The 57,671-nt window shown below is 37.0% G+C and carries 53 protein-coding genes (2 of these 53 only partly in view); 27 read left to right on the top strand and 26 right to left on the bottom strand.

The window, feature by feature from the left end:
- Positions 1 to 1,880 carry the beginning of a glutamate synthase large subunit gene (gene gltB, locus C8N46_RS14290; protein ID WP_170110088.1) on the bottom strand. 2,623 nt of this gene lie to the left of the window's left edge, so only the first 1,880 of its 4,503 coding nucleotides appear in the window; it begins with the start codon at positions 1,878 to 1,880; its stop codon lies beyond the left edge, outside the window.
- Between the two features lie 350 nt (positions 1,881 to 2,230).
- On the opposite strand from gltB, the gene C8N46_RS14285 reads away from it, so the two are divergent.
- A complete protein-coding gene (locus C8N46_RS14285; RefSeq protein WP_108115581.1) occupies positions 2,231 to 2,938 on the top strand; it encodes a hypothetical protein in 708 nt (235 codons plus the stop codon).
- A gap of 121 nt (positions 2,939 to 3,059) precedes the next feature.
- On the opposite strand, the gene C8N46_RS14280 is transcribed toward C8N46_RS14285, so the two are convergent.
- A complete protein-coding gene (locus C8N46_RS14280) occupies positions 3,060 to 3,491 on the bottom strand; it encodes a DUF1761 domain-containing protein (RefSeq protein ID WP_108115580.1) in 432 nt (143 codons plus the stop codon).
- A gap of 78 nt (positions 3,492 to 3,569) precedes the next feature.
- Positions 3,570 to 4,046, bottom strand: coding sequence for an acyl-CoA thioesterase (locus C8N46_RS14275; protein WP_108115579.1), 477 nt, complete (start codon positions 4,044 to 4,046; stop codon positions 3,570 to 3,572).
- 37 nt (positions 4,047 to 4,083) lie between these two features.
- Here C8N46_RS14275 and C8N46_RS14270 point away from each other — a divergent pair, with 37 nt between their 5' ends.
- Positions 4,084 to 5,052, top strand: coding sequence for a YheT family hydrolase (locus tag C8N46_RS14270; protein WP_108115625.1), 969 nt, complete (start codon positions 4,084 to 4,086; stop codon positions 5,050 to 5,052).
- On the opposite strand, the gene C8N46_RS14265 is transcribed toward C8N46_RS14270, so the two are convergent.
- Positions 5,039 to 5,716 (bottom strand): PrsW family intramembrane metalloprotease, encoded by a 678-nt coding sequence (locus tag C8N46_RS14265; protein WP_108115578.1) that lies wholly within the window; start codon positions 5,714 to 5,716, stop codon positions 5,039 to 5,041. The genes C8N46_RS14270 and C8N46_RS14265 overlap by 14 nt on opposite strands.
- Positions 5,717 to 5,912: 196 nt before the next feature.
- Between C8N46_RS14265 and C8N46_RS14260 the strand changes: the two genes are divergently transcribed.
- Genes C8N46_RS14260 through nadD form a run of 3 tightly spaced genes read left to right on the top strand, consistent with a single transcriptional unit; the run spans position 5,913 to position 7,929 of the window.
- Complete coding sequence (locus tag C8N46_RS14260; RefSeq protein WP_245896869.1) at positions 5,913 to 6,761, top strand: YicC family protein; 849 nt, start codon at positions 5,913 to 5,915, stop codon at positions 6,759 to 6,761.
- Positions 6,761 to 7,342 (top strand): guanylate kinase, encoded by a 582-nt coding sequence (gene gmk, locus C8N46_RS14255; protein ID WP_108115576.1) that lies wholly within the window; start codon positions 6,761 to 6,763, stop codon positions 7,340 to 7,342. Before C8N46_RS14260 ends, gmk begins: the two co-directional genes overlap by 1 nt.
- Before the next feature lie 5 nt (positions 7,343 to 7,347).
- Positions 7,348 to 7,929 (top strand): nicotinate (nicotinamide) nucleotide adenylyltransferase, encoded by a 582-nt coding sequence (gene nadD, locus C8N46_RS14250; protein WP_108115575.1) that lies wholly within the window; start codon positions 7,348 to 7,350, stop codon positions 7,927 to 7,929.
- A gap of 109 nt (positions 7,930 to 8,038) precedes the next feature.
- Here nadD and C8N46_RS14245 read toward each other — a convergent pair whose 3' ends face one another.
- Both C8N46_RS14245 and C8N46_RS14240 read right to left on the bottom strand, forming a co-directional pair.
- The gene (locus tag C8N46_RS14245) at positions 8,039 to 8,425 is read right to left on the bottom strand and encodes a hypothetical protein (RefSeq protein WP_108115574.1); all 387 of its coding nucleotides are present in this window, start codon (positions 8,423 to 8,425) and stop codon (positions 8,039 to 8,041) included.
- A gap of 219 nt (positions 8,426 to 8,644) precedes the next feature.
- Positions 8,645 to 9,592, bottom strand: coding sequence for a nicotinic acid mononucleotide adenyltransferase (locus C8N46_RS14240; protein ID WP_108115573.1), 948 nt, complete (start codon positions 9,590 to 9,592; stop codon positions 8,645 to 8,647).
- A 129-nt stretch (positions 9,593 to 9,721) separates the two neighbouring features.
- On the opposite strand from C8N46_RS14240, the gene C8N46_RS14235 reads away from it, so the two are divergent.
- Positions 9,722 to 10,723, top strand: a complete 1,002-nt coding sequence (locus C8N46_RS14235; protein WP_108115572.1) for an NAD(P)H-dependent glycerol-3-phosphate dehydrogenase — start codon at positions 9,722 to 9,724, stop codon at positions 10,721 to 10,723.
- 138 nt (positions 10,724 to 10,861) lie between these two features.
- On the opposite strand, the gene C8N46_RS14230 is transcribed toward C8N46_RS14235, so the two are convergent.
- The 3 genes from C8N46_RS14230 to C8N46_RS14220 are packed head-to-tail and all read right to left on the bottom strand — an operon-like array spanning position 10,862 to position 12,683.
- A complete protein-coding gene (locus C8N46_RS14230; protein WP_108115571.1) occupies positions 10,862 to 11,257 on the bottom strand; it encodes a hypothetical protein in 396 nt (131 codons plus the stop codon).
- A 6-nt stretch (positions 11,258 to 11,263) separates the two neighbouring features.
- Entirely contained in the window at positions 11,264 to 12,283 is a 1,020-nt protein-coding gene (gene pheS, locus C8N46_RS14225) for a phenylalanine--tRNA ligase subunit alpha (protein ID WP_108115570.1), read from the bottom strand.
- A gap of 43 nt (positions 12,284 to 12,326) precedes the next feature.
- Positions 12,327 to 12,683, bottom strand: coding sequence for a hypothetical protein (locus tag C8N46_RS14220; protein WP_108115569.1), 357 nt, complete (start codon positions 12,681 to 12,683; stop codon positions 12,327 to 12,329).
- A 121-nt stretch (positions 12,684 to 12,804) separates the two neighbouring features.
- Between C8N46_RS14220 and C8N46_RS14215 the strand changes: the two genes are divergently transcribed.
- From C8N46_RS14215 to C8N46_RS14200, 4 genes are all read left to right on the top strand, one after another.
- Positions 12,805 to 13,401 (top strand): CvpA family protein, encoded by a 597-nt coding sequence (locus C8N46_RS14215; RefSeq protein ID WP_108115568.1) that lies wholly within the window; start codon positions 12,805 to 12,807, stop codon positions 13,399 to 13,401.
- Positions 13,402 to 13,569: 168 nt separating this feature from the next.
- The gene (locus C8N46_RS14210; RefSeq protein WP_108115567.1) at positions 13,570 to 13,989 is read left to right on the top strand and encodes a hypothetical protein; all 420 of its coding nucleotides are present in this window, start codon (positions 13,570 to 13,572) and stop codon (positions 13,987 to 13,989) included.
- 304 nt (positions 13,990 to 14,293) lie between these two features.
- Positions 14,294 to 17,062: a hypothetical protein gene (locus C8N46_RS14205; protein ID WP_146169828.1), complete on the top strand. Its 2,769-nt coding sequence runs from the start codon at positions 14,294 to 14,296 to the stop codon at positions 17,060 to 17,062.
- Between the two features lie 2 nt (positions 17,063 to 17,064).
- The gene (locus tag C8N46_RS14200) at positions 17,065 to 17,631 is read left to right on the top strand and encodes a hypothetical protein (RefSeq protein WP_108115565.1); all 567 of its coding nucleotides are present in this window, start codon (positions 17,065 to 17,067) and stop codon (positions 17,629 to 17,631) included.
- Between the two features lie 42 nt (positions 17,632 to 17,673).
- On the opposite strand, the gene C8N46_RS14195 is transcribed toward C8N46_RS14200, so the two are convergent.
- The 8 genes from C8N46_RS14195 to C8N46_RS14160 form a co-directional block, all read right to left on the bottom strand.
- Entirely contained in the window at positions 17,674 to 18,435 is a 762-nt protein-coding gene (locus C8N46_RS14195; RefSeq protein WP_108115564.1) for a tetratricopeptide repeat protein, read from the bottom strand.
- A gap of 6 nt (positions 18,436 to 18,441) precedes the next feature.
- A complete protein-coding gene (locus C8N46_RS14190) occupies positions 18,442 to 20,214 on the bottom strand; it encodes a BatD family protein (protein WP_108115563.1) in 1,773 nt (590 codons plus the stop codon).
- A gap of 334 nt (positions 20,215 to 20,548) precedes the next feature.
- Positions 20,549 to 21,406, bottom strand: coding sequence for a tetratricopeptide repeat protein (locus C8N46_RS14185; RefSeq protein ID WP_108115562.1), 858 nt, complete (start codon positions 21,404 to 21,406; stop codon positions 20,549 to 20,551).
- The gene (locus C8N46_RS14180; protein ID WP_108115561.1) at positions 21,403 to 22,437 is read right to left on the bottom strand and encodes a vWA domain-containing protein; all 1,035 of its coding nucleotides are present in this window, start codon (positions 22,435 to 22,437) and stop codon (positions 21,403 to 21,405) included. The genes C8N46_RS14185 and C8N46_RS14180 overlap by 4 nt, the downstream gene beginning before the upstream one ends.
- Before the next feature lie 8 nt (positions 22,438 to 22,445).
- The gene (locus tag C8N46_RS14175) at positions 22,446 to 23,453 is read right to left on the bottom strand and encodes a vWA domain-containing protein (RefSeq protein WP_108115560.1); all 1,008 of its coding nucleotides are present in this window, start codon (positions 23,451 to 23,453) and stop codon (positions 22,446 to 22,448) included.
- The gene (locus tag C8N46_RS14170; RefSeq protein ID WP_146169827.1) at positions 23,443 to 25,119 is read right to left on the bottom strand and encodes a BTB/POZ domain-containing protein; all 1,677 of its coding nucleotides are present in this window, start codon (positions 25,117 to 25,119) and stop codon (positions 23,443 to 23,445) included. The genes C8N46_RS14175 and C8N46_RS14170 overlap by 11 nt, the downstream gene beginning before the upstream one ends.
- 28 nt (positions 25,120 to 25,147) lie before the next feature.
- Entirely contained in the window at positions 25,148 to 26,014 is an 867-nt protein-coding gene (locus C8N46_RS14165; protein ID WP_108115558.1) for a DUF58 domain-containing protein, read from the bottom strand.
- A gap of 110 nt (positions 26,015 to 26,124) precedes the next feature.
- The gene (locus C8N46_RS14160) at positions 26,125 to 27,120 is read right to left on the bottom strand and encodes an AAA family ATPase (RefSeq protein WP_108115557.1); all 996 of its coding nucleotides are present in this window, start codon (positions 27,118 to 27,120) and stop codon (positions 26,125 to 26,127) included.
- Between the two features lie 236 nt (positions 27,121 to 27,356).
- On the opposite strand from C8N46_RS14160, the gene C8N46_RS14155 reads away from it, so the two are divergent.
- The 8 genes from C8N46_RS14155 (at position 27,357) to C8N46_RS14125 (ending at position 34,907) form a co-directional block, all read left to right on the top strand.
- The gene (locus C8N46_RS14155) at positions 27,357 to 29,189 is read left to right on the top strand and encodes a sodium:solute symporter family protein (protein ID WP_108115624.1); all 1,833 of its coding nucleotides are present in this window, start codon (positions 27,357 to 27,359) and stop codon (positions 29,187 to 29,189) included.
- A 236-nt stretch (positions 29,190 to 29,425) separates the two neighbouring features.
- Complete coding sequence (locus C8N46_RS14150) at positions 29,426 to 30,295, top strand: aldo/keto reductase (RefSeq protein WP_108115556.1); 870 nt, start codon at positions 29,426 to 29,428, stop codon at positions 30,293 to 30,295.
- A 90-nt stretch (positions 30,296 to 30,385) separates the two neighbouring features.
- Positions 30,386 to 31,138 (top strand): SDR family NAD(P)-dependent oxidoreductase, encoded by a 753-nt coding sequence (locus C8N46_RS14145; protein WP_108115555.1) that lies wholly within the window; start codon positions 30,386 to 30,388, stop codon positions 31,136 to 31,138.
- A gap of 73 nt (positions 31,139 to 31,211) precedes the next feature.
- Positions 31,212 to 32,348: an ATP-binding protein gene (locus tag C8N46_RS14140; RefSeq protein WP_108115554.1), complete on the top strand. Its 1,137-nt coding sequence runs from the start codon at positions 31,212 to 31,214 to the stop codon at positions 32,346 to 32,348.
- A gap of 35 nt (positions 32,349 to 32,383) precedes the next feature.
- Complete coding sequence (locus C8N46_RS20160; protein WP_146169826.1) at positions 32,384 to 32,575, top strand: hypothetical protein; 192 nt, start codon at positions 32,384 to 32,386, stop codon at positions 32,573 to 32,575.
- A 47-nt stretch (positions 32,576 to 32,622) separates the two neighbouring features.
- Positions 32,623 to 33,375, top strand: coding sequence for a metallophosphoesterase family protein (locus C8N46_RS14135; protein ID WP_108115553.1), 753 nt, complete (start codon positions 32,623 to 32,625; stop codon positions 33,373 to 33,375).
- 149 nt (positions 33,376 to 33,524) lie between these two features.
- Positions 33,525 to 34,514 carry an acyl-ACP desaturase gene (locus C8N46_RS14130; RefSeq protein WP_108115552.1) on the top strand — a complete coding sequence of 330 codons (990 nt, stop codon included), beginning with the start codon at positions 33,525 to 33,527 and terminating at the stop codon, positions 34,512 to 34,514.
- A gap of 183 nt (positions 34,515 to 34,697) precedes the next feature.
- Entirely contained in the window at positions 34,698 to 34,907 is a 210-nt protein-coding gene (locus C8N46_RS14125; RefSeq protein ID WP_108115551.1) for a hypothetical protein, read from the top strand.
- Between the two features lie 267 nt (positions 34,908 to 35,174).
- Here C8N46_RS14125 and amaB read toward each other — a convergent pair whose 3' ends face one another.
- The 3 genes from amaB to C8N46_RS14105 all read right to left on the bottom strand — a co-directional run bounded on the left by amaB (position 35,175) and on the right by C8N46_RS14105 (position 38,075).
- The gene (gene amaB / locus C8N46_RS14115; protein WP_108115549.1) at positions 35,175 to 36,728 is read right to left on the bottom strand and encodes an L-piperidine-6-carboxylate dehydrogenase; all 1,554 of its coding nucleotides are present in this window, start codon (positions 36,726 to 36,728) and stop codon (positions 35,175 to 35,177) included.
- Positions 36,729 to 36,814: 86 nt separating this feature from the next.
- Positions 36,815 to 37,543, bottom strand: a complete 729-nt coding sequence (locus tag C8N46_RS14110) for a hypothetical protein (protein ID WP_108115548.1) — start codon at positions 37,541 to 37,543, stop codon at positions 36,815 to 36,817.
- Positions 37,533 to 38,075: a 3-hydroxyanthranilate 3,4-dioxygenase gene (locus tag C8N46_RS14105; protein WP_108115547.1), complete on the bottom strand. Its 543-nt coding sequence runs from the start codon at positions 38,073 to 38,075 to the stop codon at positions 37,533 to 37,535. Before C8N46_RS14105 ends, C8N46_RS14110 begins: the two co-directional genes overlap by 11 nt.
- 203 nt (positions 38,076 to 38,278) lie before the next feature.
- On the opposite strand from C8N46_RS14105, the gene C8N46_RS14100 reads away from it, so the two are divergent.
- From C8N46_RS14100 to pbpC, 5 genes are all read left to right on the top strand, one after another.
- A complete protein-coding gene (locus tag C8N46_RS14100; protein WP_108115546.1) occupies positions 38,279 to 38,512 on the top strand; it encodes a hypothetical protein in 234 nt (77 codons plus the stop codon).
- A 161-nt stretch (positions 38,513 to 38,673) separates the two neighbouring features.
- Entirely contained in the window at positions 38,674 to 39,717 is a 1,044-nt protein-coding gene (locus C8N46_RS14095; protein ID WP_108115545.1) for an isoaspartyl peptidase/L-asparaginase family protein, read from the top strand.
- Positions 39,718 to 39,918: 201 nt separating this feature from the next.
- Positions 39,919 to 45,453, top strand: a complete 5,535-nt coding sequence (locus C8N46_RS14090) for an Ig-like domain-containing alpha-2-macroglobulin family protein (protein ID WP_449405339.1) — start codon at positions 39,919 to 39,921, stop codon at positions 45,451 to 45,453.
- Positions 45,453 to 45,770: an antibiotic biosynthesis monooxygenase family protein gene (locus C8N46_RS14085; protein ID WP_108115543.1), complete on the top strand. Its 318-nt coding sequence runs from the start codon at positions 45,453 to 45,455 to the stop codon at positions 45,768 to 45,770. The genes C8N46_RS14090 and C8N46_RS14085 overlap by 1 nt, the downstream gene beginning before the upstream one ends.
- On the top strand, positions 45,748 to 48,138 hold the full coding sequence (gene pbpC, locus C8N46_RS14080) for a penicillin-binding protein 1C (RefSeq protein ID WP_108115542.1): 2,391 nt from the start codon (positions 45,748 to 45,750) through the stop codon (positions 48,136 to 48,138). The genes C8N46_RS14085 and pbpC overlap by 23 nt, the downstream gene beginning before the upstream one ends.
- A gap of 44 nt (positions 48,139 to 48,182) precedes the next feature.
- On the opposite strand, the gene C8N46_RS14075 is transcribed toward pbpC, so the two are convergent.
- The gene (locus C8N46_RS14075; protein ID WP_245896866.1) at positions 48,183 to 48,428 is read right to left on the bottom strand and encodes a hypothetical protein; all 246 of its coding nucleotides are present in this window, start codon (positions 48,426 to 48,428) and stop codon (positions 48,183 to 48,185) included.
- Positions 48,429 to 48,506: 78 nt separating this feature from the next.
- Positions 48,507 to 49,754, bottom strand: coding sequence for a M20/M25/M40 family metallo-hydrolase (locus C8N46_RS14070; protein ID WP_108115541.1), 1,248 nt, complete (start codon positions 49,752 to 49,754; stop codon positions 48,507 to 48,509).
- A gap of 43 nt (positions 49,755 to 49,797) precedes the next feature.
- Here C8N46_RS14070 and C8N46_RS14065 point away from each other — a divergent pair, with 43 nt between their 5' ends.
- From C8N46_RS14065 to C8N46_RS20530, 4 genes are all read left to right on the top strand, one after another.
- The gene (locus C8N46_RS14065; RefSeq protein WP_108115540.1) at positions 49,798 to 50,847 is read left to right on the top strand and encodes a TolB family protein; all 1,050 of its coding nucleotides are present in this window, start codon (positions 49,798 to 49,800) and stop codon (positions 50,845 to 50,847) included.
- A 13-nt stretch (positions 50,848 to 50,860) separates the two neighbouring features.
- Positions 50,861 to 51,676, top strand: a complete 816-nt coding sequence (locus C8N46_RS14060) for an internalin (protein ID WP_108115539.1) — start codon at positions 50,861 to 50,863, stop codon at positions 51,674 to 51,676.
- Between the two features lie 480 nt (positions 51,677 to 52,156).
- Positions 52,157 to 52,336, top strand: a complete 180-nt coding sequence (locus C8N46_RS14055) for a hypothetical protein (protein ID WP_108115538.1) — start codon at positions 52,157 to 52,159, stop codon at positions 52,334 to 52,336.
- Between the two features lie 179 nt (positions 52,337 to 52,515).
- Positions 52,516 to 52,686, top strand: coding sequence for a hypothetical protein (locus C8N46_RS20530; RefSeq protein WP_158269155.1), 171 nt, complete (start codon positions 52,516 to 52,518; stop codon positions 52,684 to 52,686).
- Positions 52,687 to 52,741: 55 nt separating this feature from the next.
- Here the strand turns inward: C8N46_RS20530 and C8N46_RS14050 are convergent, their stop codons facing one another.
- The 4 genes from C8N46_RS14050 to C8N46_RS14035 all read right to left on the bottom strand — a co-directional run.
- Positions 52,742 to 53,302 carry a hypothetical protein gene (locus C8N46_RS14050; RefSeq protein ID WP_108115537.1) on the bottom strand — a complete coding sequence of 187 codons (561 nt, stop codon included), beginning with the start codon at positions 53,300 to 53,302 and terminating at the stop codon, positions 52,742 to 52,744.
- Positions 53,303 to 53,501: 199 nt separating this feature from the next.
- Positions 53,502 to 54,896, bottom strand: coding sequence for an RtcB family protein (locus C8N46_RS14045; RefSeq protein ID WP_108115536.1), 1,395 nt, complete (start codon positions 54,894 to 54,896; stop codon positions 53,502 to 53,504).
- A gap of 10 nt (positions 54,897 to 54,906) precedes the next feature.
- Entirely contained in the window at positions 54,907 to 56,214 is a 1,308-nt protein-coding gene (locus tag C8N46_RS14040; RefSeq protein ID WP_108115535.1) for a PcfJ domain-containing protein, read from the bottom strand.
- A gap of 600 nt (positions 56,215 to 56,814) precedes the next feature.
- Positions 56,815 to 57,671, bottom strand: the 3' portion of a protein-coding gene (locus C8N46_RS14035; RefSeq protein WP_158269154.1) for an endonuclease/exonuclease/phosphatase family protein. 25 nt of this gene lie beyond the right edge of the window; the window shows 857 of its 882 coding nt (coding positions 26–882); its start codon lies beyond the right edge, outside the window; its stop codon occupies positions 56,815 to 56,817.

Below are 57,671 nucleotides of genomic sequence, written 5' to 3'. Positions count from 1 at the left end.
TATCTATCGGATAGAATGATAATATTCGCGCCATTGTCAATCGCTTTGGATGCTTTGTGCATTAGGTTTTCTAAAGCAATTTCTAGTTCGTTTAAACCACGATTTACTTTGTACAACATTGAGATAGACGCCACTTTAAAGTTTGGATTGCTGTCGTAGTTTCTGATTTTATCTAAATCGTGTTTGGAGATGACCGGATTTTGAATTTTGAGCTTTTTACAGTGTTCTGGACTGATGTCAAAAAGATTTACATCGCTTCCGAGCGTCAAACTGATATCTGTGATTAATTCTTCACGAACGCCGTCTAACGGCGGATTTGTTACTTGTGCAAACAACTGTTTGAAATAGTTGTAGATTAATTGTGGCTTTTCAGAAAGAATTGCGATAGGCGTATCACTTCCCATAGAACCAATCGGTTCTTTTGCCAGTTGCGCCATTGGGCGAATGATGGTGTTTAAATCTTCTTGCGTGTAGCCAAAGACAATTTCACGCTTTTTAAGATCAATTTCGTCATACTTGATTGGTCCTTTTTTTGCAGAAATATCTCGTAAGTGTACTAAGTTTTCGTTCAGCCATTTTCGGTACGGATGTTTCGCCGCGATGGTTTCTTTGATTTCTTCATCATTGACAATTCGCCCTTCATTCATGTTGACTAAAAACATTTTTCCAGGTTCTAAACGCCCATGAAATGCTACATTTTCAGGTTTGATATCCACCACGCCTGTTTCTGAAGACATGATGACATTTCCATTTTTTGTAACCGTATATCGCGACGGACGCAATCCGTTTCTATCCAACACCGCTCCAATATAATTTCCATCCGTAAATGGAATTGACGCAGGTCCATCCCAAGGTTCCATGACGCAAGCATTGTATTCGTAAAACGCTCTTTTGGTGTCAGACATGTTTGGATTTTTTTCCCAAGCTTCTGGCACTAACATCATCATCGCTTCTGGTAGAGAACGACCTGATATGAGTAATAATTCTACCACCATATCCAAGGTTGCCGAATCGGATTTCCCTTTGAGAATGGTTGGTAAAATGCGTTTGATATCTTCGCCAAATAACGGACTTTCCATAATTTCTTCGCGCGAAAACATACGAGAAACATTCCCGCGAAGGGTATTGATTTCACCGTTATGACAGATATAGCGAAAAGGTTGCGCCAAATCCCACGTAGGAAAGGTGTTGGTCGAAAATCGTTGATGTACCAACGCCAGTCGTGTGTCCAAATCGGCATCGAACAAATCCAAATAGTATTCGTTGATGTGTTCTGGTTTGAGCAAGCCTTTGAAAATGATGATTTTGGTGGATAAACTCGGAACGTAAAAGAATTTTTGTTGTGATAGTTTGGAATTGTATATGGTGTGTTCCGTAATTTTTCGCGCGGCAAATAGTTTTATATTGAATTCGCGATTGCTTTGCGATGCAGCTGTTTTTCCAACAAATAGTTGTTTTACAAAGGGTTCTGTTTCTTTGGCAATTTCTCCTAAAATTTTACTGTTTACAGGCACATCGCGCCAGCCAATGAGTTGTAATCCTTGAGTTGCAATTTCTTTTTCAAAAACCTCAATACAGTATTGGCGCTGATTGTCTTTTTGTGGAAGAAATACATTGCTGACTGCATATTCGCCTACTTTTGGCAGTTTGAAATCGCATGATTTTTTAAAGAATTCGTGCGGAATATCGATGAGAATTCCCGCTCCATCACCTGTTACACCATCCGCACTTACTGCGCCACGATGTTCTAATTTCACCAAAATTTCTAGTGCTTTGTGAATGATATCGTTGGAGCGTTTTCCTGTTAAGCTACATATAAATCCAGCACCGCAATTGTCGTGTTCAAATTCGGGTAAATAGAGTCCTTGTTGTTTCAGCATTATCAATTTTTTTTGGAGATTTCCAATAATATGGAATTTACTAAGATAAGGTTCAAGTTATTGATATAAAAGCTGTTACTTTATTTTTCCGAAATCCGTAATTGAAGCTCTTTTAATTTTGGATTTGATAATTTTTTGATTGTATTTTTCATAAAAAGGCAATTAGACGTTTTTTAAATAATTGATTGATTTTTCACGAAAACGTTTTCTTTTTTCTCCAATTTTTGCATGTTTTTGAACATTTTTTACAAAATACTATTGATTTCAAAATACAGACTGCATAATATTTTACCTAATAGAATGGCATTAAATTTGTATTTTTAGAAACAATCTTGAAAAATACTATCATCATGAGAAAAATTACCTATGTACTCGCTTTATTCCTATTTTGTGTTACTTCTGTAGATGCGCAAGTTTGGAAACAACTTCCTGGCGGCGGAAAAGGGCAAGCCATTTATAATGACAACGGAACGCTTTGGGTAATTGGTATGGGAAATAGTATTTTTTCATACAATGGTCGCTTGTGGCAAGAATATCCGGGCAATGGAAAAGCGGTAGATATAACTGTACATAATGGAACGCCCTATATTATTGGAGTGAATAATGGAATTTGGAAAGGAACAGGTTCTGGTTGGGTTCCAATGCCTGGTAATGGACTTGGTAAGCGAATTTACAGCGATAATGGTCAATTATGGTTGATTGGTATCAATAATAACATTTTTTCATTTGATGGTCGCAATTGGAATTTGTATCCTAGCGGCGGAAAAGCGGTAGATATTGCTGCACATAATGGCATTCCGTATATTATTGCAGAAGATGGCAGTATTTGGCGCGGAAATGGTATGGGCTGGCTACAGCTTCGCGGTGGTGGAATTGGTCAAAAAATTGCTTGTGACCGTAATGGAACCGTTTGGGTAATTGGTGTAAATAATGGAATTTTTTATCACCGTTTGAATCGCTGGTATGAATATCGCGGTGGCGGAAAAGCTTTAGATATTGCTGTGTATCGTGGAATTCCGTTTATTATTGGTTTGAATCATTCTATTTGGAGAGGATGATTTGTTGAAAACGATTCAAGAGCAGTCGAAAAATCTAAGAAAACTCACGTTTCCATTGAATCTCGACTGCGCTCGATTTGACATTTTTTATTTATTAAAATTCAGAATCTCAATCTAACAGTTATGTCCAAGCATTTACAATTCCGCCCATAATGGCAAACGTAACTACCCAATAGCCAACATTAATTAGAATATATTTGAATGATTTTTGCTCAAAAAGGGCATTTGTGGCTAAGACTGGCATTGCTATAAAAAGTGCCACAAAAATACCATGAATTGCTCCGTGACCAAAAGTTAAATATTTTTCTTGTCCGTGTGGATCTCCTGGTTCTCCGCCAGTTACAACAGAAACCATGTAAATAAAAAATACAGCTACAAACGCCAAAACTACGCTAAGTCCAAAGCGTAAGGGCATGCCTTTTTGTGCTTGTGCTTCTGTGATGCCGGTTTCTTTCATCCAAGCTTTTCCAAATAACGGTCCGTACCAAATAAATCCGATGACAAGAGTTGATAATGCAGCTACCGCGAGTGCAATCCAATTTACGTTTTCCATAATTAGTGAATGTTAGTTATTAAAGTTTTTTGTTAAGGTGTAACTAAATGTACCTTTTTTTAACTAACAATCAAACAGTTACTGTAAGTTTTCAGGTTTTTTCCCGAAACGACGTGTATCCTCTTTGGTTAAGATTTTGAAGTTTTTTGCGCGTGGTACATTGCGAATAGCATCGTTGAATTGTGCTGGCAAACCGATGAGTTGGCGTGTTTGTAAATCGATCCAAGCGCCCATCATTTCGCAACTGGCAAAGTTTTTTCCATTCGTATCATAAAAATTATGAAGAAATTCAAAGAACATTCCGTCTTCGCTTAAACCTGCAACTTCCAAAGAAACACGTACAGGTTTCCCTGGAAAGGCTTCTTTAAAGTAATACATGTGTTCATAAAATACGACAGGACCAATGTTGTTTTTGGCTAATTCTTTTTGTGTAAAGCCATTTTCAATCAAAAACCCCATACGCGTATGACTCATAAAATTGATATATGCTGAGTTGGCTAAGTGACGATTTGCATCTAAATCGCTCCAACGAATGTCAAATTCTTTAAAATACATTATATTTATTTTTTTATTTTTTAGTACCAAAAATAACATGCCAATAATTAAAAGTCATTACAATCCACCACATATTTTTAAAAATGGGCACTTTTCTACCGTTTATGCTGGTTTATATAGAAAAGTTGATGGTGTATATCAAAGAAGAGAACGTATTACTTTGAGCGATAACGATTTTATAGATTTGGATTGGAGTTATGCTGCTCATCATAAAAATGTTTCCAAGTTGATTGTAATTTTACACGGTTTGGAAGGCAATGCGCAACGGGCATATATTAAAGGAACAGCAAAAGTTTTTAATCGCAACGGTTATGATGCGGTTGCAATGAATTATAGAAGTTGCAGTGGCGAACAGAACCGTTTGTTTAGAGCATATACTGCTGGTGCTACGGAAGATTTAAGAGAAGTCATGACACATATTTTAACCCAATATCCACAATACGGGCATATTGTGATGAAGGGTTTTAGTTTGGGTGGAAATTTATTGTTGAAATACTTAGGCGAACCTATTCGCGTTCCGAAAGAAGTAAAAGCAGCTATTGCCGTTTCGGTACCGTGTCAGCTAGATGGTTCATTAAAGCAAATGCGCCGTGTGGAAAATTATTTATACAATAGAATGTTTATCAAATATTTACGAAAAAAGTTATTGGAGAAACACGCTGCTTTTCCAAGTTTAATTAGTTTGGAAGAAATTAAAAAAGCACGATCCATGTTTCAAATTGATAACTTATACACGTCCAAAGCACACGGTTTTGAAGACGCACAAGATTATTACGACAAGTGTTCGTCTAAACAGTTTATTCCAACTATTAAAATTCCGACATTATTGATAAACGCCAAAAATGATTCCTTTTTGTCCAAATGTTGTTATCCGATAGAAGAAGCAGAACAGAATGAACATTTTTATTTTGAAATGCCAAAATATGGTGGCCATGTAGGTTTTTTTGATGGTGGCGAAGTCTATTACAATGAAAAAAGAGCGTTTGACTTTGCTACTTTGGCTTAAAATGTGAGTTTTGCTGGTGAATTCGAATGGCTTTCTGCGAAAGCAAAATGCCCACTGCCAACGACATGAAAGCGCCAATAGAAATGCCTGGAATGTAATTGATAAATAGGAAAAAATCATAGGTTCCGTGAAAGATTGTTGCCAATCCCAAACCTAAGAGATTGTATTTGACACGATTTCGAGAAAATTTTGCTTTTCCCATGTAATATCCCATAATAATTCCGAACGTCGCATGCGCTGGAACTGCTGTAAATGCTCTGTAAATAGCGGTTTCTATTCCGCCTTGAAACACATACGCCAAGTTTTCCGTTACCGCAAAACCCATAGAAACCATAATGGCATACATGATTCCGTCGTAAGGTTCGTCAAATTCTCTGTGTCGTTGCGCAAAATAGCGTACAAAAATATATTTGCTGAATTCTTCCACCAAGGCAACCACAAAAAAGGCTTTGCAGAACTGAATCCACCACACTTTAAGTTTTAACTCTGGATAATATTCAGAAACAACAGCATTTGTGCCTGTGGAAATTAAAATACTACCAATAGCTCCTAGCAAAAAGCAAATTACAAGGAGATGTCGCGGCTCTTTGTCATATTTATCACTGTAATAAATGTAAAAAATGATCAAAAGCGCAGGCGCAATGGATAGTAATAATAATGGCATTCGTTAGTTTTCTCAAAAATATAAAAACATCAGATATTATGAAGGATTTCTATTTGTTTAACATCTAATTTTGTTAGAATTTTATAGCGAAAGCTTTTTTACTTTTTTGGAATGGTGCTTGAAAGTGTACAGAATAGCAACGTATAAAGCCAAGCGTTGTCGCTAATTTTATTATTTTTGCCATATGATAAAGTCTATGACAGGATTTGGAAAGGCTGTAGAACAACTTCCAACCAAAAAAATAACGATTGAATTGAAATCGCTCAACAGTAAGAGCTTGGATTTAAACGCGCGAATTCCTTCGTCTTACCGAGAAAAAGAATTGAATATGCGCAAAACAATTGCAGAGACTTTATTGCGTGGAAAAGTCGATTTTTCGCTGTATTTGGAAATGACCGCTGAAGAAACGTCTACCGTGATTAATAAAGCTGTGGTAAACGAATATATGCGTCAACTTCGTGAAATTCAACCCGACGCCGATGCTGTGGAATTGTTGAAAATGGTGGTGCGAATGCCAGATTCGTTAAAAACAGAACGCGAAGAGATTGACGAGCAAGAATTTGAAATCATTCAAAATGTATTGCAACACGCTATTGAACAATTGGATGAATACCGAATTGCCGAAGGAAAAGTACTCGAGGAAGATTTTAGATTGCGCATCCATAATATTGCTGAATTGCTTCAAAAAGTTACGGATATGGACGACGAACGCATGACGTCTGTGAAAGTTCGTTTGCGCAAAGCGTTGGATGATTTGAAAGAGCAAGTAGACGAAAATCGTTTCGAACAAGAGTTGATTTATTACCTAGAAAAATTTGACATCACAGAAGAAAAAGTGCGTTTGGCAAATCATTTAGATTATTTCTCAACATCGTTACAATCTTCCAATTCCAACGGAAAAAAACTAGGTTTCATCTCACAAGAAATTGGACGAGAAATCAACACTATCGGTTCTAAATCCAATTACGCGCCCATGCAACAATTAGTCGTTCAAATGAAAGACGAATTGGAGAAAATTAAAGAACAATTGCTAAACGTTTTGTAATGAAAAGAGGGAAACTAATTGTATTTGCGGCACCATCTGGCGCTGGAAAAACCACTATTGTTCGACATTTGTTAGGCGTTCCTGAATTGAATTTAGAATTTTCCATTTCGGCAGCTTCTCGCGAAAAACGCGGCAATGAAGTCGATGGAAAAGATTATTATTTTTTATCTCCGAAAGATTTTAGACAAAAAATCAAAAATAAAGAGTTTTTAGAGTGGGAAGAAGTGTATCCTGAAAATTATTATGGAACCTTGCAAACGGAAGTCGATCGTATTTGTGATGCGGGACGAAACGTGATTTTTGATATTGATGTTGTCGGCGCCTTGCGAATTAAGCGAAAATTTCCCGAAGAAACATTGACTGTTTTTGTTGAACCGCCACATATCAACGAATTGATTATCCGTTTGAAAAATAGAAAAACGGAAAATCAAGAAAAAATTAACATGCGCATTGCCAAAGCGCCTGCAGAAATGGCAACCGCACCACAATTTGATGTTCGCATTATGAACGACGATTTGGACAAAGCAAAAGCGGAAGCTGTTCGCGTTGTTGCTGAGTTTTTAGGAATTGAAAATCTGTAATTGTCATGAAAATCGGTTTGTATTTTGGTACGTTTAATCCTATTCATATTGGACATTTGGCAATTGCCAACCACCTAGCAGAATACAGCGATTTGGATGCCATTTGGATGGTGGTAACGCCGCACAATCCGTTTAAAAAGAAAAGTTCGTTATTGGCAAATCATCACCGTTATGAAATGGTCATGATTGCTACGGAAGACTATCCAAAAATCAAGCCTAGCAAGGTTGAATTTGACTTACCACAACCGAACTATACCGTAAATACCTTAGCACATTTACAAGAAAAATATCCAAAACACGAGTTTTGCTTAATTATGGGCGAAGATAATTTGAAGAGTTTGCACAAGTGGAAAAACTACGAGGTTATTTTGGCTAATCACGATGTGTATGTGTATCCTCGAATTTCGGAAGGAACAGTAGAGCATCAATTTGTCAATCATCCGAAAATTCACCACGTTTCTGCTCCAATTATGGAAATTTCTTCTACATTCATTCGAAACGCTATCAAAGAGCAAAAAAACATCAAACCGTTGTTACCAAAGGATGTTTGGACATATATTGATGAAATGAATTTTTATAAAAAGTAGATTTTAGACTTTGTTAGACGACTTCGATTTTTAGACACGCTTTGCTTTAGACTGCTGTCGCTTTTGGAATTTTTTAATCATTAAATCCTTCAATCTTTTAATAAAAAACCTAATACACTTTCGTGTAAAAATGCTCTTCATTATTGTTGGTATCTACCAATAGTAGCACATTATCCTCTTTCGCTTCCGCATCTTTTAACTCGTAACATTTAAACAAATTGGCTTCATCGTCAATAATTTTCACACACAAAGATTCATTGGATTCATGATGAACACATTCTGCGGAAATTGTGTAGTGTAATGGTTTGCTTTCAGCGGTTTCAGAATACGATTTGGCAATTCCATTTTGAAGAAACTCAATTTTATCCGTCGGATTTTCTTGAGAAACCCAAGCACCAACTATTTCCTTTTTGGATGTGGTAAAAGAAGTAATCACCATCAAAATGATTAACACTACAGAAAGTGGAATGATGATTAGCGGTCGGTAACTTCTCATGTTGTTAGTTATTTAGAACGCAATATTAGGAAGTTTACAAGATATAGCACAAGGGGTTTTTTCCCCTTTTTAAGCTTTAAATGTCGGTGATTTCTTCGTTTGGTCTGAAAAAGTGTGCCTTTTGGCGAAATTGTAATTTGTAGTCATAAAAAAGAAACAGCCTTTGCACGAATGCAAAGACTGTTTCTAAACTAAATAACCAACCAAAGTCTTTATATCTTATTTCTTAAAATCATCTTTGTTGAATATTTTATTGATGATTTTTTTACGTTTTTTTCCAGTTTGTTTCGCCGCTTTTCCGTTTCCTGTGGTATCAGAAGAACGCAAATATTGGATGAAACCTCTTCCTTGAAACTCGTATGTCGTTCCCGAATCTGGGTGAAATAACTCGATAGTTTCGTCATTAATAACGTTGAGTTCAAAGTATTCATTGTCCAAGTAATCATAATCTAATGTTAAAACTTTTGAATACGGATCGCCTTGTACGTCATATACGGTATAAATTCCTTCGTAATCGTATAGTATGTTAGCTATTGGCGTATCAGCTGAATCGGTTGACGACAAAAATGTATCGTCATTTCCTCCTGCTAAAAAGGTGAGGAAGTTTTCATTATCAAACTCGTTCAACATGCCTTCCTGACTTGTATAGATTTTTTTCCAAGCGGTAAATTCTTGTAGCAAATAGTGGATATTATCATAGAACACAAAGTCATAATCAAAATTAGAACGCTGATATCCTGTTAAATAATAACTGGTGTTGCTAGCAGCATCGTACATGCGGATTCTGTTTGGACCGATTTGAAAAACTTGTAGCGGATAATAACCGTCAATATCATGATCAATATCTACAAAATCGAAATCTGTATTGTACACACCAACATCAATGCCGAAACCATTTCCGTTGTTTCCAATGCCCGAAATATTATTGTTTGCATACAACACACCGTTTAAAAAAGAAACGGTAAATGCTCGTTGTAAAAATGGAACTTCTCCATTTCCGGTTGTTTGATTAATGTTTATATACCACAATTCATACGAGCTTAATAACTGATGTAACGAAATCCCTGGCTCGTCAATAATTGGGTCTTCTACAATAACTTCTGTATAACAAGAACTCATTGTAACACTAAATAATATAATTGCCGAAAGTAATTTTATAGTCTTCATAAGCCAATCGTTTTTGTTGTTACTATTTAGTTGCTTTCAAAACACATGCCAAAAATGGTAAGTGCCTGAAATCCAATACAAGCGTAAAAGCGATATTTTATGTATTTTTGAATTATAGATTCACCTTTTATGGATAACAAACTAAAATACGCCGTTTTTGGAGCTGGAAGTTGGGCAACAGCCATCGTAAAGATGCTTAGTGAAAATTTAGACGGAATTGGCTGGTACATGCGAAGTGTGTACACAAAAGAGCATTTACTAAAAGAACAACACAACCCAAGCTATTTAAGTTCGGTAGAATTTCATACAGAAAAACTAAAATTAAGCAACGATATTGACGAAATTGCAAACTATGCCGATGTGTTGATTTTTGTGATTCCGTCTGCGTTTATTTATAGCGAACTGCAAAAACTAACAGTTGATATTAAAGATAAAATTGTAGTTTCTGCCGTAAAAGGAATCATTCCAGAATCGGGATTATTGGTTGGGGAACATTTTCATGATATTTACCACATTCCTTTTGACAATATTGCGGTCATCGCCGGTCCGTGTCACGCAGAAGAAGTAGCACTGGAGCGCCTTTCTTATTTAACAATTTCATGTGCCGACCAAGAAAAAGCACAAATCATTGCCGATACCTTATCAAGCGATTATATCAAAACAAAAATCAGCGATGATGTGATTGGTACAGAATACGCTGTGATGCTGAAAAACATCTACGCCATTGCTGCAGGAATTGCGCACGGATTGGGTTATGGAGACAATTTCCAAAGTGTGTTGATGAGTAATGCTATTCGCGAAATGAAGCGTTTTATTAAGAAAGTTCACAAAATGAAGCGAAATATCAACAATTCTGCGTATTTGGGTGATTTATTAGTAACAGGCTATTCTGTATTTTCGCGAAACCGAATGTTTGGAAACATGGTTGGAAAAGGCTATACGGTCAAATCTGCGCAGATGGAAATGAACATGGTTGCCGAAGGCTATTACGCTACCAAAAGTGCTTACGAACTCAATCAAAAGAACGAGAAAAAAACACAAATCCCGATTATCAGTGCGGTTTACGCCATTTTATATCAAAACAAAAATCCTAAAAAAGTTTTTAAGAAATTGACGGAGAAGTTGGATTAGCTAATTTGATGATTTGAAAATGGATTCCTGCCTTACTTCGACAAGCTCAGTACAAAGCCGCAGGAATAACAAAAAAAGTCTAAAATCTAGTAGCAAAGCGGTCTAGAATCTAACAGTGAAGCGTGTCTAAAAAGAAATCTATTTCACCAAAACTCCCTTAGTATTCATCAATGGAATCGGCTGAAACGCATTTTTGTTGATGGAATTTTTTCTGAAAACATACTTTTTATCATACATTTTGTTTTCTAGGAAAAAAGTCACGCGAAATTCATTGTTTAGGGCAAACACATCTTCTTGCATCCATTCGGCTTTGGCGTACGATTTTGCAGGTAATTTGTCCAATTTATGACGCATAATGGAAGTTTCTCTCTCTGCATCGTAACCGCGAGAAACGACCAACAGCATTTCTAAATCTTGCTCTGTATCGTTAATAATATACGCGTTCCAATCGTCGGTTTTGTAAATGTCGTTGTATTCTTGCACAACTGCCATATACACACCTTCTACTTTAGGAATTTCAATGTCTTTTTTCATTTTAAATTACAACGCCGATTTGAATTGCTCTAAGAAACGTACATCATTTTCGCTCAACAAACGAATATCGCCAATTTGGTACAACAACATCGCAATACGATCAATTCCTACACCAAACGCAAATCCTGAATATGCTTCTGGGTCAATGCCACAGTTGGTCAACACATTCGGATCTACCATTCCGCAACCACCGATTTCTAACCAACCTGTTCCTTTCGTAATTTTATAGTCGGTTTCCGTTTCCAATCCCCAATACACGTCAATTTCCGCACTTGGTTCCGTAAATGGAAAATACGATGGACGCAAGCGAATTTTGGACTTTCCAAAGAGTTCTTTGGTAAAATGTTGTAACGTTTGTTTTAAATCGGCAAAACTTACTTCTTTGTCAATATACAAGCCTTCTACTTGGTGGAAAAAGCAGTGAGAACGTGCCGAAATCGCCTCATTACGATATACTCTTCCTGGAGAAATGGTACGTATTGGTGGTTTGTTATTTTCCATATAACGTACTTGCACCGAACTTGTGTGTGTACGCAATAAAATATCTGGATTGGTTTGAACAAAGAACGTATCCTGCATATCGCGCGCTGGATGATATTCTGGAAGATTCAACGCGGTAAAATTATGCCAATCGTCTTCAATTTCTGGTCCTTCAGACACATCAAAACCAATACGAGAAAAGATTTCTGTAATTTGATTTTTTACCAAAGAAATCGGATGACGCGCTCCAATCTCAATCGGTTGAGCCGGGCGTGTTAAATCGCCATACACACCTTTTTCTTCAGCTGAATTTTCTAACGCTTCTTTCAGTGCGTTGACCTTTTCTTGCGCAACTGTTTTTAATTTATTGATAGTTTGCCCAAATTCTTTCTTTTGTTCATTCGGAACATTTTTAAACTCAGCAAAAAACTCGTTTAACAATCCGTTTCTTCCTAAGTATTTAATTCTGAAATTTTCAATTTCTTCTTTTGCTTGGGTTGTAAATTTTTCAACCTCAGCAATATGTTCCTTGATCTTATCTATCATGACGATATCTTTGATTTAGCTTGCAAATTTAGAAAAAACTAGCTTATTCAATGTATTCCTTCTCTAAAAAGTAGTTGACGATGGCTTCTTTCATCAAAACGGTTTGTTCACCAGCTTTTAATGTGGGTAATTCTTCTTTAAAAATATAATGTGGCCAGCCATCTTCATCAAAATAGTCAAATTCGTAGTAACCGTACGGTTCTAAAAGACGACAAATGGCAATATGCATCAAATTAACTTTGTCGTCTTTTTTAAACGTGCGGTGAATTTGCCCAAGTTCCTGAACACCAATCAAATAAATAATAGCATCCAAATCGAGCGTATCGCCTTCTGCAAACTGATTGGTCAATTTTTCAACCACCGTATCCCAACGTTGTTTTAATACTTCATCTCTTGCCATGCGTTTTTTCTTTTCCGCTGCAAAGGTACTTAGTTTTTAGACATTGTGATGCAAATTCCACAATTCATCCCACAATAAAATACTCCAATAAAAGTTTTATATTTGTTAAAACTCGACACGCATGAATTTTATTGACATTTTTTTAGGTGGCGTTATCATATTTGGCTTTGCGCGTGGACTTATGAAAGGGCTTTTTGTTGAAATTGCTTCGCTGGTAGCGCTCGTGGCTGGATTGTATGGCGCGATTCACTTTTCCTATTTCGCGGGCGACTTTTTAGTAGAAAATTTCCCGTCTTGGGAGGAAAAATATGTCAATTTAGCCGCTTTTGCCATTACTTTTATCGTAATTTTAATCGCTGTGACGATGGCTGGAAAGTTATTGACTAAGATTGCTGATTTTGCTGCACTTGGTATTTTGAACAAAATTTTGGGCGGTGTTTTTGGCGGATTGAAAATGGCAGTAATCATTGGAGCGGCATTGGTGTTTTTTGAGCGAACCAATAATACGATGGCGTTTATAGAAAAAGACAAGATTGATGATTCAGCATTGTATGAACCTGTAAAAGATGTGGGCGGATTTGTGTTTGCATACGTTCTTGAAGAAACGGACAAAAATAGTACGTTGGATTCCTTTAAGACAGATACCGCTGAACAGTTAAAAAAAGAAAAGGAGGCACAAGAACAAGATTTGAAAGAAATTGAAGAAAACGAAAATTAAGAATTATGTGTGAAAAATGTGTGTCGCCCAATATTCAGCATTTGCCTGATGAAAAAAATATTCAACCTTTGCAAAATAAGTTGAAGACAAAAACGCTTAAAAAGAAGGCAAAAAAAGTAACAAAAGCTTAAAAACAACTACGTATAGAACAAAATTACATTCTCTTTTATGTGTCAACATTGCTCGCGTTTTGCTACAGAACGCTTTTTTTCGGACGAAGATTTTGCCGCTTTTGAAAAGGCTTTGGGAAAGAAGCTTGTCGATGGTACGTTTGTTCGTGTCGTAAACCCAAACCAAATTGCTCAAAATGCAGGAGAAACTACCTTTCAATGTTCCTATTGTGGAGCCGATTGGGTTTTATCTGTTCCTGAAAACGATTGGCAAGGTTATTTTTTACCTGAAAATCAACTCGCGGAATACGAAGAATACGAGCAAACCAATACTCAAAATCAAAGTACATTTCAAACTACTATCAAAGGCGGACAAAAAGGTTGTGGCTTTTGTTTGGCACTCTTTTTCGTGGTTTTAGCGCTTATTATCTACATTATTTATAGCGTTTTTGATTTTGTTTTTGATTTTATTTTCTGATTCCCAAAGGTTTTACTATAAATTACTGCAACTACAGCTTCTCCAAGCAGTAAAGTTATTATTTCTCATAAAAAATAATGTTCTTGCGATAGCATTATATGCAAGTTTTGTATACATAATCTGTGTATTTAAATTATTAAAATAATAATTATACACATCATTCTTTGTTTCTGCAAACAGTCTGTCTTTTAGTATAAGTATTGCTAATAATCAATTTCAAAAAAATCATAAGACTTTTACGCTATCATTTTGAGATACGATGGAATTTCTTGTGTTGATTTTTAAATTAAAAATACAACTTACAATGAAAGAAGAAGCAAATATACTTACTAGATATCTTAATCCTAGAAGATTTAAAAATTCGGATGATAATTATCGTGAAATTTATCATTTAATTAGAATTGATCACGATTTTTTAGAAAATGAACAAGATCCTAATTCAGAAAACGTCACCAAAGAAATCAAAAATTCTCTGCCTGCTACTTATGGAGACAATGGATTAAATGCTTACAAACGGATAAACACAAATTTACCATTAGTAGTGACCCATAACAGCACTAGTGTTAAATGTTTTTTTAAAAGAGAAGAAAACGATAGCACTACCTATTTAAGTTTGGAAAATGCATTACTAGATAATACGAATGAAAGTCATTATTTACCATATACCAACCTCACTTTCATACCTATCAATCTTGGAGCTTCTTATTACTATCACATTAAACAAGAGCAGTTATATATTCTTATCTCTGTTTTTCCTGAAGCTATTATTATTGGACAGAAGTTTTTAGATTATAATCCGAAGCATTTGGGAGGTCTCACAGATGGAGACTACACATTAAACTATAAAGATTCCTTTGGTTTTACTAACTCGTTCATGGATAAAATTATATCAACTCCTTTTTATTGGGGTCACGACGATAAATATAGAACTGTAAATGTCACTCTCAATAATCAAATAGGGAAAGTCCATTGGTTTCCGAAAATTAGAAAGGAATCCGGAAAAGTAGTTCTATATTATGAATATGATAATGCACGTAATGACTTTAACGTTCCAATGGCGGAAAATGGATTTCTTGAGGCCGCTATACGGCTTGAATTTAATTACACGAGAGGCTTTTTGGCTTTTATGGTACTTACATACTTTATAAACAACATATCTCCTTTAGATGTTTTAGAAGAGGACGTTGGTTTCCGAAGAAGTGATTTTTTTAAGAAGTATATTGAAATCGTAGCTGAGAGTTTGCAAAATAGTGTATTTACTACTATTTATGATACTATCTCTACTCTATATTATGTTCCCGACGAATTTTTTGTTCAAAAACAAGCTTTATTCTCCAATAATTCGTATTCTGAATTTTTAGGTGAAGATTTCCTATGGTCAGCCATAAAAAGAGTTTTGAGAATTCCGTTATCAAATTTTGGTCCAAATGTGGAGGATATAACAATGGGATTATTTGAAACTTTACTATTTATTCAAGATTATAAAGGATATAAAAACCACAAAGACAAAAATGATTATATCCTCAACGAATTGCTAACTAGAAAATATAATCATGAAAGTTATCTCATTGCTTTTTACAATCGAATGCATACTTATAACTTTGTAAATTATAATTATTTTATCTATAAAATTTGGCGTAATAGCTCTTATGTAAATCCAGAACATCCTATCTTTAAAAACACCTCTTATTTTACAAAATTAACAGACTTGAAAGAAGAGGAAAAAAAGAAAGCTCCTATAATGCTTACTTATAAATCCAATAAACTTTTAGGTTTTTACACAAGTAATATTGATGCTGAGTTTAACGACGATGAGAATATAGCTTTTACACCTGATGAATCTTCATGGGATGAGATTTATGATTTTTTCTTTAATGATAATGGTAATTTTATAAAGTCATGGGTAGAGGGTAATTGGAAAATTACGTATCATCCGTTACACCCTATATATTTACCTAATCCTACAGAAGAAAGTGCTATTAGAGTACAAAAAATATCACCAGCGCTACTAATTAAAGCCAGTGAGGATAAAGCTTTTTGGAGTAATGTTGGTACGGCGGTATCTTATACCTTTGATGTACTTACCACACTTTCTGGTTTTACAAATTTAGCTAAGTTCAGACACTTGGGACGTATTGCAGATGCTGCAGGTTATATCAAAAATGGAGTCCGGTTAAAAAATACATTTTATGTTTACAAAGCTGCTAAGGGTACTTTAGCCACTATTGAAATATCTAGCGGAACAATTAATATTCTTTTAAGAATTACAGGATTAGAGGATACTCCTTTTGGACAAGCATTAACAAACTTTCTTTTTTGGATGGAAATGCTTACTTTATCAGTTGATTTATATGATGCTATCGAGGAAGGATTGCGAGGAAGTGCCAAAGTTCTTACCGAAGTCAATAATAGCGAAATACTAAGTAAAAAACTTGATGAATTTATTGAAGCTAAACTAATCGATGAATCAGATAAAGCTAGGATTGTTGATGAAATAAAAGAAATAGCCGAATCTGCTAGCGATTACAGCACTATATTGGCAACTAAAGTTGACATATCTAGGGATATTGCTCCAAAAACAATTAAGGGATTTGAACAGAGCAAAAAACTAGAAAAATTTGAGCATGGTCTGGCATTTAATTTAAAGACTAAATATAAAGCTGAACACACCTCTAATTTACCAAATGAAATAAAATGGCCAGACTCTATTATAAAAAATATTGAAGGCTGCATTGTCACACATAACCACCCTAAAGGTGGTGGTCTTAGTATCGAAGATTTATTCTTTTTTATAAGCAACAGATTAGTAGAGATTAGAGCTGTCGGTCCTGACGGGAGTGTTTTTAGCTTGAGAAATGGAAAAATTTATGATTCTGTCAATGATGTTAGAGCCTTAGACTATGCAAATAATGGAGATGTTTTAGATCAGAAAGTTTTTACTCTATGGATGCAATATAAAGCTTATTTAAAAACATCTGTAGGAGACACAACCCGAATAGAAAAAAGAATTTTCAATCAATTATTTGACCTTATAAAAGATAGAGTAACTTACACACATTATATAAATAAATAAATATGAACTTAGAATTTCTATATTATCAAAGAAAATTAATTCTTGATGGTTTTGACCCTAAAGAATTCGAATTAGGTAATTTAAGAATAACCTTTAATGAATTCATGCAATCAGCATCATTAAGTGATGTGATTAAAGTCATTATTAACGCATATAAAGAGCAATATGCGCAACATAAATTTTTTGCTGTATGTTTTTACGATGAAGATACTAATTGGGAAAGCCCAAAGTATCCCGATAATTTGGGACTACGAACCAACGATTTCTATTTACAAAAAAATCGAATGACCAGAACCGATATTGAATATTTAATTCTTCGAATTTTGAAAGATGATTACACTAAAACCAATGCTCGTTATTTAGAAGAACTTGAGTTGGTATTTGCCAAACCTATGTATAATCTCGAAACTACAATTAGAGAAAGCTTAATCGGTATGGAATTTACGGAAGAGTCGACCATGAATGTAAAAATTTTTACTGTAAACGATTCACCAATTGACGAAATTAAAATTTCAAATGAAAAATTTATCCTAAAAATAAATCGTGATAAATGGAAAGCATATTATTAAATTTTTCACATGATTGAAGCTATTTGTAAAATCGTTGCAAAATCACAACTCATTCACATCTTCTGCGACAATCCAACCGATTTTTCCATCAATAAGTTGGATTTTTTTCCAGTTGTTTACCGTGTCTAACACTTGCACTTTGGTGCCTTCGTGCAATACGAAAACCTCATTGCTTCGTAAGTTTGGCTCGGATTTTACAGCACTTTCTGCCGCAAATACAATGGCAGGACGATCTGCTTGCGCTTTTCCATATTGTTGATACGCAATAGCAACTGTTCCCAAAATAAGGAGAAAAGCGATAAAACTAACGATAAAGTAAAGTCGCTTTTTAAGTGTTTGATAGGAGAATTGATACAGCAAAAATGAAATCACACATAAAAATCCAAAAATAACCGCAATCCACGCCCATTGATTGTAGGTAAATGTTCCTGTAATGCCATTGACAAATTTTGAAAGCTGGGTTTTTGGCAACGGCTCAATAGCGTCAATCGTCATGTTTTTGGCAAATGCCAAGTTGTTCAAAATGTCTTTGTCATTTGGCGACAACTGCAAGGCTTTTTCAAAATAGTAAATGCTTGGCCCAATTTCGTTGCTTTTATAGTACGCATTTCCCAAGTTGTAATAAATAGCGGCGGAATGTTGTCCTGTTTCTAAAATTGCTTTGTATTGTGTAATCGCTTCCGCATACTTTCCTTCGTTGTAGGCTTTGTTGGCAGCGTCAAAAATTGCAGTGTTTTCTTGTGCAAACCCTAGCAATGTACTAGAAATGAACACGAAAAGAAAATATATGAGTTTTGCTTTCATCTCTACTTATTTTAATTGTTTGTCGATTTGCGATATGGTCTGCACCGATTTCTCATAATCCTTGTTAATAGCAACATCTGTGGCTGGTGTGTATCGCGCAAATTCACAACTTTCTAGTAACGAGATAAAATCGTGAACCGTTTCTTCATTTACACTACGTTCTGTCAATAATTGACTGATTTTTTCTTTGCTGAATTCAGATGTTTCTATGCGGAATTTTGCTCGTAAATAATTGTGCAGCGCTCTTTCCAACACCTCATAAAACGCTTCTTTGTCGTTGAGTTTCTTTTTCGCTTCTGACAAGTATTTTTTCGCCAAACGATTCGCTCTTCGTGTTTTGCTTCCTTCAATATCATTATCGTACGCGCGTTTCTTTCTTCTCACAAGTAAAATGATAGGAATGAAAAGGAAAGGTCCTAATAACAATGCGTAGAAGAGATTCGATTTAAAGAAATCTTCTGTTTGGATTGGCGATAAATTTGCGTCCGTTTTTAAGAATCGGAACTGTGAACCGTTGGTGGTAACTAGTTGTTTTTGGGTTGAATTTTGATTGTCTGTATTTTCAGCTGTAGCTGTATTTACAGGACCTTCTACCACATCAATAATGATTTCGTCCGAGCGCAAGGTTTTGTATTTTTCGTCAGAAGGATCAAAGTACGAGAACGACACACTCGGAATCGGATATTTTCCTTTGTATTGCGGAACTACCGTATAACTGTCTGAAATTCTTCCTTGCATTCCTGAGATTCTAGTCGTCACACGTTCTGAAAATTCAGGTTCGTACACTTCCAACGAACTTGGCAATTTTAATTTTGGCAATTGAAAAAGCTTCAAGTTTCCTTCTCCCGAAACTTCAATTTTTGCTTGCAACGATTCGGTAGCATTTAACGAGTTTTTACTCGTGGTTACTTTAAAATCGAAATCGCCTACAGCGCCTGAAAAATCTTCTGGTTTACCAACTTCTGGCAAATTTTTTACATTGACTGTTCTTTGTGCAGAAGAAATAGTTTTGTGTACGGTTTCGTAACGTCTTCCAAACACATCTCTACGATTGGTAGGTACCGAAATTTGCAAATCAATAGAAAACGGCTCAATGACTTGTTTTCCTGTTTTTTGTGGATATAAAACGAAACGTTTCAACGTTACATACGAATATTCTTCTCCTTTGTATGTAGTTCGCTCAGCGCGACGCATTTGCGTTTGAATGTTCTGACTCCAAAAGTTATTGAATGTTGGTTTGCCCAATTCGCGATAATCATTGACAATGATTCCTGGTTTTACATAGAGTTTATAAGAAACCGTTACAGGCTCATTTAAAAACGGATCGCCTTTGGACACTTCCGTTACTAAATGTAAGCCTTCCGAAATAACATAATCGGGATTGTTAGCGTCTTTTGGTTTGTCAACTGCTTTGGTTACCGTAACTGTTACAGGCAGCGTTTTATAAATTTGTCCATCAATTTCAACTTTCGCTTGTTTGATGGTAAACGTTCCTTCTGCTGTAGGTTGCAAAAAGTAAGTATAGGTTTTTGAGAACGAGCGCTGTCCGTTGTTCCACACATGACTCATGGATTGAATGGGTCCGCCAACCACACGAAATCCTGTGAAACTTGGTGCGGTAAAATTATCGCCGTCTCTGTCCATTTCAAAATCAACTTTCAAACGCTCATTAACGCCTAGTTTCTTTTTACTCACTTTCGTTTCAAAAGTAACTTGTGCGTTTAGCATTCCTGCAAATAGCAAGAGTATGATTGTTGATATGTAAATTTTAATTTTCACCGTTTATATTTTAATAACTAATTGAATGAACTTTATTAATTTTTTTCAATGTGCATTCTGCATTTATCTAATTCACAAACAAAAAAATAGTACATTTTTTCATTCTTATTTTCTTTTACTTTGCTCGCCCAAAGAAAAGAAACAAAAGAAAAGGCGCTTTTTCAAAGGTGTTTTTAATTTTTCAACATTTTTAGTTTCCCATGCTCTAGTTCGAATTATGCAGTTCAAAAATTTATCCTTTAGTAAATCTTCTGAAAGATTTCTTGAAAAATCATTACTACACTGCGAAAAAGACATAACTCACTCTTGCGTTAATTATCTAAAAAATCAAGAACTACCAATCTTTTTCAGCTTTTACTTTAACGCCTTTTGCCTTTTTCTCGTTGAGTTTGTCTTGTGTTTTCTTTTCGGCATTGTTCATGGCTTGTAACAAGCTTTTTACTTGCTGAGGCGATAATTGGTTTGGCTTTGGTTGTTGCTTTTCTTGTTGCTTTTTATCGTCTTTTTGATCTGCTTTTCCGTCGCCTTCTTTGTTATCTTTTTGTTGTTTTTCTTTTTCTTCGTCGCCTTTTCCGTCTTTGTTTTTATCGTCTTTCCCGCCTTCGTCTTTCTCTTTGTCGCCTTTGTCTTCGTTTTTGTCTTTTTGATCGTTTTTATCTTGATCTTTCTTGTCCTGCTCCTTTTCCTGCTCTTTTTGGTCTTTGTCTTTTTTGTCCTTATCGTCGTCCTGTGGCGGATTTTTCTCAAGCATATCTTTCGCTAGGGCGAAATTGTAACGCGTTTCATCGTCTGACGGATTGTTGCGCAAGGCTTTTTTGTACGCCGCAACTGCTTTTTCGTATTCTTTATTATTCATAAACACATTGCCCATGTTGTGATACGCCTTGTGCTTATCAGCTTTCGTAGTTGCTACTTCAGCCGCTTGTTTGTAACGATTGAACGCTTCTTCATAACTTTCATTTTCGTAGTATACGTTTCCTAAATTGTATTTTGCAGCTACGTTTTCTCCATCTTTTGAGATGGCTTTGCGATATTCCGCTTCTGCATCGGCATAACTGCTGTCTTTTACCGCTGTATTGGCTTTGTACGTATAATTTTTCGATTCGTTTTTAAATGCTGTGGCATCTTTGTTTTGTGCGAATGTTACTGAAATCGTCAATAACATTGCGAATACGTTTACGATGTTCTTCATGATTCTTTTTCATTAAATAAGTTTAACTTTTGCAACCATGCTGTTTTTCGTTCCAATAGAAAAACATCTAACAGTAATAAGAAGATTCCCAAACCGAGAAACCATTGAAATTGGTCTTGGTATTCTGAGAATTTTTTAGCTTCAAATTCTGTTTTGTTCATTGTTGACAGTCGTTCCGTAATGAAGCTTACTGCATCTTCGGTAACCGTTCCGTCAATATATTCTCCATCGCCTTCAGCGGCAATATTTTTTAAAGTATTTTCATTGAGTCGCGTAATGACTACTTCTCCTTGCAAATCGCGTTTGTACGATTCTACAATTCCACGTCTTTTTAACGGAATGCGTCCGCCTTTTGGCGTTCCTACACCAATGGTATAGGTTTTAATACCTTCTTTGGTGGCTTCTGCTGCTAGTTTTCCTGCACCGCCTGTATGATCTTCTCCATCAGAAATAATGACCAATACACGATTGGTTTGCTCTACATCGTCATAGTAGGTTTTTGCCAAACGAATGGCATCGTCAATCGCTGTTCCTTGTGACGATAGCATGTCTGTATTTAAGTTTGCCAGAAACATTTTTGCCGCTGAAAAATCGGTTGTGATTGGCAATTGTGGTACGGCTCTTCCCGCATACGCGATGATTCCGATACGGTCACTTCCCAAATTATTGATGATTTCTGAGACAATTCGTTTTGCTTTGTCCAATCGGCTTGGTGAAATATCTTCCGCCAACATACTTTTAGACACATCTACCGCAAAAACAATATCTACACCTTCACGCTTTACGGTTTCCAATTTTGTGCCAATTTTCGGATTGACCAACGCCACTGTCAAAGAAGCAATCGCCAAACACCATATCACCAATTTCAAAATTGGCTTGAAAGTAGATTTTTCAGGGCTCAATCGCTCAAGTAATTGTTTGTTCGCAAATTTACGCTGCGCGTTGCGTTTCCATAACTGCAAGAGTATGAAAACCAGCACCACAATTGGGATGATGATTAGTAAGTAAAAATATTTTTTTTCTTCTAACATAATTCGTTTTAGATAAAACTTCTAAATAATGTGTTGCGTAACAAAATTTCTAACAGTAATAATATCCCCGCAAAAAAGACAAATATCCTGAATTTTTCTTCGTAATTGGTGTATCGAAATTCTTCAATTTCTGTCTTTTCTAGCTTGTTGATTTCTTCATAGATGCCTTCCAATTTTTTACTATTGGTCGCTCTAAAGTATTTTCCGCCCGTAGTTTTCGCGATTTGCTGCAATAGCGCTTCGTCGATTTTTACTTGCATGTTTCGAAACAAAAAGGTTCCGTCAGGATTGATGGCAACAGGCGTTGACGCCATTCCGTTGGTTCCAATTCCGATAGTGTAGGTTTTGATGCCGTATTCTGCCGCCAATTCTGCCGCGATTTGTGGTTCAATAAAACCTGCGTTGTTTTCTCCATCAGTCAGTAAAATGATAACTTTGCTTTTTGCTTTGCTATCTTTTAAACGATTGACTGCCGTTGCCAATCCCATTCCAATTGCCGTTCCGCCCGTCAATTCGCCATGTTTATACGTAATGTCTTTTAACGCGTTTTGAATGATGCTTTTATCAGTGGTAATGGGTGTTTTGGTAAAACTTTCTCCAGCATACACCACCAATCCAATTCGGTCGCTTGGTCTGCCTTCAATAAATTCGGAAGCCACTCTTTTTAATGCCGCTAATCGATTCGGTTTTAAATCTCTCGACAACATACTCGCCGACACATCAATTGCCATGACAATGTCAATTCCTTTGTTGGTTTTGATTCGGGTAGATACTTCTTTGGTTTGCGGACGTGCGAGTGCTATAATGAGTGCTGCAACTGCCAACATGCGCAATGCAAAAAGTATCGGTTTTAGTTTTGGCAAGATGCTTTGTGTGGCTTTGAAACCTTTGAGACTGGACATTTTTACATCTGCCAACTGCTTTGGTTTTTTCCACACGTACCATGCGATTGCTACAGGGATAAAAAGTAGCAACCAGAAAAATTGTGGATGTGCAAATGTATAATTATCGATCATTGTTCTGCTCTTCTATTAGCGTGATGGAACTTAAAATTCGCTTCACTAGTTCTTTTCCGTCTTCATCATCTTCTGCATACATCATGGTCAACGTTTGTATGCCGCGACCTTCTTCAAAAATGTAGGTTTCGTATTCGCGTTCTTGCGTACTGCTGAACGGACTTAGGTTATCTACAAAGATTCCTGTACCATACATTTTGAGTCCTTTGATGCCTGTTGGCGACTCGTATTCGTCATATTTTACGATGAGTTTTTCTGCGCCGTCAGCTTCGAGTTTCTTTAAAATGTCTTCTGCAATATCATCCAGCGTAATTTCTGGTTTTTGCTTGAAGGTTGTCACTGCTAAGTCTATGGAAAATGGTGCTAAGTGACTTTGATAACTGTACACATCTGTTTCGGAAGTAGCTCCAACAGAGTCTTTGATTTTTATCGGCGTCATTCGTTTTAATACTTGCGGTGTGGAAATGGTAAAGTCAGCTGTTCCGTATCTACTTGTTATCCATTCGTCTTCCAACAAATCGCCCATAGAATGCCCGATGTATGTGTTTTCTTTTACATATTGTAATGTTGCATAGCCAATCAATCCACCAAAAGCAATAATCATGGCAACAACTCCAATAACTGTGTTTCTAAAGCGTTGTTTTTTGCGTTGTTCTTCTAACAATCGCAATTGGTATTCTTCGTCTTTGCGTAATTCTTCTTCGGAGATTTCAGGAATGGCTTCTTTGGTTTCTACAACGATATTTTCCACCAAATTACGATCCGCTTTTACGACAGCATCATCGGGTTTTGACTTGGCAAATTTTACCAAATCGGCCGTTTGCAGTACATTTTTTAGATTTTTGATGGTTTCATCTTTCAAATCCAAATACCCTGCATCTTTTTGTGCTTCTATTTTTCGGATGAGTTCTGCAGTGGTGCTTTCTAGTGCATCAATGCGTACTTCTTCTTCAATGTATTGTCGCACAATATTCGTCAATTCTGAATAGTAATCTTTGTAAGCTGAATTGAGTAATAATTTCGATTTGTCCAACTCATTCAATTGCAACAACGCTCGGTCAAACGGCGGAATTTCAGCTTTTTTCTTTTTTCGCTTTTTTTCTTTCAATTGAAATACAAAAAAGTAAAAGTAGGCACCAAATAAAATAATCAATCCTAAGACGATTAAAAGATAAATCCACCAATTACTGCTGCCTTTTTCAACTGATGTGATGGTTTTGATGTCAAACATTTTCTGTTTGAGCGTATCTACGACCACATCCGCCACAGCGACACGAATAGAATCGGTATAAAACGGTTTGTCGTCAATGAGTATTTTTAGTTTTGGAATGTAATACGAGCCCGAATCGTATTGCGTAATTCCGTATTTTTTGATGAGATTGTATTTGGCATCTTTTTGAACCGTGTCTGCCTCATACGCTTCTAACAGTTCCAACGGTAAAAAGCTATTGTTGCCTTCTGGAAAAACCACTTTTGCCGTGGTATCTGCTTCCACCATGAGCGACAACTTGATTTCCTCACCAATTTTGATTTGGGTAGAATCGACCTCAGCTTCCACACGTTGTGCAAATGTAGTTGCGGTACATAGAAAAAAGAAAACTACCCAAAGTGCGCGCATTCCCAAGAATGCTTTTGCCGCTTTGATGTGCTGTAGTTTTGTATTCATATTTTTTTCTTCTTTTTGCATAGTTTGCTTAGCCTCTTCTTTTAAAGTAGCCTAATAATTTTTTTACGTAACTCTCGTCCACACTAGCGCTAATCGTTCCTGCGCCGCTTCTTGAGAAAAGTTCTTCAAAGTATTTGACTTTACTTCGGTAGAATTTTGTGTAATTGTTTCTGACCGTTTTTGAGCCTGTATTGACCAACATCGTTTCGCCCGTTTCGCTGTCGAGCATTTGTACAATTCCTAAATTTGGAATGGTTTCTTCCCGCTGGTCGTAGATACGAATTCCTGTTAAGTCGTGCTTTTTTGCTGCAATTTTTAGAGTTTGTTCGTATTCGTCCGAAATAAAATCTGAAAGAATAAACACGATGGCTTTTTTCTTCATCACACTCGATAAAAATCGCAATGCTTGAGAAACGTCTGTTTTGGTGCTTTTTGGTGTAAATTCTAACAACTCACGAATAATGCGCAATACGTGCGATTTTCCTTTTTTCGGCGGAATGAACAATTCGATTTCGTCTGAAAATAGAATTAATCCGACTTTGTCATTGTTTTGCATTGCCGAAAATGCCAAGGTTGCCGAAATTTCCGTAATGGTTTCGTTTTTAAATTGTGAGTTCGTTCCAAAAAGTTCAGAGCCAGATACATCTACCATCAACATCATGGTGAGTTCGCGCTCTTCTTCAAATACTTTGATAAACGGTTCGTTGTAGCGCGCCGTTACATTCCAATCAATATTTCGCACATCGTCACCAAACTGATACTGACGCACTTCGCTAAACGTCATTCCACGACCTTTGAAGGTAGAGTGGTATTCTCCTCCAAAAATATGATCGCTCAGTCGGCGCGTTTTAATTTCTATTTTCCGTACTTTTTTTAGTAACTCTTTCGTATCCATTATTTTCAGTCTTCAGTACTCGGTATTCAGTGTTCAGTCGGTTCATAATGAAGAATAGTTGTTCTTAGAGAATAACTCACAACTCAATACTCATTAACTCATAACTTCATTTACGGTACTTCAATTTCGTTTACAATCTTATTGATGATTTCTTCGGAAGTGATATTTTCAGCCTCTGCTTCATAGGTAATTCCGATTCTGTGGCGCAATACATCGTGTACTACGGCGCGCACATCTTCAGGAATTACATATCCTCTTCGTTTGATAAATGCGTAACATTTTGCAGCCGTAGCAAGATTGATACTACCACGTGGTGACGCTCCAAAACTGATTAATGGTTTTAAGTCTTCTAAGTTGTATTTTTCTGGATATCGTGTAGCAAAAATAATATCCAAAATGTATTTTTCTATTTTTTCGTCCATGTAGACATCTTTCACAGCTTCCTGCGCTTTAATGATTTGATCTACAGTGATGACAGAATTTACTTTTTCAAAATTACCTTTTAAGTTGGCACGCATGATGAGTTGTTCTTCGTCCATTTTCGGATAATCAATCACCACTTTCAACATAAAACGGTCAACTTGCGCTTCTGGTAACGGATAGGTTCCTTCTTGCTCTACAGGGTTTTGCGTTGCCATTACTAAAAACGGTTTGTCAAGTATAAAGGTTTCATCACCAATAGTTACTTGCTTTTCCTGCATGGCTTCTAAGAGTGCCGATTGTACTTTGGCTGGCGCACGGTTAATCTCATCCGCCAAAACAAAATTCGCAAAAATTGGTCCTTTTTTGATAGAGAAATCATTCTCTTTCATGTTGTAGATAAGTGTTCCCACAACATCGGCTGGAAGCAAATCGGGTGTAAACTGAATTCTGCTAAAACTTCCTTGTACTGCTTTACTCAAGGTATTAATCGCCAATGTTTTTGCCAGTCCAGGCACACCTTCTAATAAAATATGCCCTTTTCCGAGCAATCCAATTAATAAGCGTTCGACCATGTGCTTTTGTCCAACGATGATTTTGTTGATTTCCATCGTTAGCAAATCGATAAAAGCACTTTCTTTTTCAATTTTTTCGTTAATGGCTCTAATATCTATTGTCTCTTCCATGTAAGTTCTTTTTTTGAGGCGTGAATTTACTAATCACATTTTACCGATGCAAATTGTTAAAATTATTCGTTTATTGCTGTTAATAATTGGTTAAAATATTTAGGATATTTATATATTGAAGCCTTTAAACTCAAAAGCATGTGCCATTTGTAAAGCGCTCATTTTTTTGTTGATAACTCAACCCCTTACTGTTGTTCGGTTTGTCAGTTGAATTGCTTTTTTTAGAATTGTATTTTATGGAATTATCTGGATTAGATTACAGCCTCATTATTGGATTTTTTACCATTGTTTTAGGAATCGGAATATATGTTTCGAAAACTTCAGGAAAAAATAGTACGGAATATTTTTTGTCAGGACGCAATATGCCTTGGTGGATTTTGGGAATTTCCATGGTAGCCACCACATTTTCTACCGATACGCCAAACTTGGTGACCGATTTGGTTCGAAAAGATGGTGTTTCGTCCAATTGGGTTTGGTGGGCTTTTTTGATTACAGGTTTATTAACCGTTTTTGTGTATGCCAAATTGTGGCGAAAATCGAACGTTGCTACCGATATTGAATTCTACGAATTGCGCTACGGCGGAAAACCAGCCAAATTTCTAAGATGGTTCAGAGCTGTATATTTAGGTGTGATTTTCAACATATTTGCCATGGCAGCCGTTACGCTTGCTGCTATTAAAATTGGAGGTGTTATGTTGGGATTGTCGCCGATTGAAACTGTATTGTATGCAGGAATCATTACTGTAATTTTTAGTGCTATTGGCGGATTTAAAGGTGTTATTTATACCGACTTTTTATTGTTTTTTGTTGCGATGGCAGGTGCTGTCGGTGCTGCATATTATTGTGTGAATTTACCCGAAGTTGGCGGATTGGAAAATTTGATGACTCATAAAAATGTAGCCAACAAATTGAATATTCTTCCCGACTTTAGTGATACAGAAGCCCTGTTTACATTATTTGTGATTCCACTAGCAGTACAGTGGTGGAGCTCGTGGTATCCAGGAGCTGAGCCTGGCGGTGGCGGATACATTGCACAACGCATGTTAGCAGCCAAAGATGAAAATCACGCTATTGGAGCCACGTTCTTTTTCAATATTATGCACTATGCATTGCGTCCGTGGCCGTGGATTTTAGTAGCATTGGCATCGTTGGTCATTTTTCCAGATGTTGCTAGTATTCAAGAAGCTTTTCCAAATATTCCTGCTGATAAATTAGGTCACGATTTGGCATACTCTGCCATGCTCACCAAATTGCCAAGTGGATTGTTAGGTTTGGTATTGGCTTCACTAGTAGCAGCTTATATGTCTACCATTTCTACACATTTGAATTGGGGATCATCCTATATTGTGAACGATTTTTACAAAACAACCATCAAAAAAGGTGCTTCCGAAAAAGAGTTAGTAACTGTAGGACGAATTTCCACTGTTCTTTTGATGGTTTTCAGTGCCATTTTTGCATTGTTTCTTCAAAATGCCAAACAACTTTTTGAAATCATCATCATGTTTGGCGCAGGAACTGGATTAATTTTTATTCTCCGTTGGTTTTGGTGGCGTATCAATGCGTGGAGTGAAATTTCGGCGATGATTATTTCTGGAATTGTATCTATACTGTTTAAAATGACTGTTGTCGGAAAAATTCTATTTACACACACTACAGAAGCGGGAGAAACTGTTGAAGGTTGGATGCCAAGTTACGCTCAGTTTCCTGTTGTAGTCTTCATAACTACCATTGTTTGGCTTACAGTAACTTTTTTAACACAACCCGAAACGAAAGAAACACTCTTCAATTTTTATAAAAAGATTCAACCTGGCGGTCCTGGCTGGAAGAAAACTATCGCCGACGCTAATGCTGCTAATGTAGAAATTGTTACAGATAAAAAACCATGGAATGTACCATCGGGAATTTTGGCAATGGTTGTAGGTATTGTGTTTATTTACAGTACCATGTTTGCCACAGGAAACTGGATTTACGGAAAAACTACCTTAGCACTTTCCTTAACTGGCGTTGCTATAGTTTCCGGACTCATTTTGATACAACTTTGGAAAAAGATTCGAGCGTCCGTTTTTTGATGTAGATTTTTTTAGAATGTTAGATACGCTTTGCTTTAGATGGCTATCACTCTTAGATAGATTTGAAATGTCATTCCAGCAACTCATGCCAATCCTGCCGAAGTAAGGCAGGAATCCATGTCAATTATGATCATAGCACATCGCGAGTTTTAACTAATAATTACATCTAAAAGTCTAAAAATCTAAGCCCGTCTAATTTTCTAATTCGTATTTTTACGGTAAAACTTATTTAGACTGTGAATACAAATTATTCAAGAATTATTGCAGGTACCATGACTTGGGGCGTTTGGGGAAAACAACTCAACACTTCACAAATGATTGACCTGATGCAGCATTGCATTTCGGAAGGAATTACCACATTCGATCACGCGGATATTTATGGAGGTTATACTACGGAAGCCGCTTTTGGAAAAGCATTCGCGGAAAGCAATATCAATCGCGAAAGCATCGAATTGATTACCAAATGCGGTATTCAACACGAAGCTGAAACACGACAGAATACCATTAAACATTATGATTATTCCTCAGAATACATTGTTTGGTCTGTAGAAACATCACTCAAAAATTTACAAACAGATTATTTAGATTTGTTGCTATTGCACAGACCAAGTCCGCTCATGCATCCCGAAGAAGTTTTTAAAGCAATTGACGCATTGAAAACGCAAGGGAAAATCAAAAATTTTGGCGTTTCTAACTTTACGCCATCACAAATGACAATGATTGGTGCTAAAAATTATATCTCTGCGAATCAAATTCAGTTTTCTGTAACCGATTTTGACGCCATGCACGATGGAACGTTGGATTATATGATTACGAACTCCATTTTACCTATGGCATGGCAACCACTCGGCAATGTTTTTAGAGAAGAAACCGAGCAAACTCAGCGAATTCACACAGTGTTAGATACACTTTCAGAAAAATACAACGCCACCAAAGACCAATTGGTGTTGGCGTGGATTTTAAAACATCCGTCAGACATACACCCTGTGATTGGAACGACAACACCTGAACGAATTACCAATGCTGCAAAAGCTGTCGAAATTGACTTGGATTTGCAAGATTGGTTTACGTTGTTGGTGGAAAGTCAAGGACATAAAGTTCCATAGCTTCACAGTATTGAGTATTGAGATGTTAGAATTGAGATTTTTTAGTTTAATTTAAAGAGATTCCCACTTTCGTGGGAATAGCCAAAGGCTATGAGAAAAACAGCTTTTATTACAGGTGCCACAAGTGGTATTGGACGCGAAATTGCGCGCGAATTTGCTACACATAATATCCGTTTGATTCTATGCGGTCGCAGGCAAGAACGTTTGGACGAGTTACAAAACGAATTACGTTCAAAAACAGAAGTACACACCCTAAATTTTGACGTACGCGACAGAGAAAAAGTAGCAGCTGCGGTGGCTTCATTGCCTTCAACTTTTCGAACCATTGATATTTTAGTGAATAATGCTGGAAATGCGCATGGTTTGGATCCAATTCAGCAAGGAAATGTAGACGATTGGGATGCCATGCTTGACATCAACGTAAAAGGATTGTTGTATGTAAGCAACGTTATTATTCCGCAAATGGTGGCGCGAAATGCAGGTCATATTCTCAATATTGGTTCTACAGCAGGTAAAGAAGTGTATCCAAACGGAAATGTGTATTGTGCCAGCAAACACGCGGTAGATGCGCTGAATCAAGGAATGCGAATTGACTTAAATGCGCATGGAATTCGCGTGGGCGCGATAAATCCAGGTTTGGTGGAAACCGAATTTAGTGATGTTCGTTTTAAAGGCGATACCGAACGTGCTGAGAAAGTGTATCAAGGATACCAACCGTTGACGCCAAAAGATGTCGCGGAAATTGCGTATTTCATTGTTTCAAGACCTACACATGTAAATATTGCCGATTTGATGGTGATGTGTACCGCGCAAGCTTCGAGTACGATTGTAAAGAAAGAATAACGGTATAAATTGCTCATTTTTATGGAGTAAAGTGTACTTTTATAATCTGTATTTGCTAAAACTCATTATTCCAATGATCAATAAACGCCTTTTGATTAAAAACTTACTCGCTCACAACGATGAGAATAGTTTTTATGACAAAAAGCGAAAGTTAAATATTGGCGAAAAGGAAGGAAAAGCTAAGTTTCTGAAACATATTTGTGCGCTCTCCAACAGCAATCCGAAAAACAATTCGTACATCGTTATTGGTGTGGAAGATGAAGACAACAAAATCGTCGGTGTGGACTTTTTTGATGATAGTAAGATTCAAAATCTCATCAATGCATATTTGACAAATCCGCCGATTGTACAGTATGAAAATATCTATTTCCCACATTTGCCCAAAGGAAAAGTCGTGGGTTTGGTTACGATTCGTCCGAATGGAGAAATTACTTCGTTGCGAAAAAATATTTGGAAGTATTACGGCGGTTCTATTTTTCTGCGTGATGGCAGCATTTCCATGCCGAAAGTGTTTGATATTGAGATAAAAGATGTCAATTCAGAAATCGTACAAACGATTGAAAAAAGCGCGCAAAATAACATCAAACTGACGTTGGACAGCGTGATTAATTTCATCAATAACGAACATGCCAATCTGGAATCGCATTACCAAGTTTTTAAAGAACAATTTGTGGTGTGTTGGGCAGGAATTAAGCAGAAAAAGCGTGATAAAATCTTTTATTCGCGCGTGGATATTGAACTGATTAACGAGCAAGTAAAATTGTTTTATTCGGCGTTGGACCAAGTTGAAATTACATACAACGAAGATGCATTTACCATTGTGGAATACGTGCCACTCGGATTGCAAAATAAATACCAATATTATCCGCTAGAAAAGGTTACCATTACGTTTAAACCGAACGGAATGTATGCTATTGATAGCAATTTGATTTTTGAAGCGCCGCAATTCGATAAAAAAACGCTGCATCATATTTACAACACGAATAATGTAATCTTAGAAAAATTACACAAAAACATTCCTATCACACAAAATGAAGATTACGATTTGCGTAATTTGCCAGCAACCTATATGATTTGTTATTTAAACGGTTTTCACGAAGCGCGAAACAAACTGGACGAAGCCAGACCTTTATTAAAAGACTACGACCAAGACATTTACGAACTGTACAAAGCAACGATTCGTATTTTACGAAAGATAAAATATAGTTAGATGTTTTTTTTAGTAATAATTACCAATTTTAAAATATGAAAAGATCGTACAGATACCTTATATTTTTTGGCTCCTTAGTATTATTTGTTGTATTCCTCTTTTTTATACATCCATACATTATAATGAATGTTGGTGGCGTAGGTTTGGCAGGAATTATTGAAATTATCTTATTGGTATTGGTACTAACGATTCTTGTTTTTACACTATCTCCATCCCACAAAGATTAATATCATTTGAAAGTAATTAGTATTTTACCACATGAAGCAAAATAAACATGAGAACACTCGCAATAGGTGATATACACGGAGGATTGAAAGCCTTGACACAAGTGCTGAAGCGCGCCAATGTGACTTCAGATGATACACTCATTTTTTTAGGCGATTACGTTGATGGCTGGAGCGAATCGGCAGAATTGATAGCATTTTTAATCGATTTGAGAACACGTCAACAATGTATTTTTATTCGTGGAAATCATGATGTTTGGTGTCATGAATGGTTGTTGGATGGACATATTCCTGAGGTTTGGTACATACATGGTGGAAAGGAAACCTTGGAAAGTTACGCACGTGTGGATTACGATAAAGAACAACATGTACAATTCTACAACAATTTAGAAAACTACTATATTGATTCTCAAAATCGATTGTTTTTGCATGCGGGATTCACGGCGATAGACGGTGTAGAAAAAGAAGTGTTTTACAAAAATTTTTTCTTTGACAGAACCCTGATAGAAACCGCGTTATTGGCTGAAAAGTTAAGCATTGAAAACCTCAGCAATCCAAAATATGCCTTAGAACGATTTGATCAATATACAGAAATATACATTGGGCATACACCAACGATAAAATTTAATCGCACTACGCCAACCAAAGCACTCAATTTATGGAATGTAGATACAGGTGCCGCCTTTACAGGAAAACTTTCAATCTTAGACATTGACACCAAAGAATTTTGGCAAAGCGATCCACTTCCAGAATTGTATCCGACAGAAAAAGGAAGAAACCAAAAGCCGCTTAGAAGTAAGTAACAGTCAAGTGAGTTTAGATTCTCCTTTAAAAAAATCGTCAAACGATTGGGTAAACTCAAAAAACGAAAAATTAACAAAAGATGTTAATTGTGAAAAATTAGGGATTATTACAGATATATAGTGGTACATTCGCTCACTAACCACGAATCATGTCTATAAAAAACATCCGCTTAGAAGTCATGCAAACTATTGAAAAAGAAATCGATAGTTACATGGAAAAATATCTAATTCCACCTGAAAAAATATGGCAACCGACCGACTTTTTGCCAAACTCTCAAAAAGATACTTTTTTTGAAGAAACGCATAAAATTCGAGAAGAAGCCAAGGAGCTAGGATATGATTTTTGGGTAGTCTTGGTAGGAGATACCATTACCGAAGAAGCCTTGCCAACCTACGAATCGTGGTTGATGGATGTAGAAGGAATAGATCAACAAGGAAATAATGGATGGTCGCGCTGGATTCGTCATTGGACAGGAGAAGAAAACCGTCATGGCGATGTTTTAAATAAATATTTATACTTATCAGGGCGCGTCAACATGCGCGAAGTAGAAATTACGACACAACATCTCATTAACGACGGATTCGATATTGGAACGGCAAACGATCCGTATCGAAACTTTGTATATACCAGCTTTCAAGAACTAGCAACAAATATCTCGCACAAACGCGTGGGGCAATTGGCAAAGAAAAAAGGAAATGTGCTCTTAGGAAAAATGTGTAATGTTATTGCAGGAGACGAAATGCGTCATCACTTAGCGTATCGAGAATTTGTAAAAACCATTCTTAAATACGATCCTAGCGAAATGATGTTGGCATTTGAAGATATGATGCGAAAAAAAATCGTGATGCCTGCACAATTCGTCCGTGAATCGGGAGAAGCTGTCGGAACAGCATTTGAAAATTTCTCGAATGCGGCGCAACGTTTGGGCGTATACACCACACATGATTATGTAGATATCATGAAAAAACTTATCTCTTATTGGGAAATTGATAAATTAACTAATTTGACCGCTACCGCAGAAAAAGCACGCGATTACCTCATGAGGTTACCTGATCGTATGTTACGCATTGCTGAACGTGTTGCCATTCCAAAAGACTCGACCAAATTCAAATGGGTAGAAGCCAACGGAATGCTATAACATGTATTATTTTGTCATTCCTGCGAAGGTAGGAATCTATACATAACGGAATGTTGAACTTGATTCAACTTCACATAACACGCTTCAAAATTGTAATAATTTTCTGTTAAAAAAATATAAAAAGTAAGTTTTTATTTACATTTAATTGTATTTTGGTACTGTAATTTATTAAAACAAAGAATTATGTTATCAAAAATTAGACAATTAAAGAATTTAAAAGAGTTAAGTAAAAACAAACAAAGAACCATTGGCGGAGGTTATAATGAAGATCCTTGCGGTGAAACTCCATATTGGTATCAACCAGATTGCCCAAGTGGAAGGACTTATGCATTATGTGCAGATCCATTTGGTCAAATGGCGTGTGACCCTTGCGTTATGTGTGTAAATTTTTAAAAAAAGAAGCATGTTATCAAAAATGTTAAAATTAGAAAGCCTAAAAATAGTAAGCAAAAAAGAACAAAGAGCTCTTTGCGGAGGTTCTGACAATCCTTGCGGAAATATTCCATGGTGGCAACAACAATGTCAAGGACAACAAGTTTACGCAGAATGTGATTACTCAAGTAATTCTCCAATGTTATGTGACCCTTGCGTTATGTGTGTAAATTAAACAAAAAAATCCGCTTCGTAGTTGAAGCGGATTTTTATATGATAAAAAGTTTTTTATAAATCAAACTTGATTCCTTGCGCTAGTGGCAATTCAGTTGTGTAGTTGATGGTGTTGGTTTGTCTACGCATATAGACTTTCCAAGCATCTGAGCCAGATTCGCGTCCGCCACCAGTTTCTTTTTCTCCACCGAAAGCACCACCAATTTCTGCTCCAGACGTTCCAATATTTACATTGGCAATTCCACAGTCAGAACCTGCATGACTTAAGAAACGTTCTGCTTCACGCAAATTGTTGGTCATAATTGCAGACGATAATCCTTGTGCTACTCCGTTTTGTACTTCAATCGCGTTGGTAACATCGCCGCTGTATTTTAATAAGTATAATACAGGTGCAAATGTTTCATGCTGTACAATTTCGAAAGAATTGTCAGCTTCTGCAATCGCTGGTTTTACGTAGCAACCGCTTTCATATCCTTCGCCTTCTAATACAGCTCCTTCAACCACAATATTTCCTCCTTCTGCGACTACTTTTTCCAATGCTGCTTCGTACATTTTTACAGCATCTTTGTCAATTAACGGTCCTACATGATTGTTTTCATCTAACGGATTTCCAATGCGCAATTGTCCGTATGCAGCCACAACTGCATCTTTTACTTTATCGTAGATTGATTCGTGAATAATCAATCTTCTAGTAGATGTACAACGTTGTCCTGCCGTTCCAACAGCACCAAAAACAGCACCAATTACGGTCATTTTGATGTCTGCATCAGGCGTAACGATAATTGCGTTGTTTCCTCCTAATTCTAACAATGATTTTCCTAAACGGCCAGCCACTTCTTTTGCTACAATTTTCCCCATTCGAGTGGATCCTGTTGCAGAAACTAATGGAATTCGGGTGTCTTTTGATAAAAACTCTCCCACTTTATAATCACCATTCACCAAACAAGAAATTCCTTCTGGCAAGTTGTTTTCAGCAAAAACTTCTGCCGCAATGTTTTGACAAGCCACACCACATAAAGGTGTTTTTTCAGAAGGTTTCCACACGCACACATCACCACAAATCCATGCCAACGCCGTATTCCATGCCCAAACGGCAACTGGGAAATTGAATGCTGAAATGATACCAACAACGCCTAATGGATGGTATTGTTCGTACATTCTGTGTCCAGGACGCTCAGAGTGCATCGTTAATCCGTGTAATTGACGTGACAAACCAACTGCGAAATCACAGATATCTATCATTTCTTGTACTTCACCCAAGCCTTCTTGGTACGATTTCCCCATTTCGTAGGAAACCAATTTTCCAAGTGCTTCTTTCTTTTCTCTTAGTTTTTCTCCAAACTGACGTACAATTTCGCCGCGTTGTGGTGCTGGCATTACACGCCATGTTTTAAAAGCGGAAGTAGCAGCTTCCATTACTTTTTCGTAATCTTCTCTAGTGGTTGATTTTACTTTTCCAATCAATTGTCCGTCTACTGGAGAATACGATTCGATCAATTCTCCGTTAGAAAAATTGTTGGATCCTGTGGATGTTCCTTCATTAATATCTTGTAAGCCTAGCGTTGCTAAAGCTTCTTTGATTCCAAAATCAGTAGTCACTGCTTCCATATATTTATAACTTTTTTTAGTTCTTTTGTTAAATTTTTGCGAAGATAAGATAATTATGTCAATCTATTGTTTTGGTTAAGATTGTTTTAATATTTCACATCTATAATTGTATAAGTGTATTCCGCACGAAGATATTTGGTATCTTTCGCTACATCCACTTTATAACTTTTACGCTTTTTGTGTAATCGCAAACCTGTTTTTTCCTCTTGCTCCATATTTACAATTTGACTGTACGTCGTAGGACTGTGTTGGATAAGGTTTTCTTTCAATAAAAATGTAGTTGTGTCAAAATAAAACCACCAAATAGTATCGCTGTTCGGGTACACTGCTTTTATTTTATAGGCGGGCATTTTATCTTCCAATCGCACAATTCCTTCATTTGTTAGCACAACATCATCTGTCAATAATTTATACGGTTGCCACAATACAAATTGCGCCGCTTTTATTTCTTCAAACGCTTTTGCTATTATTGTTGTATCAGTAATAGCAACTTCATTTTCAAAAACATCAATTTCGTTTCCATCATAAACGACTCTTTTTTCTACGCCAGCTTCTGTCCAAAGCATGCTGGAAGTAAATGTAGGCTGTAAGGTATTGTAAAATGTTTTTGTGATTTCACTTTCTTTATTTTTTTCAGCATCATATAACGTCGTCGTTTTCTTGTACACTAGCCTTTGTACAGCTTCCCAAGTAGCTTTACCGCCATGTGCTTTTTCCAACGATTTTTCAATAATTGCTTCTGCCGCTAATTTTGGTTCACACGAATAGCTCAATATTAAAACGGCAATCAACAGAAAAAATTTGCTATTCTTCATCGGCAGTAAATCGTTCGTCTACAGGCATTACGTGTCCACAATTATCACACGTCAACAACTCTTTTGAAGAGTAGAAATGTTTAAAGTGTTTTAGAAAGTCTACTTCGACATCATTTAGCGGAAAGCGAACTTCGTACAATTTATGATTGCAATTGTCGCAATACCATTGCAAGCCGTCCATCAAATCGGTTCCTTTTCGTTTGCGCTCAACCACCAATCCTATAGAATTTTCAAAACGCACTGGAGAATGCGGTACGCCAGCCGGATGCAAATACATATCGCCAGGACCTAGTTTCATGGTTTTCTTTACGCCATCTTCTTGCACATGTACTTCAATGTTGCCTTCTAATTGATAAAATAATTCTTCTGTTTCGTTATAGTGATAATCCTTTCGAGCGTTTGGTCCGCCTACAATCATCACAATATAATCGCCAGCGTCTTTGTATAAGTTTTTATTTGCTACAGGAGGTTTTAATAAATCTCTATTTTCTTCAATCCATTGGTTAAGATTGAAAGGTTTTTGTATTGCCATGATTCTTTAAAGTTTTAAAGCTTAAAATTACGCATTTTTTAGCTGCTTTCCCAATTCCCACGAAAGTGTACACTATTGAAATTTACAAGTCCAAATGGATTAAATGCGCGTCTTAATGCATAAGTGTTAAGTAAGGCAAAACCGTAATTTGTTGATTGTATTATTAACTATCTTTTTTCTCGTTAACTAAAAACATACTAATCATGAAAAAAAAGAATCTAAAAACGTTAAAACTTAAAAAAGCATCCATCTCCAAATTGAGCGGTGGTGCACAAGAGCCGATTCCAGTTCCATTAACTATCAATATTAAAGATTGTTACTTTACTTGGGACATTCGTCAATGTACGTGGTATAGTGAATTGTACACAGCATGCGAATGTGAACCATCTTGGGATTTAGGTTGTCAAGAATCCATTAATAGTCCTTGCCCATTATAGGAACCTGACATATCTTTTAGAAAAGAATAATTTCAATGCTCCAAAGTCTATTTTTGGAGCATTTTTTATGAGTATTTGTGAATAAATATCTGAAAAACAAACTGTTTTGCTTCACTAATTTATGTACATTTAAAGCACTTAAATTAATCCCTTTTCTCAAAATGAAAAAAACAACCCTTGTATTCTTAGCAATTGCTTTTCTATTCTATAACTGCACGGACACTCCAAAAACAGAAAAAACCACGACAACTGATAAAACTTCCAAAAATAGTATCGGATTGGTCATTCACGGTGGTGCAGGAACTATTTTAAAGAAAAACATGACGCCCGAAAGAGAAGCTGAATACAAAGCCATGCTTGAAAAAGCAGCAAAAAAAGGATATGAAATTTTAAATAATGGTGGTTCTAGTTTGGATGCTGTAGAGCAAACCATTCATATTTTAGAAAACTCACCTTTGTTCAACGCTGGAAAAGGCGCGGTTTTCGCAAACAATGGTAAAAACGAATTGGATGCTTCTATCATGGAAGGAAAAACGTTAAATGCAGGCGCGGTTGCTGGTGTGACCAATCTTAAAAATCCTATCTCTGCGGCACGAAAAGTTATGGAAAACTCTGACCATGTATTACTGGCACGAAAAGGTGCGGAAGAATTTGCCGCAGCGCAAGGTTTGGAAGTTGTAGACACCAGTTATTTTTACACAGAAGCACGATACAATTCACTTCAAAGAGCCAAAGAAGGAGACAAAGACAAAGCTGCTTACATCGATCCATATATCAAAGATTACAAATACGGAACTGTGGGTTGTGTGGCACTAGATAAAGATGGAAACATTGCCGCAGGAACGTCTACAGGCGGAATGACCAATAAGAAGTGGAATCGCGTTGGAGATTCGCCAATTATTGGTGCAGGAACCTATGCCAACAACAAAACCTGTGCAGTATCAGCAACGGGACATGGTGAATATTTTATCAGAGCCGCTGTAGCACACGATATTTCTGCCATGATGGAATACAAAAACATGTCGTTGCAAGATGCAGCCAAAGAAGTCATCCAAAACAAACTCAAAAACATGGGCGGCGATGGCGGAATCATTGCCATAGATGTAAAAGGAAATTTGGTTGCCGAATTCAACACTCCAGGCATGTACAGAGCTATGGTGGATGAAAAAGGAACCATAACTATCGGAATTTACAAAGATGAGTAACTTACTTCGGGACAAGCTTATGAAGCATCTAGTAGAAACTATTAAAAACATTTCAACGTAAGCGTCGGAGCATTTTTAATCTCGATTATCGAGTACAACGAATACTAGCTGAGAGCGAACGATTACTAAATACACTACAACGAATACGCAAACAATACCTAAATTATGAGAAAATCTGTCTACATTACCTCAAAAACCATCATGCGCAACTGTACTTTTTTTATCCTTTTGGGAGTAATTCTCAGCTTCGTTTCTTGTAATTCAGGAAGCTCGGAAGCAGACAATATTTTCGAATTCAAAGACTACATCTATCAAACAACTGCCGGAACCGTTTCTGTGACCGAGCCGATTATTATTGGACTTCAAAAACAATTGCCCGATACTGGCGATGCAGGCGAAATCACAAAAGACGTATTAACCATCAGTCCAAACGTTAGCGGAAAACTATTAGTTCAAAACAATAAAACCTTGCGCTTTCAGCCAGAAGGCAATCTGCAACCAGACACAGAATATTCGGTTACGGTGAAATTGAAAGATTTGTATGAAGATGTACCCAAAGAATTCCACACGTACACCTTTGTCTTTAAAACAGTAGAGCCGAACTTTTCGGTCGTTACCAACGATTTGCAATCGTATTCAAAAGAATGGCAGTATTTAAACGGAACCTTGCGCGCCGCGGATGTTGTTCCGACAGAAAAACTCTCAGAATTACTGTCAGCTACGCAAAACGGAAAAGCACTCAATATCAAATGGGAAAAATCACTGCTCAGCAATACCTCGTATGAATTTACAATAGACAGCATCAACAGACAGGAAGAAGATTCGGAAATAAAAATTAGTTGGACAGGAACACCGATTAGCGCAAAAGCGAAAGGAACTTCAAACTACATCATTCCTGGAAAAAATAATTTTTCCATTCTAGACGTAACCGTTTCGCAAAATCCTGAGCAGAAAGTAAGCATCAACTTTACCGATCCGCTGCTTAAAAATCAAAATTTTGCAGGATTGGTAACTCTCAAAAATCAAAAAGATATTACCTACGCTACGGATGGCAACATGTTAAACATTTATCCAAAAAACCGAATCAAAGGCTCTACAACGCTTGAAATATTTCCTGGTATCAAAAACAAAGAAGACTTCAAACTCAAAAAAGGACTTACCAAAAGCATCACGTTTGAACAGCAAAAACCACAAATTAGAGCCGTAAGTAAAGGCGTTATTTTACCAAACTCCAAAAATTTAACGTACAACTTTCAAGCGATGAACTTGCATTCGGTTGATGTGCGAATTATTAAAATATACCAAGACAATGTGTTGCAGTTTTTACAAGATAACAGCATCAGTGATCTTGATCGATACAGCATTCGAAGAGTCGGAAGACGCATTGCCAAAAAAACCATCAATCTGATTGAAAACAAAACCGAAAATGACGGACAATGGAAAACCTACGGAATTGATTTGTCCAAATTTTTCACAGCGGAACCTGGTGCTATCTATCAAGTAGAAATTAGTTTTACGAAAGAATATTCGCTCTATACATGTGAAGCAGGCGATGTTGCTTCAGCAGATACTTCACGCTCACGTGACAATTACTATCAAAATAGAGAAGATGAAGACGAAAACGAAGAAGATTATTGGGATAACAAAATATATGGCTTCCGAAACTATCGCTACAACTGGAGAGATCGCGACAATCCGTGTACGGAATCGTATTATCAGCCTGAGCGTTTTTTGACCACAAATATCTTAGCATCTGATTTGGGTGTGATTGTAAAAAGCGGCGAAAATAAATCGTATTATTTTGCGGTAAGCAACATTCTTTCCACCGATCCTGTGAGCAATGCGAAAGTCACGCTCTACAACTTTCAGCAACAAGAAATTGCTTCCAAACAAACAGATGCCGAAGGTTTAACAACGATTGATGCGGACAAAAACGCCTACTTTGCAACGGTTTCCAAAGGCAATCAAATTACGTATATAAAACTCAATGACAACAGCTCGCTTTCCATGAGTAAATTTGATGTTGCTGGAAAACGAATCAAAAAAGGAATCAACGGTTATATTTATGGCGAACGCGGCGTTTGGCGTCCTGGCGACTCGTTACACTTAGCTTTTGTTTTGAATGATGCTGGAAATCCGCTTCCAGAAAATCATCCTGTAAAAATGGAAGTTTCGGATGCGCGTGGCAAATTGGTGTATAAAAACATCCAAACGCAAGGCGTCAACAACTTTTACAAATTTACGGTGGCAACCGATAGAGAAGCACCTACCGGAAATTGGGAAGCCAATGTAAGTGTCGGCGGCGTTAACTTCTATAAAACGCTTAAAGTTGAAACGGTAAAGCCAAATCGCTTAAAAATTGCTATTGATTTTGAAGATGAAATCTTAGCAAATTCTCGTCCGATTGAAGGTACACTGAAAGCAAATTGGCTGCACGGAGCGCCAGCAAAAAACCTAAAAGCAGAAGTCAATGTACGTTTGACCAGCACAAAAACATCGTTCAAAAAATTTCCAAACTACGAATTCAACGATCCAACGCGAAGATTCAATGCGGAAGAGTTTGTGATGTTCAAAGGACAACTTAATGAGGAAGGAATTGTTAATATTTCAAAGAAAATTAACGTGGAAAAACAAGCACCAGGCATGTTGCGTGCTTCGTTCCTAACGCGCGTATTTGAAAATGGCGGCGATTTCTCTATTGATGCTTTTTCTAAAGATTTTGCACCGTACACATCCTTTGTCGGATTGCAATCGCCTACACCAAAACAATACGGCTCTTTTTACACCGATGAAGACAATGTCTTTGAAATTGTGACAGTGGACGATCGCGGAAATCCAATCAAACGCAACGGATTAAAAGTAAAAATCTACGAAATCAATTGGCGTTGGTGGTGGAGTTCGTCGTATGAAGACTTATCATCGTACACAGGAGACAACTATCACGAACGCTATCGCACCTTTACCATCAATACAGACACTAACGGAAAAGGAAGTTTTAAACTCAACATTCCTGATGAAAATCGCGGACGTTACTTAATTCACATCTCCGATCCTGTGAGCGGACATGCAACAGGAAGAACGGCGTATTTCTACAAAAATTGGTGGCGCAGAAGCAATGACGCCAATTCCGAATCTGCCAAAATGCTGATTTTTGCGGCAGACAAAGAAACCTATAATGTTGGTGAACAGGCTACCATTACTTTCCCATCTGGAAAAGGCGGACGTGCCTTGGTAAGTGTGGAAAATGGTACAGAAGTTTTGAGTACAAAATGGGTAAAAACATCGCAAGAACAAACAACGACTACCATTCCAATTACAGAAGAAATGGCGCCGAATGTATTTGTAAACATTTCACTGGTGCAAAAACACGACAATGTTTCCAACGATTTGCCAATTCGTCTCTACGGTGTCATTCCAATCATGGTGGAAAACCCTGTGACCATTCTCAAACCTAAAATTTCAGTTCCGGAAACACTTCGCCCAGAACAAACCTTTACCGTAAAAGTGAGCGAAGAAAACAAAAAAGCAATGACTTATACCATTGCGGTTGTGGATGAAGGTCTGTTAGATTTAACACGCTTCAAAACACCAAATCCGTGGGATGTATTTTACCAACGACAAGCATTGGGCGTGCGTACGTGGGACATTTATGATGATATCATTGGCGCGTTCAGCGGCGATATTGATCAAGTATTTGCTATTGGTGGTGGCGATGGCGGAAATGGTGCTAAAAACAAAAAAGCCAATCGTTTCAAGCCTGTCGTAAAATATTTAGGCCCTTTTGAATTGAAGGCTGGACAAACCCAATCGCACGAAATTGACATGCCAAATTATATTGGTGCCGTGCGCACAATGGTGGTGGCTGGAAACCCAAAAACAGAAGCCTACGGAAATGCGGAACAATCTTCGCAAGTGAAAAAACCGTTAATGGTGTTGGCAACCGCACCTAGAAAACTCAGTCCAGGCGAAAAAGTAACCTTGCCTGTCACGGTTTTTGCCATGGAAAATAAGGTGAAAAATGTATCGCTTTCGCTGAAATTACAAAATGGAATCTCCGTGGTAGGAAGCAATACAAAATCGCTCAACTTTAGCAAACCTGATGAAAAAATGGTGTATTTTGATTTGGAAGTTGGCGAAGTAAAAGGCATTCAAACCATTGAAGTGGTAGCGTCTGGAAATGGCGAAAAAGCATCGTATGAAGTCGAATTGGATGTAGAAAATCCAAATCCGATTTCCAAAAAAATTCACGAAATCACGTTACAAGGAAAAGGTACAGAAACGCTTTCGTTTGACACCTTTGGCGTGGCAGGAACCAACGCTGCAACTGTTGAACTTTCAACCTTACCGCCAATGGATTTTACGGCGCGTTTGGAGTATTTGATTCGCTATCCGCACGGTTGTGTAGAGCAAACTACATCGAGTGTATTTCCACAATTGTATTTGGCAGATATTTTTGATTTAACAGCGTTAAAGAAAGGCGACATCAACCGAAATATAGAAAAAGGCATCAAGCGTTTGGCACATTTTCAACGACCAAACGGCGGACTCAGCTATTGGATTGGCGAAAATGCAGTCGATGATTGGGGAACCAATTACGCCGGTCATTTTATGATTGAAGCTGAAAAGAAAGGGTACATTTTGCCACTAACATTTATGAGTAATTGGATTAAATATCAGCAAAATGCTGCGCGAACATGGCGAACTGGCGACAGATATCATTCCGATGTTACGCAAGCGTATCGTTTGTACACCTTAGCATTGGCTGGTTATCCAGATTTAGCGTCTATGAACCGATTGCGCGAAACGGCAAACCTATCAAACGATGCCAAATGGCGATTGGCAGCAGCGTATGCATTGGCTTCGCAAAAAGAAGCAGCGGAACAAATAGCAAAAACAGCCACTATTGACTTTGCACCTTCCAACGCGCGTTACGATTACACGTACGGTTCTGTCAACAGAAATCGTGCAATGGCAATGGAAACCTTAGTCATCATGAACGATCCTAAAGCAATTGATGTAGCAAAAACCATCGCAAAAGAATTATCATCAAACGATTGGATGAGTACACAAACTACAGCGTATTGTTTGTTAGCAATGGGCAAAATGGTATTGCAAAATGGTGGTAAAAATGTAAAAACAGCATTCACGCTCAACGGAAAAAATCAGCAAAACATACAAACCACAAAAGCCATCGCACAACGCGATTTAGACATTCAAAAAGGCACAAATACACTTCAAATTACAAATGAAGAAGACAATGTATTGTTTGTACGTGTGTTAAATACCGGAAAATTACCATTGGGCGAAGAATTGGCTGAAAAGCGCAACCTCAGCATTCGCATTACCTATAAAGACAAAGCAGGAAACGCCATTGACGTGTCTCAATTAACGCAAGGAACAGATTTTATGGCAACGGTAACAGTTTCCAACGATAAACCTGAGTTTGTAGGCGATATTGCCTTGACAGAGATTTTCCCTTCAGGTTGGGAAATTGTCAATACACGTTTTACCGATTACGGAAATACGCCTTCCAGCGAAGCCAGACATACCGACATTCGCGACGACCGCGTGAATTTCTATTTTGATTTGCCACGCGGAAAAGCCAAAACGTTTAATGTGTTGTTGAATGCTTCCTATTTAGGAAAATACTATTTGCCAGGTGTGCAAGCAGAAGCCATGTATGATAATGATTTCTTTGTACGCACCAAAGGACAATGGATTGAAGTGGTGAAATAATGAACGAATCTTTCAAACCGTATTACGCCGTTATTTTTACGTCGATTCAAACCTCAACTTTAGAAGGTTATGCAGAAATGGCAGCAGAAATGGAAACTTTAGCGAAACAACAAAAAGGATTTCTCGGAATAGAAAGTGCCCGAAACACTGTTGGAATTACTGTAAGTTATTGGGAAAGTTTGGAAGCCATTCAGCAATGGAAACAGCATACTGAACATGTGATTGCGCAACAAAAAGGCATCCGAGATTGGTATGCGCATTACCATGTGAAAATTTGTAAAGTGGAGCGTGAGTATGGTTTTGACAAGCGTTCTTAAATTGAAAAATGCTTTGCGTTCATATATCATCAAAAAAATACGGCGAAACAAAATAAAAACAGCAATCCTCATCGTTTTGTTGATTGCCTACTATTTCTGTCTGCCAAAAACGTTGTTTGACGTTCCTACATCTACGGTCATTGAAAGTCGTGAAGGACTTTTATTAGGCGCAAAAATTGCCGATGATGGACAATGGCGTTTTCCGCAATTGGATTCCGTTCCTGAAAAATTTAAAACCTGCATTATTCAGTTTGAAGACGCGTATTTTTACAGTCACCCTGGATTCAATCCTGTTTCTATTGCAAAAGCCTTGTGGCAAAACATGACGTCGGGCGAAGTGCAACGCGGCGGAAGCACACTCACACAACAAGTGATTCGCCTATCCCGAAAAGGAAAAAATCGCACGTATTTTGAAAAAGCTATAGAACTTGTTTTAGCAACACGATTGGAGTTTCGACTTTCCAAAGATGAAATTTTAAAACTCTATGCTTCGCATGCACCTTTCGGCGGAAATGTCGTTGGACTAGACGCAGCTGCTTGGCGCTATTTTGGGAGAAGACCGCAAGAACTCTCGTGGGCAGAAAATGCAACGCTTGCTGTATTGCCAAACGCACCAAGTTTGATATATCCTGGAAAGAATCAAATTCGTTTAAAAAAGAAACGCAATCGCTTGTTAAAGAAGCTACTCGATGAAGAAATTATTGATGATCTCACCTATCAATTAGCAATTGAAGAACCCTTACCGCAAAAACCCTTTGCTTTACCACAAACGGCAACACATTTATTGAATAAAGTTGCGGAAACACACAAAGGACAACGTGTACAAACTTCGGTAGCATCATATCTACAACAGGAAACCAACGCCATTGTTGCCCGACATTACAATGAATTGCAACAAAATCAAATTTATAACGCTGCGGTACTTGTATTGGATGTAAAAACCCGAAAAGTTTTGGCGTATGTGGGCAATACGCCAACCGATAGAAGGCATCAAAAAGACGTCAATATTATTCACAAACCGAGAAGTACCGGAAGCATTATGAAGCCGTTTTTATATGCTGCCATGCTTGATGCGGGCGATTTACTTCCAAATACACTCGTTGTAGACGTTCCGACGCAAATTGGCAACTACAACCCAAAAAACTTTAAAGAAACGTATGATGGTGCCGTGACTGCAAAACGTGCGTTGTCGCGTTCGTTAAATGTGCCTGCAGTGCGTATGTTGCGGCAATATGGCTTGGAGAAATTTCATTACTATTTACAAAAATTACACCTAAAAGACATATCGCAGTCTGCCGATCATTATGGACTTTCCTTGATACTTGGTGGCGCAGAAAGCAACTTGTGGGATTTGTGCAGAACCTACGCAGGCTTTTCGTCAACCTTGACACATTTTGGTGAAAATTCGAGTCAGTATTTTACGAATGAATTTTGTGAACCGTCTTTTTTAAACAATTCAACTGTAGATTTTGGAACGCTTTCCGCAGAAAAAACCATTTTTGACGCAGGTGCTATTTATAAAACCTACGAATCGCTAAAAGAAGTCAATCGCCCAGAAGGTGAAGAAAATTGGGAGTTTTTCGATTCTAGCAAACAAATTGCTTGGAAAACAGGCACCAGTTTTGGTTTTAGAGATGCGTGGGCAATTGGAACAACAAAAGATTATGTAGTAGGCGTTTGGGTAGGAAATGCCGATGGCGAAGGTCGCCCAGGATTGATTGGTACAGTGACTGCCGCGCCAATTTTATTTGATGTTTTTGACATGCTCCCAAAAAGCGAATGGTTTGATATTCCTTATGATGAATTGGTAGAAGTAGAAATCTGTGCACAAAGTGGTTACCGAGCTTCGGATTTGTGTGTGGAAAAGCAACAACAATTCATTCCAAGAAGCGGACTTAAAACAAAACCCTGTCCGTATCACGTTTTGGTACATTTGGATTTGGACGAGCGTTATCAAGTCAATTCGTCTTGTCAGCCGTTGAACCAAATGGTACATAAAAGTTGGTTTGTGTTGCCGCCGCTGATGGAATATTATTATCAGCATAAAAATCCGTTGTACAAAACCTTGCCGCCATTCAGAAATGATTGTACCACCGCTTTTCAAAAAACGATGGATTTTCTGTATCCTGAAAAAAACACCAAAGTATTTCTCCCAAAAGATTTTGACGGAAACATCAACGGTGTGGTGTTCCGATTGGCGCATTCCATTCCCGATACTAAAGTATTTTGGTATTTGGATGAAACTTTTTTAGGTGAAACCGAAACCATTCACGAACTAGAAATTAAGCCCAATGTAGGTGTTCATACAATTACTGTTGTAGATGCATTGGGCAATGAAGCAACTCGAACCATTGAGATTCAAGAATAAAAAAAGAGGCACAAAGCCTCTTTTGTATAATTTTTAAGTGGGATTTATAAATAAACACAGCCACAGCCTGTTTCTGGAAGTTCGCATATACGCGTTGGCTCATTACAGCCGCCTCCTGGATTTGGATTACCACCGTCATCAGCGTAACACAAATAACCAATACATACATATCCTGGAGGACAACTTCCATTTCCGTCACAAACACCGACCGGATTTCCTCCGTTGATAAATTGTTGTTCTTTTTTCGTGAGTTTTACAGCACCTTTTACTTGTAAGATTTGTTTTTTCATGATCTTTAATTTTGGTTAAGTTCTTGAAAATAACAAAAAACTACAGAAAAGTACCATGTATTTTGAAAGTTTTAACTTTTACTTGTCTTTGTCAAAAGTAATTTCAGCTTCTATAATTTCTCCATTACGATTAACTTTTACGATAGTTGAACTTCCTTTTTCAAACTCTGAAAGTGCTTTCATATATGTCTTCATGTCCGTAACTTCAAAATCGCCCAATTGTACTACGACATCACCTTTTTGTAAGCCCGCATTTTGTGCAGGACGATTCTCGCTGACACCGTCAATACGCATTCCTTTTCCATCAAATAAGTAATCTGGAATCACGCCTAACGTAACTTTGAATCGTGGTGTATCATCTGATTCGTTGACAGTTTTGGTGAATTCAATTTTTCCTTGTGAATTAACGTCTGATATAATATCGTAAATGTAATTGGCAATTTGTACCATTCCGTCGTAGTTCAGCTTTTCAAAATCGTCAGAAGGTTTGTGATAATCTACATGTTGTCCTGTAAACAAGTGCAACACCGGAATGTCTTGCAAATAAAACGACGTATGATCTGACGGACCAACACCAGAAGGGTCAAGTTTTAGTTGAAATGTTTCTTGCGAATTTGCGTTTGCAGTCACTTCTTCCCAAATTGGTGATGTTCCTGTTCCGTAAATTGCCAACGATTTGTTTTTCTTTAAACGACCAACCATGTCCATATTCACCATATAATTCACTGTAGAAAGATCAATCGTTGGATTTTTTACAAAATAGTTAGAACCTAGCAAGCCCATTTCTTCTCCCGAAAAAGCGATGAATAGGTAATTATTGTTGGTATTGTTTTCTTTTAATTTATCTGCCAAATACAGCATCACAGCTACACCACTTGCATTGTCGTCTGCACCATTGTGTACTGCAGGTTCGCCTCTGTACAACGAACCATCTTGTCCCATGCCTAAATGATCGTAGTGCGCACCGATGACGATGGTGTTTTCAGCTTTGTTGTCAATAAATCCGATAACGTTTCTACCCGTGATTGACGTTTCGTTACTTCCTTCTCCATATTTAATTTCTGCGTGTGGATCTGTTTTCGGTGTAAATGTAAATGCCTGAATATATTCGTTGGTACCTTTCGGCTGAATGTTCAATTCTTTAAATCGATTCGCGATGTATGAGGCTGCTAAAATTTCTCCTTCTGATCCTGTGGCTCTTCCTTGCAACGAATCGTTTGCTAATACCTGAATATCTTCTTTGATATGGTTTTCGATAGGACGTTCTGTTTTACAAGCGATTAGAAATGCTAAAAAAAGAATTATAAATACTGGTTTGTTAGACATAAGACATTATTTTTGTGCAAAATTATCAAAATATTAAGTACTTATGACACGTATTTTTGTTTTAATAGCTTGTTTGGCTTTTTTTTCCTGTAAGAAGAATCCTTTAATTTATCCTGAAGAAAAATATTTTAAAGATATCCGTCAGGTAACGTTTGGTGGCGATAATGCAGAAGCATATTGGAGTTTTGACGACCAAAAATTGGTATTTCAATCGAACAATGCAAAATGGAATGTGTCTTGCGACCAGATGTTTTTGATGAATATTGACGATACGTTTAAAGATACCATGCCGCCAATGGTAAGTACGGGAAAAGGAAGAACTACCTGTTCGTATTTTTTGCCAGACAATAAACATATTATTTACGCTTCAACGCATTTGGTAGATGAAAAATGTCCAGATGTACCGTTGCGTAAAAACGGAAAGTATATTTGGCCTGTGTACGATTCGTTTGACATTTTTGTGGCAGATTTGGAAGGAAATATTGTAAAACAATTGACGAATGAAGTAGGCTACGACGCAGAGCCAACCGTGTCGCCAAAAGGAGATAAAATTGTATTTACCTCAACGCGAAGTGGCGATTTGGAATTGTACACCATGAATTTAGACGGCTCAGACGTAAAGCAAATTACCAACGAATTGGGTTATGACGGCGGTGCTTTCTTTTCACCAGATGGTACAAAAATTATCTTCCGTTCGTCGCGTCCTAGAACCAAAGAAGAAATCAAAGAATATAAAGAGCTTTTGGCAGAAGGTTTGGTACAACCTACTCAAATGGAGTTGTACATTTGCAATGCCGACGGAAGCGATTTACGACAACTAACCGACTTAGGAAACGCCAATTGGAGTCCATTTTTTCATCCTTCTGGAGAAAAAATTATCTTCTCATCCAATCATGAAAGTGAGCGCGGATTTCCTTTCAATTTATACATGATTAACATTGACGGAACTGGCTTAGAGCGCATCACACATGGAGAAACATTTGATGCCTTTCCAGTATTTTCAAACGACGGAAAGAAATTGGCTTTTTCATCCAACCGAAATAACGGCGGTGGAAGAGACACCAATTTGTTTATTGCAGAATGGCAAGAATAATACTCTTTTTTGGATGACCATCAACACAGAATTTTCATATAATAAACCTAAAATCACGTATGATTTAGCTAACGTAGATAAAAATACGAAAGCCATTAGCATTAGTGATAAGACTGTTGGTTTATCGTATTTGCCTGAGTTCAATTTTGAAGAGGTTTGGCTGGTGAATCTAAATCAGAAAACGTTTGAAAGTATCATTTCAGAAATTGCTCCTACTTTTTTGAATTTGTATGCATGCAACTGTAAAGACCTTTCGCTATTGGAAACACTCACTGATGTTGAGACTGTTGTAGTGAATTGGAATTCGAAAGCATTGGATTTTTGGGATTTTAGTAAAAATTTTAAATTAAAAAGATTACACTTAGAAGATTTCGCCAAAGTTAATTCGCTAGAAAAACTTTCGCTAGCGACATCTTTGGAAGCGTTGAAAATTTCTGGAGGCATGAATTCAAACTGGAAAATTTCTACATTGAAGCCTATATCTTCCTTAACAAAATTAAAGGTATTGAGTTTGATGGCTATTCAGGTTGCAGATAAAAGTCTTGAGCCGTTATCTACACTTACCGGCTTGAAAACTTTAGAGATTTCCAATCAGTTTCCAACTGCTGAATTTGCTAGACTTTCCACAAAATTGAAAAATACAGCTTGTGAAAAATTTCAGCCATATACAAAAGTAAACATTGAAGATATGGATGGACGTTTGTCTGCTGATGTCATGATTACTGGAAGTCGGAAACCTTTTTTGAACTCACAAAAAGATGCAGAAAAAATCAATAAGTATGTTGACACGTTTCATAAATTGGTGGCAAAATTTGAACGAATGAGTTAAATAAAAGCGCGATATCTTTCTTAAATAACGTGAGCTCGATATAACTATTTTTATGATATGACTGATTACTAATAGATTATACTCAACGTCAAATCGAGCATTATCGTAGATACCGAGTAACTCATGAGATTCTTTTGAAATAATCAATTCTTAGCTTTTCTCGACTGCGCTCGAACTGACAATTAGTTGTTTATCACCGAATTATGAATTACATAGTGATTTCTTAAGTCGAACTCATGCTAAATAATCCTTTCAGATTATAAATTAATTTTTCAACGCAGATTGCTGGCAGTTTTGTAAGGAATTGGTCATTCTTTTCAGAAAATAATTAAATATCTTACTACTTGATTTACAACTAGAAATCAGTATTATTTTTTGTTGGAGATGTTGTGATACGAATTCAATTGTGTTTTGACGTAATACTGTGATTTTAGGTAAATCTTCTAGGAGAGAACGTATTAACCAAATAAAAATCAACAGATGAAAAAAAGTTCGAAAAAAATTCAGTTAAAAAAGCGCTCAATTTCTACATTAAATGCGCACAATGTAAAAGGTGGAATTGGAACTACTACAACAATAGGGACAACTTCATTATTGACCATTACGGCAAAATCTTTTATGCAAGGAGGCGAAGATGTTTGTCTTTCTGATGCAAAATAAGTTGATCATGAGGAAAGTGAAGCAACTATTGCTTTCCTCATGTTTTAAAATGCTCACATTTACTTCTTTTCTGTATAAAGTTTTTCTATAGAAAATATTTTGCCACTCAATACTATAGAGATTTTACAATGATAAAGAATAGATGTATCGCAAACATTTCTAACCAAAAACGAAATAAGATGAAAAAAAGTATCAAAAAAATGCAGTTACAAAAGCGTTCTATTTCAAAGTTGAACGCTAAGCAAACTACAGGAGGAGTTGCCACAACAACTACAGTCACTTTAATCACAGCATTTTGTCCAACCATGATTTATATTGGAGAAGACCTTTGCTGGATTGCTGAGAAATAAGAGATAAAAAAAGAGTCTAGATTCAAGATTCTAGACTCTTGTTTCAAGCGAAAAATCAATCCAACAGAGAATTAAATTTCACGTTGGTAGTTGTTTTATTTTTCCGCTTTGCTTTCTTCTTTTTTGACTTCTTTCCAACGTTTATTTTTTCTTCTATACGTCGTAGTTGTTCGTCAATAAAGTATCTGAAACTCGTATTCAATGCCGCATGTTTTGCAGCTTTCAAACTTTTTTTAGCTTGTTTGAATTGTTCCTGTTTTTCATGTATACATGCTTGTGCAAAGTACAAACTTGCTTTATCGGTTTGTGGTAATGAAAAACCAACTTCCAATACATGTTCCGCTTCTTTATAATCACACAAATCAATCAATAAAAACGGATAGTAATAATACGTTTGCACATATTCGTGGTCAATGCACAACGCACGCAAATAATACTCTTTTGCTTTTGGGTAATCGCGCATTTGCTCGTGGTAAATTCTACCCATCAAATAATTCGCTCCTGCGTGATCTTCTCCACCCAAAATGTATTGCAATTTTTGCACACATTGCTCCAAATCATACGAATAGCTATCCAAAGCCTGCAGGTATAATATATCGTTGGTATATGTTGCCATTTTGTTTAAAATTTCTTTTTGTTATTTCAATAATTAACTTAGGTCTTCTGTTAAAATACTAGAGAAACCTTGAGAACCGCAGTTTCCCTAGTATGTTTGTGAAGACGCAACTCTACTTCCACAAGCTCAGTATAACCTACGTTGAGTGGAGCAACGTACATTGTGCCAAACTAGCGTACACTGAGCCTGTCGAAGTGTACTATTCCATGCGCACAATTTTTGGTGTAAAGGTTCCGACAACTTCCACCAATTCCGTTTGATTGCTCATGACTTGATGAATGTTTTTGTATGCCATTGGCGCTTCGTCAATGCCGCCACCAATCAACGTAACTCCACAATCTTTTAATTGCTTTTTAATGTCACTTTGCGTGATGGTTTGTTTGGCTTTTCGTCTGGACAATTGTCGTCCTGCTCCGTGTGAAGCCGATTGCAACGAATGCTTGTTTCCTGTGCCTCTGACAATGAATCCTGGTGCTGTCATGGAACCTGGAATGATGCCTAACACGCCTTTTTGCGCAGGCGTTGCTCCTTTTCGGTGTACTACCAATTCTTCTCCGTAGACCATTTCTTTCCAAGCGAAATTGTGGTGATTTTCCACCATTGCTATCGGTCTTGCTCCTAACGCTTTTCCTAAACGCTTGTGAATATCATGATGACACGCCGAAGCGTAATCGCCTGCTAAATTCATTGCGAGCCAGTATTCTTGTCCGTCGTGCGTATTCAAATCGAGCCATGCTAGATTTTTTGCTTCTCCAGGTAAAGGCGTTTGTTGCATTGCCAATTTTGTATAATGCTTGGCAATGTTTGCGCCCAAACCTCGTGATCCGCTGTGCGATAAAATGCCCAAATATGTTCCGACAGGCATGTTGAATTCGTTGTGTTCATCCGAAATCTCAACGATTCCAAATTCTACAAAATGATTTCCGCCACCTGACGAACCCAATTGTGTATATGCTTTTTTGAACAGTTTTTTTACCGTTGGAATGTCTTTGAATTCCGAGCGCTCAAAGATTTCATGGTCATTGATGCGCTTGTGCGTTTCGTAACTTCCAAATTTGGTATGTTCTTGCAACATATTCACATACTTATCGCGATGTCCGTCTATATAACTTGCAGGAATATCATACATTGATAAACACATTCTGCAACCAATATCCACGCCAACACCATACGGAATTACCGCATCTTTTGCTGCCAACACACCGCCAATTGGCAAACCGTAACCCGAATGTCCGTCGGGCATTAAGGCGCCAGCTTTTGCAATTGGTAATTTTAATGCGGTGTACAACTGATGTTTTGCTTCGTCTGCAATTCCGTTTTCGCCAAAAATGGTAAACGGTGCGCGTGTTGTTGCTAATTGTTGTGCTTCCACGTGTACAGGCGTTGTCAATTCTTCCGCTATTTTGCCCACAATTCCGTCACCTAGATACTTTTCAGGATTTTTTAGAATTGTTTTGAGTCGCTGTAATACTTTGTCTTTTCGTTCGCGTCTAAAGTTTTTCAGCATGACATCTATAGCGATGCTAATTGCTTTTCCTTTTTGTGGATATCCTATTTCGATGAGGTCTTTGCCTCGTAATTTTAATTTTGCCATTTTTTAAATTTTAAAGCCATTTCCCGATTTTTAATTCGTGTTCCATTGCCCAATCTGTCATTATTTTTTGGGCGATTGGAGAAATTGGCTGATTAAATCGTGCTTTTGCTTGCACGATAGTCTGCGATTTGATATCAACTTCAATCGTTGCTAAAGTTTCTAATCCTTTAGAAAAACTAACACATCGTAGCGTAAATATCGCGGCTACTTTTACGCAGCATGAACGCGCATACGAAGCTACACAGTGATTCATTTTTCGTCCTTCTCTAATCAACTCTTCCGAAGAGCACAATTCGAACAAACGATATTTTTTTACATCACTTCCGTTCTTTTTAGCCATAAAAAAAGACGTATCGAGTGTAGGTTTCCAAGTAAATTTTTCCACCTTATTGGCATTGTGTATCGCTTGCTCTATATGCCATGCATCCGATTGTCTGGTAAGCGATGCAATGGTGCGTCCTTTGATAGAATAGTCAGGATTGTTGCGAATACAATCGTTCAAATAATCGATGATTTCTTCCATCTTATTGAAATCCAACATCGTTTGCTTCATCAAGAACTGAATCACCGTTTCCCAGAAAGTTTCGTGTCGAAAACCATTTCTACTCAATCTTGTACATGCAATGCGTCCTGCTAGCAATTCATCGTTTCCAAAAGCCAAGGCTTGTGCTCTTCGCAATGCCATTTCAATGGTGTATTCGGCAGGAGCTTGTAAAAATTGATGTGCTCCTTTTTTCGTTAATCGTACAGGCACTTTGGTAAGTGTTTTTACACTTTGTCCACGTCCTAAATCGATAAACCAAGAAATGTGTTTGCGATTGAAATCGAACCAAGCTTCGTACATAAATGCAGGAACTTCATAGGTTACAAAACAGTGTGTAATAATACTTTTCAGTTGTTTGTCTGCATTGTGACTATTTCGCTTCCAAGTAGCGATATCGCGAACTGCCGAAGTGCTAAACCAAGCAATTAGTGAAACTACGCGTAAGTAATGCTCATTTCTCAGCAACTTTGTACAACGTTTTTTGTATAGATGCAAGAGTATTTCTTTGAATGCTTCACGTCGGCGTGACTGCTTTTTCTTGTGAAACCCTCCGAACTGATTTGCCAAGATATGAGCTAACGAACCACTTTCATACTCAAGTCGTTCTTTGCCTTCATAAATTTTTTCGACCAATGCTGGAAACAGTACTTTTTTTGCTTTGTTATGTTTTTGTAAGCATTCTTGTAATGCTGCTTCCTTTGCTTTTGCGGCTAATTTTTCCTTTAATCGTCGGGATTTCGAAATGTGTTTTCGATGTATATGTTGTGTTTCCATGACTGTATTTTTTGAGTGTTATTTTCAGTGAAAATTTTAAATCTGCGTGTTTGTCTTTCTTGTCGCATTGTTTGTTTTTTTATGATTAAAAATTCTTTTTAGTTAGCACTGAAAACACACTCCCGAGTTTACAGTCGCTCCATCTGTTTGATTAAATTCATTTGTTCTTTTTGTGTAGCTACACGATTTTTATGTTTCAAGTTGTTATAAAACAAAAAAGCCCGATTCTGCCATAGAACCGAGCTTTGATAATGTTGTATATATTCTTTTAACCCAAAGAATAGTTTGGTTCTAAAATGAACAATAGCTGTGCATTCACAGTGTTTGTTACGATATGTTTTGTTGCTTTTGCGAGCATATTTTTAAAAAATGAGCATTAAAAAACCCGAGCCTTTGTTGGACTCGGGTTTTTATTAATGAGTTATATTTCTATTGAAATGTACAACTGGCAAAACCCAAGTCGTGCATCGGAATGTTTCCAACACTGTTTCGATATGTAAATTTTACTTTTTGCACGTTTTCGTTTTTGTTACTACTTAATTTTTTCTGTCGCTTTTCGACGGTTGCAAATATAGAATATGATTTTTTAAATTTCCAAATTTATTTTTTGACGGACTCATTTTTGAGGTACATTTTCAGCATGGAATGATCGGATTTCCACGTACTTATTTTTTCCGTTTTTAGAATTTCTAAATCGTTGGAAACCCAGATGTGGTCTAATGATAAGAGCGGAATGTTCCAAAACCACGTTTCTCGAAATCCGTTGCCTTTTTCTGCAAATGCATGTTGGTAATTTTTTTTGAAATTTTCAAAGAAAATTGACTCAAAAGGTGTATTAAAGTCACCCAAAATGATATTTTTTTCGCTTGTTTTTATTTCAGAAAGCACACTTTGAAGCATGTTTTTTCGAAAAAATCGCAAGTCTGCAGAAACATCTATGGCATAAAAATTTGTGTTTTTTGTGCTAAAATGAACCACAACAACATGCTGTTCTGTTTTGATATTGGAGTGAATTTGTACAGGCGTTTTGGAAAAAATTCCAATCGCTTTTTCGGTCAATTCAAAATGGTAGTTTGGATAGTTTTCACGAATTTTTTGATAGTTTTTTTCATCTGCTTCAATCATCACCAATACATCAGGAATGGAGTTACTTTCTGCAAAAGCATCTTCAAAATTGGCACGTCGATAACCATTCCAAAGTACAACTTCCGTAGCATTTTCAGTAGCAACTTTAGCCGAAAATGTATAGCTTCTAGTGAACCAAATTCCGCCAATGACAACTGCAGCTATCACATAGTATTTTCTGGCGGAAGCCTTTACAAATAACAGTAAAAACAACAACCCAAGTGCAATCAGCGGAAGCGGCGTTGTGTAAAATAGCAAGGAGGAAAGGTAAAACGTGTCTTTAATCGTGAAGTGTATCAAAATAGCGATACACAAGAAAATTTGTAGTGATT

Origin of the sequence: Kordia periserrulae, from assembly GCF_003054265.1 — a bacterium.
Lineage (GTDB): Bacteria > Bacteroidota > Bacteroidia > Flavobacteriales > Flavobacteriaceae > Kordia > Kordia periserrulae.
The sequence above is the reverse complement of the archived record's forward strand: the minus strand, read 5'-3'. Positions and strand labels throughout refer to the sequence as shown.

What these genes read in the sequence shown, in the direction of transcription:
- C8N46_RS14285 (WP_108115581.1), top strand. Translation starts at nt 2,231, where the DNA reads ATGAGAAAAATTACCTATGTACTCGCTTTATTCCTATTTTGTGTTACT.
- C8N46_RS14280 (WP_108115580.1), bottom strand. Translation starts at nt 3,491, where the DNA reads ATGGAAAACGTAAATTGGATTGCACTCGCGGTAGCTGCATTATCAACT.
- C8N46_RS14275 (WP_108115579.1), bottom strand. Translation starts at nt 4,046, where the DNA reads ATGTATTTTAAAGAATTTGACATTCGTTGGAGCGATTTAGATGCAAAT.
- C8N46_RS14270 (WP_108115625.1), top strand. Translation starts at nt 4,084, where the DNA reads ATGCCAATAATTAAAAGTCATTACAATCCACCACATATTTTTAAAAAT.
- C8N46_RS14265 (WP_108115578.1), bottom strand. Translation starts at nt 5,716, where the DNA reads ATGCCATTATTATTACTATCCATTGCGCCTGCGCTTTTGATCATTTTT.
- C8N46_RS14260 (WP_245896869.1), top strand. Translation starts at nt 5,913, where the DNA reads ATGACAGGATTTGGAAAGGCTGTAGAACAACTTCCAACCAAAAAAATA.
- gmk (WP_108115576.1), top strand. Translation starts at nt 6,761, where the DNA reads ATGAAAAGAGGGAAACTAATTGTATTTGCGGCACCATCTGGCGCTGGA.
- nadD (WP_108115575.1), top strand. Translation starts at nt 7,348, where the DNA reads ATGAAAATCGGTTTGTATTTTGGTACGTTTAATCCTATTCATATTGGA.
- C8N46_RS14245 (WP_108115574.1), bottom strand. Translation starts at nt 8,425, where the DNA reads ATGAGAAGTTACCGACCGCTAATCATCATTCCACTTTCTGTAGTGTTA.
- C8N46_RS14240 (WP_108115573.1), bottom strand. Translation starts at nt 9,592, where the DNA reads ATGAAGACTATAAAATTACTTTCGGCAATTATATTATTTAGTGTTACA.
- C8N46_RS14235 (WP_108115572.1), top strand. Translation starts at nt 9,722, where the DNA reads ATGGATAACAAACTAAAATACGCCGTTTTTGGAGCTGGAAGTTGGGCA.
- C8N46_RS14230 (WP_108115571.1), bottom strand. Translation starts at nt 11,257, where the DNA reads ATGAAAAAAGACATTGAAATTCCTAAAGTAGAAGGTGTGTATATGGCA.
- pheS (WP_108115570.1), bottom strand. Translation starts at nt 12,283, where the DNA reads ATGATAGATAAGATCAAGGAACATATTGCTGAGGTTGAAAAATTTACA.
- C8N46_RS14220 (WP_108115569.1), bottom strand. Translation starts at nt 12,683, where the DNA reads ATGGCAAGAGATGAAGTATTAAAACAACGTTGGGATACGGTGGTTGAA.
- C8N46_RS14215 (WP_108115568.1), top strand. Translation starts at nt 12,805, where the DNA reads ATGAATTTTATTGACATTTTTTTAGGTGGCGTTATCATATTTGGCTTT.
- C8N46_RS14210 (WP_108115567.1), top strand. Translation starts at nt 13,570, where the DNA reads ATGTGTCAACATTGCTCGCGTTTTGCTACAGAACGCTTTTTTTCGGAC.
- C8N46_RS14205 (WP_146169828.1), top strand. Translation starts at nt 14,294, where the DNA reads ATGAAAGAAGAAGCAAATATACTTACTAGATATCTTAATCCTAGAAGA.
- C8N46_RS14200 (WP_108115565.1), top strand. Translation starts at nt 17,065, where the DNA reads ATGAACTTAGAATTTCTATATTATCAAAGAAAATTAATTCTTGATGGT.
- C8N46_RS14195 (WP_108115564.1), bottom strand. Translation starts at nt 18,435, where the DNA reads ATGAAAGCAAAACTCATATATTTTCTTTTCGTGTTCATTTCTAGTACA.
- C8N46_RS14185 (WP_108115562.1), bottom strand. Translation starts at nt 21,406, where the DNA reads ATGAAGAACATCGTAAACGTATTCGCAATGTTATTGACGATTTCAGTA.
- C8N46_RS14180 (WP_108115561.1), bottom strand. Translation starts at nt 22,437, where the DNA reads ATGTTAGAAGAAAAAAAATATTTTTACTTACTAATCATCATCCCAATT.
- C8N46_RS14175 (WP_108115560.1), bottom strand. Translation starts at nt 23,453, where the DNA reads ATGATCGATAATTATACATTTGCACATCCACAATTTTTCTGGTTGCTA.
- C8N46_RS14170 (WP_146169827.1), bottom strand. Translation starts at nt 25,119, where the DNA reads ATGAATACAAAACTACAGCACATCAAAGCGGCAAAAGCATTCTTGGGA.
- C8N46_RS14165 (WP_108115558.1), bottom strand. Translation starts at nt 26,014, where the DNA reads ATGGATACGAAAGAGTTACTAAAAAAAGTACGGAAAATAGAAATTAAA.
- C8N46_RS14160 (WP_108115557.1), bottom strand. Translation starts at nt 27,120, where the DNA reads ATGGAAGAGACAATAGATATTAGAGCCATTAACGAAAAAATTGAAAAA.
- C8N46_RS14155 (WP_108115624.1), top strand. Translation starts at nt 27,357, where the DNA reads ATGGAATTATCTGGATTAGATTACAGCCTCATTATTGGATTTTTTACC.
- C8N46_RS14145 (WP_108115555.1), top strand. Translation starts at nt 30,386, where the DNA reads ATGAGAAAAACAGCTTTTATTACAGGTGCCACAAGTGGTATTGGACGC.
- C8N46_RS14140 (WP_108115554.1), top strand. Translation starts at nt 31,212, where the DNA reads ATGATCAATAAACGCCTTTTGATTAAAAACTTACTCGCTCACAACGAT.
- C8N46_RS20160 (WP_146169826.1), top strand. Translation starts at nt 32,384, where the DNA reads ATGAAAAGATCGTACAGATACCTTATATTTTTTGGCTCCTTAGTATTA.
- C8N46_RS14135 (WP_108115553.1), top strand. Translation starts at nt 32,623, where the DNA reads ATGAGAACACTCGCAATAGGTGATATACACGGAGGATTGAAAGCCTTG.
- C8N46_RS14130 (WP_108115552.1), top strand. Translation starts at nt 33,525, where the DNA reads ATGTCTATAAAAAACATCCGCTTAGAAGTCATGCAAACTATTGAAAAA.
- C8N46_RS14125 (WP_108115551.1), top strand. Translation starts at nt 34,698, where the DNA reads ATGTTATCAAAAATTAGACAATTAAAGAATTTAAAAGAGTTAAGTAAA.
- amaB (WP_108115549.1), bottom strand. Translation starts at nt 36,728, where the DNA reads ATGGAAGCAGTGACTACTGATTTTGGAATCAAAGAAGCTTTAGCAACG.
- C8N46_RS14110 (WP_108115548.1), bottom strand. Translation starts at nt 37,543, where the DNA reads ATGAAGAATAGCAAATTTTTTCTGTTGATTGCCGTTTTAATATTGAGC.
- C8N46_RS14105 (WP_108115547.1), bottom strand. Translation starts at nt 38,075, where the DNA reads ATGGCAATACAAAAACCTTTCAATCTTAACCAATGGATTGAAGAAAAT.
- C8N46_RS14100 (WP_108115546.1), top strand. Translation starts at nt 38,279, where the DNA reads ATGAAAAAAAAGAATCTAAAAACGTTAAAACTTAAAAAAGCATCCATC.
- C8N46_RS14095 (WP_108115545.1), top strand. Translation starts at nt 38,674, where the DNA reads ATGAAAAAAACAACCCTTGTATTCTTAGCAATTGCTTTTCTATTCTAT.
- C8N46_RS14090 (WP_449405339.1), top strand. Translation starts at nt 39,919, where the DNA reads ATGCGCAACTGTACTTTTTTTATCCTTTTGGGAGTAATTCTCAGCTTC.
- C8N46_RS14085 (WP_108115543.1), top strand. Translation starts at nt 45,453, where the DNA reads ATGAACGAATCTTTCAAACCGTATTACGCCGTTATTTTTACGTCGATT.
- pbpC (WP_108115542.1), top strand. Translation starts at nt 45,748, where the DNA reads ATGGTTTTGACAAGCGTTCTTAAATTGAAAAATGCTTTGCGTTCATAT.
- C8N46_RS14075 (WP_245896866.1), bottom strand. Translation starts at nt 48,428, where the DNA reads ATGAAAAAACAAATCTTACAAGTAAAAGGTGCTGTAAAACTCACGAAA.
- C8N46_RS14070 (WP_108115541.1), bottom strand. Translation starts at nt 49,754, where the DNA reads ATGTCTAACAAACCAGTATTTATAATTCTTTTTTTAGCATTTCTAATC.
- C8N46_RS14065 (WP_108115540.1), top strand. Translation starts at nt 49,798, where the DNA reads ATGACACGTATTTTTGTTTTAATAGCTTGTTTGGCTTTTTTTTCCTGT.
- C8N46_RS14060 (WP_108115539.1), top strand. Translation starts at nt 50,861, where the DNA reads ATGACCATCAACACAGAATTTTCATATAATAAACCTAAAATCACGTAT.
- C8N46_RS14055 (WP_108115538.1), top strand. Translation starts at nt 52,157, where the DNA reads ATGAAAAAAAGTTCGAAAAAAATTCAGTTAAAAAAGCGCTCAATTTCT.
- C8N46_RS20530 (WP_158269155.1), top strand. Translation starts at nt 52,516, where the DNA reads ATGAAAAAAAGTATCAAAAAAATGCAGTTACAAAAGCGTTCTATTTCA.
- C8N46_RS14050 (WP_108115537.1), bottom strand. Translation starts at nt 53,302, where the DNA reads ATGGCAACATATACCAACGATATATTATACCTGCAGGCTTTGGATAGC.
- C8N46_RS14045 (WP_108115536.1), bottom strand. Translation starts at nt 54,896, where the DNA reads ATGGCAAAATTAAAATTACGAGGCAAAGACCTCATCGAAATAGGATAT.
- C8N46_RS14040 (WP_108115535.1), bottom strand. Translation starts at nt 56,214, where the DNA reads ATGGAAACACAACATATACATCGAAAACACATTTCGAAATCCCGACGA.